The organism is Micromonospora sp. SYSU B005, from assembly GCF_055362685.1.
Window position 1 is genome coordinate 456,434 of the sequence record NZ_JAXCFU010000002.1, and the last position, 55,922, is coordinate 512,355.

Consider the following 55,922-nt stretch of genomic DNA (forward strand, 5'->3'; position numbering starts at 1 on the left):
GGGGCCGCTGAGCCGGTGCGCCGGGGCGGCGAGCCCGGTCGGCTCAGGGGAGGGCGGGGTAGAGCGCGGCCACGCCGCCGGACAGGCCGGCCTGGACCCGGCGGGCGACGTCGTCGGCCAGGATCTCGTAGCTGTCGGACTCGATGCCGTCGGCGGCGAGCCGGGCGACGTCGGCCGGGTGCGCCTTCGGGCCGGGTACGGCGGCGGCCATCTCGGTGTCCATGTAGCCCACGTGCAGGCCCGCGACGCGGACGCCCCGGCCGGCCAGCTCCAGGCGCAGGGCGTTCGTCATCGACCACTCGGCGGCCTTGGCCGCGCCGTACGCGCCGACGCCGGGGAACGTGAACCAGGACAGCGCGGACAGCACGTTCAGGATCGTGCCGCCGCCGTTCGCGGCGATCCGGGGCGCGAACGCCCGCACCACCGACAGCGTGCCGAGGTAGTGCGTCTCCAGCTCCAGCCGGATCTTCTCGAGGTCGCCGTCGAGCAGGTCGGTGCCGGTGCTCACGCCGGCGTTGTTGACGAGCAGCGTCACGTCACCGGCCCGCTCGGCGGCGGCGGCGACCGACGCGGGGTCGGTGACGTCCAGGCGTACCGGGGTCACGCCGGGCAGGTCCACGGCGTCCGGGTTGCGGGCGCCGGCCCAGACGGTGGCACCGCGCGCGGCGAGTTCGGCGGCCAGGTGCCGGCCGAAGCCGCGGTTGGCGCCAGTGACCAGGGCGGTGCTTCCAGCGATCTTCATGTGTCGCTCCGAGGTGTGGTGAGGGAGGGGAGTCAGGCGGACAGCAGGCCCGGACCGGGCAGGACGGCGAGCTCACCGGGCGGTACGTCGTGCCCGGCGTCGCAGCGCAGCCGGGCGTGCACGGGGGCGCCGCACTCGTCGTGGGCCACCCGGACCGCCGGGCCCGCCTCGTCGGCGGCGTACGCGTCGCCCCACTGCCGCAGCGCGACCAGCACCGGGATCAGGTCGCTGCCCTTCGCGGTGAGCACGTACTCGTCGCGGGTGCGCTGCCCGGGCTCGCGGTAGGGACGCCGGTCGAGCAGCCCGTCGGCGACGAGTTGCTTGAGGCGGGCGGCGGCCACCGGCTCGCTGACGCCGACCCGCCGGGCGAAGTCGTCGAAGCGGCGGGTGCCGAACGACGCCTCCCGCAGCAGGAGCAGCGTGGTGCGGTTGCCGACCACCTCCAGTGCCCGGGCGATCGAGCAGTTGGCGGTGGACCAGGAGTCACGCTGCGCGAGGAGGTCCGTCATGGCGTCGACGGTACCCCCCCCTGACTTAGGAAAGCAGAAGTCAGCTACCTCACAGCTGGCCGGGGAAGAATCCGTGCCGGGCCAGCGGCTCGACGATCTGGTGCTCCTCGTACGACAGGTGCGACAGCAGCGTGTCGGTGAGCAGGTCCACCGCCTCCTGGAGCTGCGTGAAGTCGCCGGGGTGCCGGACCAGCTCGACGAGCGCCCGGTCGACGCTCTCCACCACGCCGTGGATCACCACGTGCTCCTCCTCGAGGCGGTCCAGCACTGCCGCCAGCCCGGCCTCGGAGCGGCGCAGGTGAGGGAAGATCGAGGCGTCCTCCAGCCCGTGGTGCTGGGTGACCATCGTGCAGTACGCCGCGCAGTACGCCCCGAGCGTCCAGTTGTTCTGCCGCATGGTCATCTCGTTGAGGGCGGCCCGCGCCCGGCCCGGCGAGACAGTGCCCTGCTTGACCTGTTCCAGCAGATCGCGCACCTGGGCCAGCTCCTGGCGCAGGTGGTCGTGCACGTCCACCAGGTGCTGCCCGGCGGCCTGTCCGCGGGCCGGGTAGACGTGCCCGGCCGGCGGCGGCGGGGCGCTCGGGCGGGTGGACTCGTCCCAGGGGCGGCGCGCGCTCAGGCGTACCCCCGGGTCGGGGGTGGGGGTGACGCCGAGCGTGCTCGGGCCGGCGGCGGCGGTCTGCTCGTCGGCGGCCGTGCGGGTTCCGCCGGCGGGCGCGGTGCGCTCGGCGGCGACCAGCTCCCGCACGGCGGGCGCGACCTCCTGGCCGAAGATCTGGATCGCGCGCGGCTCGTCGCTGCCGAGGATGAACGTGGTGATGCCGTGCTCCAGGGTGAGCCCGGCCAGCTCCTCCACCCACTGCTCCGGCGGCCCGGCCAGGAAACCGGCCGACGAGCGGGCGAACGTGCCGGTCACGTTGAGCATGCGGCGGATCGTGGCCGGGTCGCGCCCGGCGGCCTGAGCGCCCTCGTCGACGAGCGCGTTCAGGGCGGGCAGCTCGTCGGGGCCCTTCGGCAGGTACGACAGGGACGGCAGCCAGCCGTCCGCGGCGCGGCCGACCAGGCGCAGCATGCGCGGCTTGTACGCGCCGACCCAGATGCCCACCGGGTGCGCGGGCGCCGGACCGCGCTTGGCGCCGACCACCCGGTAGTGCTCGCCGTCGACGCGGATCATGCCGCGACGGTCGGTGTCCCAGACCTCGCGGATCACCCGGATCGCCTCGTCGAGGGCCTCGACGGCGGCGCCGGGGGACAGGCGTCGCCCGCCCGCCGCCTCGATCGCGTCCCAGAACGCGCCCGCACCGAGTCCCAGCTCGACCCGGCCGCCGGTGAGCAGGTCCAGGCTGGCGACGCTGCGGGCCAGCACCACCGGCTGGCGCAACGGCAGGTTGAGGACGTTTCCGGCCAGGCGGATACGTTCGGTCGCGGCGGCCACGTAGGACATCAGCGTCCAGGTGTCCAGGAAGCCCGGCTGGTAGGGGTGGTCCTGGAACGTGACCAGGTTCAGCCCGACCTGCTCGCAGAGCCGGGCCAGCGCCACCACCTGGTCGGGCTGCCCGGCGGCGGGGGTGATGAAGCCGCCGAAGGTCAGCTCGTGTCCGTGATCGGTCATCCGTCAAGCCCTCCCGTGATCTTGCCTGGCCCTGCCACCGTAGCGCCGCCGCCGGTCGCCCGGCCGGGTGAAGAGCGTCACAAGAAGTGGACGATCATCACAAATCGCTCCTAGCGTCGGTTTCGTTCGCAGACGCGGACACCGCAGGCCGGAAACGCCAAATCCCGCCGCCGGCCCCGGTAACCGAACCTCGTGCGGGAGCGGGGGAACCACACGTTCCACGGTGCATCGTCACCTCGGGGTGAAGCCGCCACCGGCGGCCGGGCTCCTCGGCCCGAACCCGACAGCTCACCTCGTCGGCGTGGAGGAATCCACATGGCAACTGAATACTCAGCCCGAAGCCGCCGTACCGCTCTCGGAGCGGTCCTGGCCGGCGCCGCCGTCGGCGCCGCGACCCTGTTCGGCCCGGCCGCTCCGGCCAGCGCGGGCGTCAACTGGGACGCGGTCGCGCGCTGCGAGTCAGGCGGCAACTGGAAGATCAACACCGGTAACGGCTACTACGGCGGGCTCCAGTTCTCCCGCACCACCTGGAACGGCTACGGCGGCCAGAAGTACGCCGCGCGCGCCGACCTGGCCAGCCGGTCCGAGCAGATCGCCGTCGCGGAGAAGGTGCTGCGCGGCCAGGGCATCGGCGCGTGGCCGGTCTGCGGCAAGAAGGGCGGCTCGGCCAGCACGGCGACCCGGTCCGAGCGGGCCACCACGAAGGCGGCACCGAGGAAGGCGGCGCCGAAGCGGGCCGCCGCGACGAAGGCCGCGCCGGAACGCGCCACGACGAAGGCGGCGCCGCGGCCGTCGTCCGGCGCCGGGACGTACGTCGTCCGGCGCGGGGACACGCTGTCGGAGATCGCCGTGGCGCAGCGCGTCGACGGCGGCTGGCGTGCCCTGCACGAGCGCAACCGCGCCGTGGTCGGCGACGACCCGGGCCTGATCTTCCCCGGTCAGCAGCTGCGCCTGCGCTGACCTCGTCCGAGCGCCCGGCCGGTTCGTCCCGGCCGGGCGCCCGGCCGTCCGCGACACGCCGCGTGGCCGGTGTCCGGCCTGCTCGCGGCGCCGGGACGCGACCCGGACCGGCCGGTGACGGCGATTCGTCGGAGCCGGTTGCTAGGGTCACGCATGCTCGGCTAAGACGTGAAGAAAGCGCGGATATGACCAACGACCCGTTCTCGGCGGCCGCGAGCATCGACGAGCTGCTGACCCGCACGCAGCAGGCGCTCACCGCGATGCGCTCCCGGGCCTCGGCACACGCCGACGGCGAGCCGGGCGACCTGCTGCTCGCCGAGGGCACTGCAGCCGGCGGCCGGGTCCGCGCGGTCGCCGTCCAGGGTGGCCGGCTCGATTCCGTGACGATCGACCCGGAGCTGGCCGGCGAGCCCCTCGACGTCCTCTGCGGACACCTCGTGACCGCCGCCAACGCCGCGTTGTCCGAGCTGGACGACCGGGTCAGCGCGTCGGCCCGGGCCGACGCCGACGCGCTCGCCGCCCGGCTCGGCAGCATGGGCGACCAGGCCGAGCTGTTCGGCCGCGCGATGCACGAGGCGGCCGCGCGGATCCACCGCGACCGCGGCGCTGGGTCCCGGGCCGGGCGCGCGGTCTGACCCGACCGCACACGCCCCGGCACGACGAGGCGCCGCACCCGCACGCGGCGCCGACCACGCGCGACGCGGCACCGGCCTGACACGACGAGGCGGCCGGCCGCCGGGAGGACGACGACCGGCCGCGCTACGCCACGGTCAGCTCAGGGTGACCGCGGTGTCGTCGACGACGAAGGACGTCTGCAACGAGCTGTCCTCCACGCCGCTGAACGAGATGGTCGCCGTGGTGCCCGCCAGCGACGAGACGTCGAAGGACCGCTGCACGTAGCCGGTGGCCTTGTTCAGGTTTGAGTACGTGGCCAGCGTGGTGCTGCCCGCCTTGACGGTGAGCTTGTCGTACGCGGTGCTGGTGGTCGACTCCGCGCTGTCGATGTGCAGCCAGAAGCTCAACGTCGCCCGGCATCCGGCCGGGATCGTCACCGACTGGCTGAGCGTGTCGGTGTGCGACGAGCCGTACCCGTCCAGCCACGCCTTGTACGAGCCGCCGTGCGCGGCCTGGCCGCTGTCGGTGGTGATGACGCCGGACGAGGCGCTCCAGGTCACGTTGCCCGACTCGAAGCCCGGGTTGGCGAGCTTGTTGCCGGAGCAACCGCCCGACGGCGGGGTGGTCGTGGTGCTCGGGGTGGGCGTCGGGGTGCCGCCGGAGCAGGTCGGGTCACCGGACTGGGCCGGCACGCTCACCGCGTCCCAGGCCGCCTTGACCGTGTTGAACTCCGCGCAGCTGCCCGGGTAGAGGTTCTTCGCCGCCTGCAGCGTCCAGGTGCGGTACTTCAGGTACGACGAGGACGAGGTCTTCAGCAGCATGCCGTTGTACATGATCTTCATGGCCTTCTGGATGCCCAGGCCGGTCACGCTGCTGCCGTTGCAGGTCGAGCTGGACGGCTGCCCGTTGGTCGGGCTGCTGCCGTTGGCGAGCAGGTAGAACCAGTGGTTGCCCGGGCCGGCCGCGGCGTGCACCTCGGTCGACGGGATGCTGCTGGAGTAGCAGTTCGGGTCGCCGAGCGCCGACGGGTTGTACATGTTGCGGATCGGGCCGGAGCCGACCAGGTTGATCTTCTCGCCGACCAGGAAGTCCGGCGCGTCGTAGCTGGACGGCTCGTTGGCGAACCACTCGGTGGCCGCGCCGAACGTGTCAGCCACGAACTCCTGCGTGCCGCCGCCGGAGATGCCGCCCGGGGTGTTGTCGTCGATGCCGTGGCCGATCTCGTGCGCCACCACGTCCAGCGAGCCGATCCACTGGCCGGCGGTGTTCTTGCCGATCTGCACCTGGCTGCCGTCGTAGTAGGCGTTCTGGTCGTTGAGGCCCACCCGGATCGGCCAGTAGCCGCCGTTGCCGTTGGCGCCGTTGCGGCCCAGCCACTGGGCGAGCATCTTGTGCTCGGTCTGCGCGGAGAACAGCGCGTCCACGCAGCCGGTCTCCTTGTTCGTGGCGGTGCCGTTGCCCCACACGTCGTCGGAGCCGCTGAACGTGGTGTTGTTCGCCGCGTCCTGGCAGCTCAGGTTGGTGACGGTCGGGTCCTTCATGGTGTACGTGGAGCCCGACTGGGTGGTGTTGAGCGTGAGCGGGCTGGGCCCGTTCCAGGCGCCGGTGCCGGTGCCGCGGACGACGTGTTCCTGCTTGCGCAGGACCGCGCCGGTGCGGGCGTCGACGTCGACGGTGAGCCGGCTGGGCCCGTCCGCGCCGGTGCCGCGTACCGTGGTCTCCCAGGCCAGCGCCGGTGCGGCGCCGAGCGTGTAGACCACGAGCGTGGTGCCCTCGACCGCGTCGACGGTCTTGAGCTGGGCGCGCGCCGTCTTCGCGGCGGCGGCCGGGGTCAGCGCGGGCGTGGTGGCGAGGGCGCCGATGGGCCGCTGCTGGGCGACCGAGGCGTACTTCAGGTTGCCGGCCGAGTCCGTGGCGAGCACGAAGTCGCCGCCGACCACCGGGAGGCCCTTGTAGGTGCGCTCGTAGGGCACGTACTGGGTGCCCTCGGAGGAGATGACCGGCTTCTGGACGAACGCGTCGTCGGAGCCGGCCTGCAGGTAGGCGGGGCGGTTCGCGACCAGGGCGCGGGCGGAGTCGGCGGCGGTCGCGCGGGCCTGCGCCGGGTTCGGGGCGGCGGGTCCGGGTGGCGCGGCCTGCACGGCGGCGGCGGTTCCTGCGGCGAGCAGGCCGGTCGCGGCCGCGCCGGTGAGCGCGGCGAGGCGAGGTGAGAGTTTCACGGGGGTTTGCTCCTGTTCTACAGGCGCGCCGCACGGAGCCCGGTGGGGACGGGCGGCGCGGTGGTGCGAGGCAGGGTGACGGCCGGTCACCGGAGCTGCCGGCGTGGCTCCGGGTCGACAGATCGACCGTCGCGATTCGCCGGGGGTCGGCGGCTCGCTGGTGCACAATCACACGCCGCGCGAGCCCGGAGCAATAAGTGACCTGGGCAACGACTGACAGTCGGGCGTGTCGCCGCACGCGTCGATTCAGGCAACCATGATCTTCAATAGGCGCTGATCAGGGCGAACATCGCCGACGGTGGATGGACGCCGGTGCAAATTGCGGACGTTGCCGCTGTGTGCGAATGGCGCGCATAGACGCGAGGCCGCCGCCCCTGCGGCCGGGCGGCGGCCGAGCCGTCGCCCGGCCGCGTCAGCGCGGGCCGCGGGTCCGCGTCGGCGACACGGTGGGCAGCGGTGGCAGCGACGGCGTCAGCGTCGGCCGCGAGGTCGGCCGCCCGGTCGGCTCCGGGCTCGGGCTCGACGAGGACGGGCTGGGGCTCGGTGACTCCGACGGTGTCGGCGCGGCGGTGGTCGGCGGCGGTGGCGCGGACCGCGTCGGCTCCGGGGTATCGCCGGGGAACGCCGGCTGACCGAAGCGGTACTTCTCCGGGTCGAGCTTCATCGCCGCGGTGGCCCGGGTCATGAACTGCCGCCAGATCGGCGCGGCGCCGGTCGAGCCGTACACCTCGTAGCTGCCGCCCTTGGTCCGCAGCGGCTTGCCGTCGGTGGTGCCCAGCCAGACGGCCGAGGCGAGCGCGCCGGTCCAGCCCACCATCCAGGTGTGCACGTTCTGCGTGGTGCTCCGACCGGCCTGCCAGGTGCCGGTCTTGCCGGCGGAGTCCCAGCCGTTGCCCAGCTCGGCGGCCCGCACCCGGCGCAGCGTCCAGTCGAGCTGGTCGATCGCCTCCCGGTCCAGGCCCAGATCCGTCGTACGCAACTGCTCGGTCCACACGTCCTCGTCGTCCTTGCTCACCGACCGGACGAAGTGCGCGTCGGCACGCTTGCCGCCGGCGGCGAACGTCGCCATCCCGTTCGCGTGGTCCTGCACGGTGATGCCGTACTGCCCGATCCCGACCTCGGTGGAGAACCGCTTCGCCACCTCGTCGGCCGGGTCGCTGCGCAGGTCGACGCGCTGCGGCCGGGGATTGCCCCGCACCGTCTCCCACATCGACTCCACGCCGGCCTGCCGCGCCGTCTCGATCACCTTGGCGGTGCCCAGCTTCTCGGTCAGCTCGAAGTAGGTCACGTTCAGCGAGGCGACCGTCGCCTCCCAGAGCGCGCAGTCCGGCTGGCAGGGCGCGTGCTCGGCGTTGCGGATCGGCCCCGCCGCGCTGCCCTTGGTGCGCCCCGAGGCGGGGAACTCCTTGGTGTCCGGCGAGTCGAACCGCTGCTTCACCGAGATCCCGTCGCGGACGGCTGCGGCCAGGTCGTACACCTTGAACGACGACCCCGGCGGATGCTGGCCGAACCCGCGGGTCTCGCCGTTCTCGTCGTAGTACCAGCCGGCGTAGTCCGCGCCCGAGCCCTTGTCGCCGCCGTAGTAGCCGAGCACCCGGCCGGTGCCCGGCTCCACCGCCACCAGCGCCGCCTGCCAGTTGCGCGGCTGGCCGCGTACCGCCTGCGGCGCGGTGTCGCGGCGGATGTCCGCCGCCGCCTCGGCCGCGTCCTGCACCCGCTTGTCGATGGTGGTGACGATCCGGTAGCCGCCGTCGCGGATCACCTCGTCGGGCTTACCGCGGAACGGCTCGGTCTCGCGCAGCTCGGCGAGCACGTGGTTGACCACCAGGCCGGTCGGCCGGTCCAGGTCGGACCGGCCCGCGTCCTTGTCGATCGGCCGGACCGTGTCCGGGTACGCGAGATCCGCCGCCTGCTGCGGCGTCAGGTAGCCGAGCTTGACCATGCCGTCGCGGATGTAGTTCCACCTGTCGATCGAGTTCTGCCGGGCCAGCGCGTTGCGGCGCGGGTCGTAGCCGGGCGAGCCCTCCGGGTCGGCCGGGTCCGCCTCCGGCTGCTTCACCATCGCGCAGAGCACCATCGCCTCGGCCGACGTGAGCTGCCGCGCGGCCGGCGCGTCCCGGCGTACCGTCTTGCCGAAGTAGGTCTGTGCGGCCGCCTCGATGCCGTACGCGCCCCGCCCGAACGGCACGGTGTTCAGGTAGAAACCGAGGATCTCCTCCTTGGAGTACGCGTCGTCGAGCTTCCACGCGATCACCGCCTCGCGCAGCTTGCGGGAGTAGGTGACCCCGCGCAGGTCCGCGGCGATGCGCGCGTACTGCTGGGTGAGGGTGGACGCGCCCTGCCGCTGCCCGCCGCTGATGTTGGCCCAGGCCGCCCGCAGCACACCCTTGACGTCGATGCCCTGGTTCGTCCAGAACGTACGGTCCTCGGCCGCCACGATCGCCTGCTTCGCCGAGTCGTTCATCTCGTCGTACGGCACGATGGTGCGGTTCTGCGCGCCCAGCTTCGCCATCGGCGTGCGCCCGTCGGCGTAGTAGACGGTGGTGGACTCGGGCAGCTTCAGGTCGCTGGGCGTCGGCACGCTGTCGAAGTAGTAGCCGCCGGCGACCAGCCCGCAGCCGGCCAGCAGCGTGCAGACCGCGAGGACGACGAGCAGACGCCGCCGCTTGCGCCTCGGGCGCACCGGTGCCGCGCCGCCCGGTTCCGCTGTGGATCCGCTGTTCCGCACGCGTTACCTCCGACTGCTCGGCTGAGTCGTGCCCGGCTCGCAGGCTAACCGAGCAGCGCCGACGGCACCGGCCGAAGAACCCGGACGGTGTGGCGTGCTCCGAGCCGGGGCGCACGGGCGCCGCCCCGGCCCGGAGGGCTCACCCGGTCAGCGCGCCGCCCATCCGGCGGCGCGGCCGTCGCGATCCCGGCGGGCGGCCCGGCGGGTCCGCCACCTGTCGTTGCCGCCGGCGTGGAACGGCGCCGACCGCCACAACGACCGCACCGTCGTGCCGTCGGGGGCGGCGAACGTCTCCCGCTCGGCGTAGCCGTGCCGCCGCAGCAGCTCCTCCGCCTGCTCACCGGCGCACGGATGCGCGTACGTGGGCAGGCTCAACGTGTCCATCCGGCGCTGCGCCGCGGACAGCGCCTGCGTCGCGCCGCCCCGGGGCGCAGCCAGCAGCGCCAGATGGTTGTGCGGCTCGGCCGGACGGCGTGCCGCCAGCTCCACGCCGAGGCGGCGGAACCGGTCCTCGTCCGCCCCGGCGGCGCCGGCGAGCCGGTCGGCGTACCGGTGGGGGGCGGGGATCGGGCGGTAGCGGTGGAACCACACGGTGGCGGCGCTGCCGTCGGGCAGCAGGAACGCGTCGCCGAACAGCAACGCGTGTTCGGTCCAGATCCGCGCCACGGCGGCGAGGACCGGCAGGCGGCGGGACGTGTCGGGGACGAGCCAGGCGGCCAGCGCGGTGGGCGCGAGGGCCTCGGCGACGAGGTCGGCGATGCGGCCGATGTCGCACCACCGGGCGCGGACGACGGGCAGGGCTGTGCTCATGAACGAACTCCTGTTGTCCAGGCGTGATCGGGTCGGTTGCGGGCGCCGGACGACGGCGCCGCCGCGGCATGCGGCAGGCGGGCGGGACACGCCCGTGCTCCGGATCGGAGGTGGTGCCTGTGGAGTTCGCTCAGGCGGGTCTGGTGCCGGGGCGCGACGTACGCGACGGCGGCAGCGGATCGGCCGTCGGTCGCGCGTACCGGTGGGCCAGGGTCGGCAGCCGCCAGCGGTTCGCCTCCGCGTCGGCCGCCTCGCTGTGCACCGTGCCGCCGCCGTGGCTGAGGCCGTGCGGCGGCAGCGGCACGGCGGGCGTGGTCGTCACGTGCACCGCGGGGCCGGCAGCCGCCGGTGCCCGGCTCTGTGCCGGGTCGGCCCACCGCGTGCCGACGACGGTCAGGGTGCGCGCCGCCGGGGCGGCGAGCACCGGGCCGCCGAGGTCGGGCGGTGTGTCGTGCGCACGCTCGGCAGCGGGCGCCGGCGTCGCGGCCGGGTCGGCCGGCGGGCCCGGCTCGACCGGCCCGGGCTCGCCGGGTACCGGCGGTGATCCGGGGTCCGGCGCGGCCGGCGGGTCGAGCAGATCGGTCACCGGGCTGAGCGGGTCGAGCACCGGTGCCAGCGGGTCGAGCACCGGTTCCAGGCCCCGCCAGACCGGGCCGAGGATCGGGCGCAGCGGCTCCACGACCGGCGACAGCAGGTCCGCCACCGGGTCGAGCACGCCTGCCTTCACCGGGTCGGTGACCGGGCTCAGGCCCTCGGCGACCGGCGCGAGCACGCGGTCACGTACCGGGTCGGTGACCGGGCGCAGGACGTCGGTGACGGGCGTGAGCACGTGGTCGTGTACCGGCGTCACCACCGCCTCGACCACCCGGCCGGTCACCGGCGTCGCGGGGGCCGGCTGCGCCTTCGGCCGGCCGGTGCCGGACGCGGGCGTGCCGGACGCGGGTGTGTCCGGCTTCGGCGCGGTCGCGTCGGGTGCGGGCACCTGCGCGGCGGAGTCGGAGGCAGGCGCGGATGCGGTTGGGCCGGATGCGTCGGGGCCGGGAGCAGGCGCGGGTGCGGCGGGCGTCGCCGGTTCCGCCGTGGCGTCGCCGGAACCGGCGGCGGGCGCCTCGCCGGGTCCGGACGCGGGCAGGCCGAGCACCGTCCCGAGCGTGTGGGTGAGCACCCCGACGGTGGTGGTGAGCGGGCCGGACGGACGTTCGGCGGCGTGGGCGGCCGAGCCGGAGGCGGCCTCGTGGGCGCCCCAGACCACTGCCACGCCGCCGAGCAGCAGACCGAGGCGCAGCGTGCAGCGCGCCACCCAGCCGGCCTGTCCCGACATTCCACACCTTTCGGACCCGTGCCCCCGGGGGGCATCGACGTGCTGCACTGTACCGAACGTGGCGGCCCGGGCACAGTACGCCGTCGATCCGTGTCGGGCGTGCCGCAGGCGTGGGATCCGCGGCGTCCGGGTACCAGCCGGGCCATGGACACGCGCACGGCCGAACGCCCGGACACCACCCCCGCACCCGCCGCGCCCCCGGCCGGTGTGGTCGCTGTCGTCGCCCACCGGAAGAAGACGTTCGGGGGAGGGCTCGACGAGCTGCGCTCCCGGCTCGTCGCCGCCGGGGTCGGGCGACTGCTCTGGTACGAGGTGCCGAAGAGCCGGAAGGCGCCCAAGCGGGTCCGCGCGGCGCTGGACTCCGGTGCCGAGCTGGTGCTGGTGTGGGGCGGCGACGGCATGGTGCAGCGGTGCGCCGACGCGCTCGCGGGCAGCGGCGTGCCGATGGGCATCCTGCCCGCCGGCACGGCCAACCTGTTCGCGGTGAACCTGGGCATCCCGGTCGACCTGCCCGAGGCGGTACGCATCGCGCTGCACGGCCGCCGGCGCGAGCTGGACCTGGGCCGGATCAACGGCGAGCACTTCGCGGTGATGGCCGGCGCCGGGTTCGACGGCGACCTGATCCGGGACGCCGACCGGCAGCTCAAGGGCCGGTTCGGCCGGATCGCGTACGTCTGGACCGGGCTGCGGCACGTGCGCGGCGAGTGCGTACGGACCCGGATCCGGGTCGACGGCGCCGACTGGTTCGACGACGAGGCGAGTTGCGTGCTGTTCGGCAACGTCGGCACCATCACCGGCGGCATCCCGGCCTTCGACGACGCCCGCCCCGACGACGGGGCGCTGGAGGTCGGCGTGTCCACCGCCAGCGGCGCGGTGGACTGGGCGCGCACGCTGGGCCGGATGGCCGCCGGGCGCTCCGAGGAGTCGCCCTTCGTGCGGATCACCCGGGGTCGCAAGATCAAGGTGCGGTTCGACGCGCCGAAGACGTACGAGCTGGACGGCGGCGCCCGGGGCAAGGTGAAACGCCTCAAGGTGAAGGTGGTGCCGGGCGCGCTGACCGTGTGCTGCCCGGACCCGGCGGACTGACCGCGCCCGGGCCGGGGCAGGATGCCGGAATGCGCGACGACATCCGCGACTACCTGGCCGAAGTGGTCCGCCGTTCCCGGGACGTGCTCGGTGACGATCTCGTCGGCGCGTACGCGGCCGGCTCGGTCGGGCTGGGCGCGTACCAGCCGGGGCGCAGCGACGTGGACGTGGCGCTGGTGGCCGCCGGGCCGATGCCGGAGCCGGACAAGCGCCTGCTCGTGGACCGGCTGCGGCACGAGTCGCTGCCCTGCCCGGCACGTGGCCTGGAACTGGTCGTCTACCGCCGCGACGTGGCCGCCTCCGGCACCCCGGAGCCGGGCTTCGAGGTCGAGCTGAACACCGGCGCCACAATGCCGTTCCGCGCCACCTACGACCCGGCCGACCGGCCGCCCGCCGACGGGCGGTTCTGGTACGCGCTGGACCGCAGCATCCTGCGCCAGTCCGGCCTGGCCTTGCTCGGGCCGCCCGCCGCCGACGTGTTCGCCGACCCGTCCCCGGAGGCGCTGCGGGCGCTGCTCGCGGACGCGCTGCGCTGGTGGCTGGCGCTGCCCACGCCACCCGGTGACGAGCCGGCCCCCGGCGCGGAGGACGCGGTGCTCGGGGCCTGCCGCGCGCTGGTGCGCTGGCGTGACGGCGTGTGGCTGGGCAAGGTCGACGCCGGGCTGCGGGTCGCCGCCGACGACCCGGGCGCCGCGCTGATCCGCGCCTCGATCGAGGCCCGCCGCGGCGGCACGCCGCCGTCCGGCCCGGCCGCCCGCGCGTTCCAGCGGCGGGTGCTGGACCGGATCACCGCGGACTGAGCCCCGCCGTGCGTGACTACTGTGGGCCGGGGGAGGTGCGGTGATCATGACTGAGCTGAGCGCGTCCGCGCGGGCCGGGCTGGAGTCGGTGGTGCCCGGCGGCGTGGCGACCCGGGCCGCGGACCGGCTGCGGATGGCCCACGACGCCTCGCACTACCTGCTGCATCCCGGCGCGGTGGTCACACCGTCCGACGCCGGTCAGGTCGCCGCGCTGCTGGCGTACGGCCGCCGCACCGGCACCGCGCTGACGTTCCGCTCCGGCGGCACCAGCCTCAGCGGCCAGGCGGTCACCGACCGGCTGCTGGTCGACGTGCGGCGGCACTTCCGCGACCTGACGGTGCTCGACGACGGGCGGCGGGTACGGGTGCAGCCGGGGGTGGTGCTGCGGCAGGTGAACGCGCGGCTCGCGCCGTACGGCCGCAAGCTCGGCCCCGACCCGGCCAGCGAGTCCGCGTGCACGGTCGGCGGTGTGGTCGCCAACAACTCCAGCGGTATGACGTGCGGAACCGAGTTCAACACGTACCGGACACTGGAGTCGCTGGTCCTCGCGCTGCCCAGCGGCACCGTGCTGGACACCGGCGCCCGGGACGCCGACGCCCGCCTGCGCGCCGCCGAACCGGAGCTGCACGCCGGGCTGCTGCGGCTGCGCGACCGGGTACGCGGCAACCCCGAGTCGGTGCGCCGCATCCGCGCCCAGTACGCCATGAAGAACACCATGGGCTACGGCGTGAACGCGTTCCTCGACCACGACGACCCGGCCGACCTGCTCACCCGGCTCGTGGTGGGCAGCGAGGGCACGCTCGCGTTCGTCGCCTCGGCGACGTTCCGCACCGTACCCGTGCACCGGCACGCCGCGACCGGCCTGCTGGTCTTCGACTCCCTGGGCGCGGCGATGGCCGCCATGCCGGCGCTGGTGGCCGCCGGGCCGGCGGCGATCGAGCTGCTCGACGCCGCCGCCCTTCGGGTCGCCCAGCGCGACCCGAAGGCGGACGCCACGCTGCGCGGCCTGGCCGTGCGCGGGCACGCCGCGCTGCTCGCCGAGTGGCAGGAGTCCGACCCGGCGGCGCTCGCCGACCGGGTCGCCGACGCCGGACCGGTGCTGGCCGGCCTGCCGCTGGGCGCCCCGGCGCGGCTCAGCGGCGAGCCCGCCGCCCGCGCCGCGCTGTGGCACATCCGCAAGGGCCTGTACGCGGCGGTGGCCGGCGCCCGCCCGTCCGGCACCACGGCGCTGCTGGAGGACATCGCCGTCCCGGTCGAGGCGCTCGCCGGCACGTGCGCGTCGCTGGCCGAGCTGTTCGACCGGCACCGGTACGCCGACAGCGTCATCTTCGGCCACGCCAAGGACGGCAACCTGCACTTCATGCTCAACGAGCGGTTCGACGGCGGTGAGGCCCCGGCGCGCTACGCCGACTTCACCGAGGAGTTGGTCGACCTGGTGCTCGGCCACGGCGGGACGCTCAAGGCCGAGCACGGCACCGGCCGGGTGATGGCCCCGTACGTGCGCCGCCAGTTCGGCGACGAGCTGTACGAGGTGATGCGCGAGCTGAAGACGCTCTGCGACCCCGACGGCGTGCTCAACCCGGGTGTGCTGCTCTGCGACGACCCGGAGATCCACATGCGGCACCTCAAGACCGTGCCGACGGTGGAGGAGGAGGAGGTGGACCGCTGCGTCGAGTGCGGCTACTGCGAGCCGGTCTGCCCCAGCCGCGACCTCACCACCACGCCCCGGCAGCGCATCGTGCTGCGCCGGGAGATCGCCGCCGCCCAGGCCGCCGGCGACACCGCGCTGGTCCGGGAGCTGACCGACGACTACGACTACGACGCCGTGCAGACCTGCGCGGTCGACGGCATGTGCGCCACCGCCTGCCCGGTGCTGATCAACACCGGTGACCTGGTCAAGCGGCTGCGCGCGCAGGAGCACGGCCGGACGGCCGGGACCGCCTGGCGCGGCGCGGCCCGCCGCTGGGGCGCCACCACCCGGGGCATGGCCCGTGGGCTCGACCTGGCCGGAGCGCTGCCGCCCGCGCTGCCCGAGGCCGCCACCCGGGCCGCCCGCGCGGTGCTCGGCGCCGACCGGGTACCGCGGTGGCAGCGGGACCTGCCGCGCGGCGGCACCCCACGCCGCCCGCACCCGGCCGACGACCCGGACGCGGTGTTCGTGCCGTCCTGCCTGGGCACGCTGTTCGCCCCGGCGCAGGGCGGGACCGGCGTCGCCGCCGCGCTGCTCACGCTCGCCGAGCGGGCCGGCGTACGCCTGCTCGTGCCGGACGGCGTCGGTGACCTGTGCTGCGGCACGCCCTGGTCCTCCAAGGGCCTCGTCGACGGCTACCGGGCGGTGCGCGACCGCGTGCCCCCGGTGCTGCGCGCCGCGAGCCGCGACGGCGCGCTGCCCGTGGTCAGCGACGCCGCGTCCTGCACCGAGGGCTTCGAGCGGCTGGTCGACGGCGCCGGGGACCTGCGGGTCGTCGACGCGGTCGCGTACACCGCCGGCACGCTGCTGCCCCGGCTCACGGTGCGCCGCCGGATCGGCTCGCTCGCGCTGCACCCGACCTGCTCGTCGGTCCGGCTCGGCCTGGACGACGCGCTGCTCACAGTGGCCCGCGCGGTCGCCGACGAGGTGGTGGTCCCGGAGGGCTGGCAGTGCTGCGGCTTCGCCGGTGACCGGGGACTGCTGCACCCGGAGCTGACCGCGTCGGCCACCCGGGCCGAGGCCGCCGCCGTCGCGACGCGCCCCTTCGACGGGTACGCCTCGGTGAACCGGACCTGCGAGATCGGGCTGGCGCGGGCCACCGGGCAGCCGTACCGGCACCTGCTGGAGCTGCTGGCCGAGGCCACCACGCCGTAGCGACGCCGGAGGGGCGCCGATTGCCTGCTTGATCGACACCAGTTCGGGGTGGTGGTGGGGTCCGGGCGGGTCGGATGGCACCACTTCCCCGTACCGGTGTCGATCTTGGCTTGGTCGGGTGTGCCTGGGGTTCGTGATCGACACCAGGGGGTTCCCCTCCGGGGGCGCTGCTTCGGTGAGGCGGTGCGCCGGTTGAGGGCGGTGCCGGTGATGAGTGGGCTGGGCGGGCGTACCGGGGTCTCGATTGCGGGCGGGGCGAGGGCGGCAGGGCTTACGGTGCGAGAGGGGAGTCCACGGGAGGGGTGACGCGGTGGCGGCCGGGATGTTGTCGGGGCGGGTCGCTGTGGTCACCGGCGCGGCGCGGGGGATCGGCCGTGCCGCGGCGGTGGCGCTGGCCGAGGCCGGCGCGGACGTGGCCGGGATGGACGTCGCCGGGCCGGTCAGCCCGATCCTGGATCTCCCGCCCGCCACGCCGGAGGACCTGGCCGAGACCGGGCGCCGGGTGACGGCGGCGGGCGCCCGCTGGTCGGCGCACGTGGCCGACCAGCGTGACATCGGCGCGGTACGCGCGGTCGCCGAGGCGGTGCAACGGGAGCACGGCGGCGTGGACGTGCTGTTCGCCAACGCCGGCATCCAGGCGTTCGCGCCGCTGCTGGAGATGACCGACCAGCACTGGCACGACCAGATCGACGTGAACCTCACCGGCGCCGCCAACGTGCTGCGGGTCTTCGCGCCGCTGCTGGTACGCCGCGGCGGCGGCCGGATCGTCGTGACGTCGTCCACCCAGGGGCAGCACGGCACCACGAACGGGTCCGCGTACTCGGCGTCCAAGTGGGGACTGATCGGGCTGGTCAAGTCCGCCGCGCTGGAACTCGGGCCGCACGGCGTGACGGTGAACGCGGTGATCCCGGGCCTGGTCGACACCGCGCTGACCCGGCACCGGGACCGCTACGTGCAGGCGCTCGTCGAGGCGGGGAAGCCGGCCTCCGGTGACCTCGCCGAGGTGGAGGACGCCGCGATTGCGGCGCTGCGGTCGAAGACGCCGCTGGGCGTGCCGTGGGTGGAACCGGAGGACGTCGCGCCGCTCGTGGTGTTCCTCGCCTCGGACGCGGCCCGGATGGTCAGCGGCACGTCGTTCGCCGCGACGGCCGGCGACAGCGCGCACGTGACCGCCTGACCGCGCGGGGCTGCCGGTGAGGGCGGTCGTGGTTAGGCTCGTACGATGCATCGATCGAGGTTGTACGCCCTGATCATCGACGCGCCGCGGGACGAGGCGGGGGAGGCGGCCGCGTTCTGGTCCGCCGCGCTCGGCTCGGAGCTGCGCACCGAACCGGCCGAACCGGAGTTCACCGGCCTGGCCGACGTGGTGCCCGGGCTGGTCACCGCCGTGCAGTCGGTCGGCGACGCGCCCCGCTACCACCTCGACATCGAGACCGACGACGTGGCCGCCGAGGTCGAGCGGCTGTGCGGACTCGGCGCCGCACCGGTCTCCCGCTGGCTCGACTGCCACGTGCTGCGCGCGCCGGGCGGGCACCTGCTCTGCGTCATCCCGGTGGCGAGCGACAGCGCGCTGTTCGAGTCCACCGCCACCCGCTGGCCGTGACCCGGTCGCGAACCGGCGCCCCGGCCACTGGGGCCGGGGCGCCGGAACCGCGGGTCAGGAACCGTACGGCAGGGTGACAGTCGAGCCGTTGCCGACGCCGAGGATCGTGGGCGCGCCGCCGATGGCGTTCCACACCTCGACGCGTACCGTGCCGCCGGCCAGGTTGCCCAGCGTGCCGGTGGACGAGAGCAGACCCTGGGTCTGCCGGTAGCGCTCCGCACCCGGGACCGGATCGGTGGCGAAGTACCGGTACGTCTCCACCCGCTCGACGCTGCCGTTGCCGGTCAGGTCGTAGGAGACGCGGATCTGGACGCCGTTGCCGACCGCGGTGCCCGCGTCGACGGCCAGGTCGAAGGCGGTCGCCCCGCCGGTGTACGTGCCGGTCAGCCCGGTGGCGGTGAACACCTGCGGGTTGGTCGGCGTGCCGTCGTGGTTGCCGTTCGCCGCCGCCACGTTCACCGTGCCGGCGGTGCCGGCGGTGCCGTCCAGCCCGCCGCCCGAGCGCAGGTACCGGACCGGCTTCAGCGGGCTGCCCGTACCCGTCGGGCTGGGGCTCGCGGAGGTCGGCGTCGGGCTCGCGGTGGTCGGGGTGGGGCTGGGCGTCGAGGTCGTCGGGGTGCCGGTCGGCACGGTCCCGCCGCCGGTGGCGTTGCCGCCGCTCCACGTGTACGCCCCGGACGTGGCGGTCTTCCCGGCCGGCACGGCGAGCGTGACGCCGGTGGAGAACGTGACGGTGAGCGGCCGGGCGGTGATGTTCGACGCCACGTAGGTGCGGACGCCGTTCTTGACGAACACCTTCGCCAGCGGGTGGTTCGCGGTGACGGAGGTGTCAACCGTGCCGAGCGCGGCCAGGTTGCGGATCCAGTGGAACGTGTGCGCCTTGCTCTCACCCTCCTCGCTGGTGAACCCGCTGTTGGCGCGGAAGTTGCGCAGCGCCTGCTCACCGTCGCCGAGGGCCAGGAACTCCCAGATGATGTCCTGCCACACCGTGGGCGGGCCGCCCTTGTTGGTGACCAGCTCGGCGTAGTTGGCCTTGACGTACTCCGGGAAGTCGCCCAGGTAGAGGTGACCGCCGGTGATCGGCAGCATGTTGATGCCCTGGATCATCTCCGGCGCCGCGGAGAACCAGGTCGAGTACGACCCGCCGTCGCCCCACACCATGCCGACCGTCTTGTGCCCGAACGCGGCCGGGAAGTTCTGGTCGTACACGTCGAACCAGTACTCGGAGATGGCCGCGGACTGGGTGGTCCACAGGTAGACCCCGGCGTCGCGGACGGCGGTGTCGCCGGTGGCCTGGCCCCACTGGATCAGCGCGTTGGCGAAGTTCATCCCCTCCGAGGAGGACTCCTGGTTGTTGCCGGCGAAGAACGGCGCCAGGCCGGAGGCCCAGTCGTGGCCGGCGTAGATGTCGAAGTCCCGCAGGTAGGGGAAGCGGCTGTCGGCGCGGTCGTAGTTGTTGGCGTCGCGGATGAGCAGGTCGACCATGCCGCCGTAGCGGCTGTCGTCGGCCCAGCCCGGGTCGAACTTGGCCAGCGTGGCGGCGGCGGCGATGAAGTAGCCGTAGTGGAAGTGGTGGTCGTTGAGGTCCTCGTCGGAGCCGTACGACGCGGGGTAGCCGATCAGCGTGCCCCAGTTGCGGTCGTAGTAGAACAGCTGGCCGCTCTCGCCGGAGCCGGCGGTGAGCCAGTTGGTCAGCCGGTTCCGCATCGCGGTCAGCGCCGCGTCGCGGACCGACGTCTGCCCGAGCTGGTCGGCGATCTCGGCGATGCGGGCGGCCCGGCCGAGTCCCTTGCCGGCCCAGTAGGTGTCCGGGCCGCTGACGCCCTCCGGGTTGCCCTGCTCGGCGTTCAGGTAGCCGGTGACGGTGGACAGGTCCGCGCCGCTGGAGTCGCCGACGGCGGGCACCTCGGGCAGGACGCCGGTGAAGCGCATCGTGGTGGTGAACGACGGCACGCCGGTGAGCACCCGCATGGCGCCGCGCGCCGAGACGTACGTCTGCCCGATCGGGGGGGCGCCGGTGAGGCTGCGCCACTGGTGCGGGTAGAGCGCCACCACCGTCTTCGTCTCGCTGCCCTCGCGGGGCGTGGTGGTGAACGCGTACGTGGTGCGCACCGTGCCGGCGGACTGGTCGTACGAGTAGCTCATCCGGGTGCCGGTGACGTGGGCGTGGGCGTACCGGGCGTAGGTGTCGGCCAGGGCGCCCCGGTCGCCGCCGCCGGGCAGCACCGCGACCGAGAAGTACCCCTTGCCGGCCAGCGTCGAGCTGATGCCGGTGCCGCTGACGGTCCAGGTGGCGCCGGTCGGGGCGTACGCGACGTAGTCGTGGCCGCGGACGGTGAAGCCGATGGTGGCGCCGGAGTTGCGCCAGACGGTGGGCGTCCCGGCGGTGGTGAGCTGGGCGGTGCCGCCGCTGACCGTGTAGTAGCTGAACGGCAGGCCGTGGCCGATGGTGGCGCGCATGGTGCGGCTGCCGTCGCTCCAGTCGGCGGTGACCGTCCAGTCGGTCCACCCGGCGGCCTTGACCACCGGCGCGGACAGTCCGGGCATCCCGACGCGGACGTCCTCGGTGTACGGGTAGTGGAACTCGCCGACGCCGGTCGCGGTGCCGCTGATCGCCGGCGTGGTGGTGTACGACAGGCCGAGCCCGTTGTTCTCGGCCTTGAAGGCCAGCGGGTGCGCGTGCAGGATCTCGCTGCCGGTGCAGTTGTTGCGCTTCCAGATCAGCGACGACCACCAGTCGTTCGTGGGGATCGCGCCGGCCGGCGCGTCGGCGGTGACGAACGTCCTCGGGTCGGTGCTGATCGCGCCGCAGCCCTTCGGCAGCAGGGTGCCGGGCGGCCGGGTCTCGGTGTAACTGCCCGCGCCGACGGCGCCGGCGGTGGCGGTGCCGCCACCGCCGACCACGACGCCGAGCAGGCCGGCGGCGAGCACCGACGCGGCGACGAGGGCGGTCGACCGCAGGCCGCGCCGGCGGGCGGGGGACGGGACGGGCGGGGCCGGGGGTACGGGGTCGGGGGAGAAGTCCCGCAGGAGGGTCATGGAGGTCCCCTTCACGAGGAGAAGGCGGGGTACGGAGTGGTGGTCCGGCAGTCGTGAGAGCGCTCTCTTGAGAAGGGACAGTAAGGTTCGGGTTACGGATCCGTCAATGTCTTGTTACCAAAGAGAGGGCTCTCCCAGACGCGCGGAACTTCCACCGATCACCTCGCGAAGCGCGCTGACCAGCGTCGGCGGCGCGCACGAGCGCCGCCCCCGGCCGAGGCGGCCGGAGGCGGCGCGAGGACGCGTGCGCCTACGCTGAGTCAGGCGGCGGTGGCGGCGAGGCTCCGCGCGTCGGTGCGTACCGCGGCCGTGCCCGGCTCACCGACGGCACCGGCCCGGCCGGCGCCCGGCTGCCCCGCGCCCGGCCGCGAGGCGGACTGCGGCGAGCCGGCGGACTGCCGGGGCGCGGCGGACTGCCGCGGCGTCCGGGCGGCGCTCAGCCCCGCCTGCGCGTTGTTCCAGGCCGCGCACGGCCACGCGGCCCCGGCGCAGCTCGGGCTGGCGCAGACGCGCTCGTCGTCCGGCTGGTGCGCGTCGGCCACCGCGGCGGCCAGGTCCCACAGCAGCGGATCGGTCACCTCCGCGGGGCGGTCGGCGACGCGGTCTGTGCTGGCTTCGGACATGATTCGGTCCCCCTGTCGTGAACGGCCCCCACCTGTTTCCGGAAACCGCCCGGGCCAAACCTGCGCCCGCCCGGGCGCGGACATAGGCTGACCGGCGTGGCGAGGTACTACGACCTGCATCCGGACAACCCCCAGCCCCGCGTGATCCGGCAGGTGGTGGACCTGCTGCGCGCCGACGGGGTGATCGCCTACCCGACCGACTCCTGCTACGCGCTCGGCTGCCGGATCGGCAACCGCGACGGCGTGGAGCGGATCCGGGAGATCCGGCGGCTCGACGACCGGCACCCGTTCACGCTGATGTGCGCCGACTTCGCCCAGCTCGGCCAGTTCGTCAAGCTCAGCAACGCGGTCTTCCGGCAGGTGAAGTCCGTCATCCCGGGCAGCTACACGTTCCTGCTCCCGGCCACCGCCGAGGTGCCGCGCCGGTTGCAGGACCCGCGGCGGCGGGTGGTCGGCGCGCGCGTGCCCCGGCACACGGTGACCCAGGCGCTGCTCGCCGAACTCGGCGAGCCGCTGCTGACCAGCACGCTTCTGCTGCCCGGCGAGGACGAGCCGATGACCCAGGGCTGGGAGATCAAGGAGCGGCTCGACCACCTCGTCGACGCGGTGGTCGACGCCGGGGACTGCGGGCTGGAGCCGACCACAGTGGTCGACCTGTCCGGCCCGGAGCCGGAGATCCTGCGTCGCGGCGCCGGAGATCCGTCCCGCTTCGAGTAGCGATCACCGATTCCGTCCCGCCCGGCCGCCGCCGTAGGGCACCGTGATTCCCGGCGGACGGTGACGGGGGTACGGCGTGGAAGCACTCGTGCTGATCACGGTGCTGGGCGCCACCGTGCTCGTCGGCACCACGATCGGCGGTCGCTACAGCGTCGCGCCGCCGGTCCTGCTGATCGCCATGGGCGCGCTGATCGGCCTGCTGCCGCCGTTCGACAACCTGATCCTCGAACCCGAGGTCGTGCTGGTGCTGTTCCTCCCGGCGATCCTCTACCGGGAGAGCCTGGTCATCAGCCTCCGCGAGATCCGGGCCAACCTCACGGTGATCGTCGGGCTCGCCGTCGTGCTGGTGATCGTCACGATGGCCGCCGTCGCGTTCACCGCGCAGGCCCTCGGCGTGCAGCCGGCCGCCGCGTGGGTGCTCGGCGCGGTCCTGGCGCCGACCGACGCGGCAGCCGTGGCCGGCCTGGCCAAGCGGATGCCGCGCGGCATCCTCACCACGCTGCGCGCGGAGAGCCTGGTCAACGACGGTACGGCACTCGTGCTGTTCGCCGTGGCCGCCGGCGTGGTCGCGGGCGGGACGGTGCCCGGAGCGCTGACGCTCACCGGCGAGTTCGTCGGCAAGTCGGCCGGTGGGGTGGCCGCCGGCCTGCTCGTCGGCGCAGTCGTGGTGCTGATCCGCAAACACGTCGACGATCCGATGCGCGAGGGCGGGCTGAGCATCCTCACCCCGTTCGTCGCGTTCCTGCTCGCCGACGCGGTGCACGCCAGCGGCGTGCTCGCGGTGGTGGTGGCCGGGCTGCTGCTGTCGTACGCCGCGCCCCGGGTGATCCGGGCCCGTTCCCGGGTCACCGCGTTCGCGTTCTGGGACCTCTCCACGTTCATGGTCAACGGTGGCCTGTTCGTGCTGCTCGGCACGCAGGTGCCGCGTTCGCTGCGCAGCATCACCAGCCACTCGCCGGCCGCGTCGCTCGGCATCGCGGCGCTCGTCGCCCTGGTCGTGGTGGTGATCCGGCTGGTCTGGGTGCACCTGTCGGTGTCGGCGCTGCAACGGGTGGACCGGCGGGAGTCGAGCCGCGCGCGGCACTTCGACGGCCGGATGCGTACCGCGGTGGGCTGGGCCGGGTTCCGCGGCGCCGTCTCGCTCGCCGCCGCGCTCGCCGTGCCGGTCACCATGCACGACGGCAGCACCGTGCGCGAACGCGACCTGATCATCTTCGTGACCGTGGTGGTGATCGTGCTGATCATGCTGGTGCAGGGCACCACCCTGCCCGCTGTCGTGAGCTGGGCCGGCCTGAACGGCGATCGGGAACGCGACGACGAGGTGCGCTGGGCCCGGATCCGGGCCACCGAGGCCGCCCTGGAGGCGCTGCCCCGGGCCGCCGACGACGTGGGCGCCACGCAGGACACGGTGGACCGGCTGCGCGCCGACTACGAGGAGCACCTGGCCGACGCCCGCGACCCGGGCGGTGAGGACGCGGAGGCGGAGCGGGAGATGGCCCGGCGGCTGCGTCTGCGGGTGCTCGACCACAAGCGGCAGGAGATCACCCGGCTGCGCAACACCAGGCAGATCGACGACGCGGTGCTGCGGCAGCTCCAGGCGGCCATCGACATCGAGGAGATCCGGCTGCTCGGGCCGGAGATGGAGGAGTGAACCGGGCCGGCCGCCACCCGGACGGGTGGCGGCCGGCGTGGCTCAGCGCGCGTCGACAGCGACGACTGTGTACGGGGTGGTCGGCGTCGGCGGGGTGGTGAACCGGCCGTTCGGCAGGTAGAGCCGGCCGAGCGCGGCGGCCACCGTGGTCGGCACGTCGAAGCCCGGGTCGGTGATGACGCCGCGCGCGACGCCGGCCGAGCCGGAGCGGTTCAGGTCGACCACGGCGACCTGGTTGAGGAAATTCTGCACCACGTACAGCGTGCGGCCGAGCAGCAGCAGGCCGTCGCCGTTGACGAACGTGGTGCCCGGCACGTCGACGGCGGTGGTGACGCCGGTGGCCGGGTCCACCCGGAACAGCGTGCCGGTGTTCGACTGCACGACGATCAGCGCCCGCCCGTCCGGGGTGGGCACGATGCCGTTGAGGTTGACGCCGGTGCCGCTCTGCTGGAAGTCGCCGGTCAGCGGGAGCGTGGTGAAGCCGCCGGCGGGCGGCAGCGTGCCGCCGCGTCCCAGCGGCAGGCGGTAGAGCACCGGCCGGTTCGAGTCGGTGAACCAGGCGGCGTCGCGGGTGAGCGTCACGTCGTTGACGAACGTCGGCGCCTCGGCGAACTGGTAGCTCGCGAGTACGGCGCCGGTGCGGGTGTCGATCACCCGGGCGTCACCGGCGGTGCCGCCGGCGACGAAGAGCCGGCCGCGCGGGTCGACCTTCAGGCCGAGCGACGGGGTGCCGGTGGCGGGGCTGACCTGCCGGCCCGCGCCGGTGATCAGGTCGGCGCGGTAGATCTCGCCGGTGGCCCGCGAGCCGAACCAGGCGTACCGGCCGGCGGCGGCGACGCCCTCCGGCTGGAAGCCGTCCGGCAGCGCGATGACCGTGGGACGGCGGTCGTGGGCAGCGGCGGCGGGGGCCGGCGCGGCGGTGGTGACGAGGGTGGCGGCCAGGGCGACGCCGAGGGTGGTCCTGATGCGTCGGTTCACTGTGGTCCTTCCGGGCGAAACGGTGGAACAGGACCTACCCCACTGTACGGTCGGCGCGCGGCGGCCGCCGGGGACGCGACCCGGCACGGTGGCACCGTGCCGGGTCGCGCCGACGGTCAGCCGGCCGCGCAGGCCGGCGTGCCGGAGGGCGCCGTGCCGGTGCCCTGGAACCCGAACTCGGTGGTGCCACCGGCACCGACCTGGCGGTTGTAGTCCACGTTGCGGAAGGTCACCGCACCGGTGGTGCCGCTGGCCTGGGCGCTCCAGGTGTTCGTGACGGCCGAGCCCGAGGGCACGGTGAGCGACACGGTCCACCCGTTGAGCCCGCTGGAACCCGCGGTGATCCGCACGTTGGTGACGAAGCCGCCCGGCCACTGGTTGGTGGTGATCGTGGCGGTGCAGGCGCCGGTCGGCGGGGGAGTCGTCGGCGGCTCGCTGGTCGGCGGCGTGCTGGTCGGCGGCGTCGAGGTGGGCGGGGTGCTGGTCGGCGGCGCGGTCGTGGGCGGCGGGGTGCCGCCCTCGTTCAGCGCGTTCAGCACTGCGGTGTACGCCTGCTTCTTGTTGCCGCTGCCGTCGAACAGCAGGGGGGTGCCGCTGGCCCGCCACGAGTCGGTGTCGCGGATGCCCCAGACCGTGATGCCGTTGCAGCGCGGCACGGCCAGGCAGTCCCGGGTCACGTTGCCGTACGAGGTGGCCTGGCTGCTGCCCGAGCCCTCGATGTCCAGCTCGGTGATCTGCACGTCGACGCCGAGCGCGGCGAAGTTCTGCAGCGTGGTGCGGTAGTTGCTCGGGTACGGCGACCCGCTGTTGAAGTGCGATTGGAGGCCGACGCAGTCGATCGGCACGCCCCGGGACTTGAAGTCCCGCACCATGTTGTAGACGCCCTGGGTCTTGGCCCAGCTCCAGTTGTCGATGTTGTAGTCGTTGTAGCAGAGCTTGGCGCCCGGGTCGGCGGCGCGGGCGGCACGGAACGCGGCCTCGATCCAGTCGTTGCCGGTCTGCTGGAGGTTCGAGTTGCGCCGGGCGCCGCTGTTGCCGTCGTCGAACGCCTCGTTCACCACGTCCCAGGAGTGGATCTTGCCCCGGTAGTGGGTGGCGACCTGGGTGACGTGATTGATCATCGCGTCGCGCAGCGCGCTGCCGGACAGGCTTCCCGTCCACCCGGGCTGCTGCTGGTGCCAGAGCAGCGCGTGGCCGCGTACCCGCATGCCGTTGGCCTGAGCGTGCGCGACGAGCCGGTCGCCGGCGCTGAAGTTGAACTGGTTCCGGGACGGCTCGGTGGCGTCCCACTTCATCTCGTTCTCGGCGGTGACCATGTTGAACTCGCGGTTGAGGATGCCGACGTACGTGCTGTCGGACAACTTGTTCACCGCCACCGCCGTGCCGAAGTACCGGCCCTGCTCCGCCGCCGACGCGCCGAGCGTCGTGCCGGCGCTGGCGCTGGTCGCCACCGCTATCGTGGCGGCGACCACCGCGGCCCCCGCCACCATCGCGACCACTGCGGTCCGCGGGCGTGACCGGGCTGCCGCGCTCCCGCTGCCGCGGGCGAGCACCTTGTCCATCTGAACGCCTCTCTAGCCTGTCAATGGGATCGGCTCGCCTCGGCCACCGCCCGCCACGATGTCGGCTCCGCGCGGCCGCCCGGTGGCCGCGTCCGGTGGGGGAGGGACTCCCCGGCACATCGTGAGTGGATCGAAGCGAATCTCTGCCCGGAGCCTACCGGAAGCGTTCCGAAAACTTAATCACTTCGATGTGTCGACATCGGGGCCCGCGGAACCAGGTGAACGGGCGGAATCCGCGGGCGGGCGCGGCCTACGGGCGTGCGCGTGCCGCCCGCCGCGGCTCCGGAAGTTTCGGGAACCGCCGGTTCTGCCGGTTGAGTGGATCGCGCCACCGGGCCGATGCTTGGCGAATCGACCGTAGACGATGGTGGAGGTTCTGGAGTATGCGCCGACCCGCGCTCGTCGTACTCGTCCTCGCCGCCCTGCTCGCCGGCACCCCGGCGGTCGCCCGGGCCGTCGCCGCCGCACCGCCGCCCGAACCCGCCGCCCTGGCCGGGCTCCGCACGCCCGGCACCGCCTGGGGGCACGACCCGGCCACCGGCCGGCTGACCGTCACCGCCGACGACACGGTACGCGGCAGCGAGCTGGCGGCGGTACGCCGGACCGCCGACCGGGCCGGCGCGGTGCTGCGCCACGAACCCGGGCGGCTGCGCACGCTCATCGGCGGCGGTCAGGCGATCTACGGCGGCGGGGGGCGCTGCTCCCTGGGCGCGAACGTGCGCCGCGGCACCACCTGGTACTTCGTGACCGCCGGGCACTGCACCCGCCTGGCCGCCACCTGGTACGCCGACAGCGCCGGCACCACGGTGCTGGGCAGCCGGACCGGCAGCAGCTTCCCCGGCGACGACTACGGCGTGGTGCGCTACACCGGCACCGTCGCCCACCCGAGCGCGGTGTACACCTACCCGGGGCAGATCACCGTCACCGCCGCCGGCAGCGCGTACGTCGGGCAGGCGGTCTGCCGCAGCGGCGCCACCACGGGCGTGCGGTGCGGCACCGTGACCGGGCTGAACGCCACAGTCAACTACGCCGAGGGCAGCGTCACCGGGCTCATCCGCACGAACATCTGCGCCGAGCCGGGCGACAGCGGCGGACCGCTCTACGTGGCCGCGACCGGCACCGTCATCGGCGTCCTCTCCGGCGGCAGCGGCAACTGCACGAGCGGCGGCACCAGCTACTACCAGCCGATCCTGGAGATCCTCGCCGCGTACGGCCTGACCGTCCCCTGACCGGCCGCGCGGGCGGCACGACGGGCCGCCCGCTCCGGACCGGTCACCCGGTCAGGCGTCGCCCGGCACCGCCATCTCGCCCAGGCGCGACCAGTCCTGCTGCGGCACCGTCGTGTTGACGATCCGGGGCGTCTCGGCCAGGTGCGGCGGCAGCGTGCGCTGGGCGGTCCGGAAGTGCTCCGACTGCACGTGCGCCGCGCCCGCCTCGTCGTCCCGGAACGCCTCGACCAGCACGTACTCGGTCGGGTCGTCCAGGCTGCGGGACCAGTCGAACCACAGGCAGCCGGGCTCGGCCCGGGTCGCGGCGGTGAAGTCGGCGGCGATCTGCGGCCAGCGGTCGGCGTCTTCCGGGCGGACCCGGAACTTGGCGGTAATGAAGATCATGGGATCAGGCTACCCAGGCCGGACAGGCCGCCGTGCGGCATCAGCTCTTGGCCGCCGGCCCGAGCAGCTCGGCCGCCCGCCGGTCGGCGAACGCGGTGACCGCCTGCTGCCCGGCGCCGAACACGATCGCCAGGCCCAGCAGCGCGGCGGTGCTGCTCACACTGGTCTCCACCAGGCCGCCGATGACCAGCATGATGCCGACCACCGCGACCAGCGGGCCGACGGCGAGCTTCAGCAGCCCCTGCTGGAACGGCAGCTTGTAGGGCAGCCCGCCGGACCGGGAGGTGATCATCGACGGCAGCGCGCTGAGGAACGCCCCGAGGGCCCCGGCGATCAGCACGAAGAACAGCAGCCGCCAGGCCGGTACGCCACCGGCGTCGGTCGGCGCCTCCAGCAGCCGGACGTCGTGGCTGAGCCACTGCACCAGCACCACGAGGACCTCCGCCAGCAGCGCGAACACCGACAGCCCCAGCATCCGGTTGCGCAGCCGGCGGGCCGACTCGTGGAACTCGTCGGACGCGGAGTGGTAGCGCAGCAGCAACGCCTGCACCCGGGCGCGCAGCAGCGCCTCGGACGGGGCGCCGGCCGACGGGTCGAGGTCGGTGAGCACCTTGTCGTCGGCCGGCAGCACCTGCGCCGCCGCGCTGCGGTACGCGGGCAGCAGCCCGGTCAGCTCGTCCGCGGAGCGCAGCGCCACCATGGCCCGCTCCACCGAGTGGATCGTCTGCCACGCGTACTCCAGGTTGCCGCCGCGCAACCACTCGACCACGCCGCTGCGTCCGAGCACCACCTCCACCCGGGACAGCTGCGCGCGCAGCGCCTCGGCCCGCTCGGGGTCGCGCGGGGACAGCACCGCGAGCTGCTGGTACAGGTCGTCGAGCTTGGTCCGTACGCGGACCTGCCACACCGCGCCGGGAACCGGCGTGGTGGGCCGGGACGGCCCGCCCTCCGGCGCGTTCCGGGGCTCGGGTATGGCCTCCGGCTGGGTCTCCTGCTCGATCATCGTGCCCCACCTCTTTCCCCCACGCCGCGCGGACCTGCTACCCAGTATTCGCAGGTCAGGGCCATAATGGCTAGAGCACACCGGACAGTCGGCCCGGCTCGCGGCGGCGCGGGATCCGGCCCGACGGACGAGGCCGCAGCCGTCGGACGTCGGTAGCCTGAGCCGGTGACCGTCTACGCCCTCGCACAGCTCACCATCCACGACCGGGCGCGCTACGACAGGTATGCCGCCGCCTTCCCGCCGGTGCTGGCCCGCTACGGCGGGAAGCTGCTCGCCGCCGACACCGCCCCCCGCGTGGTCGAGGGGGAGTGGCCGCACCAGAAGGCGGTGCTGTTGTCGTTCGACAGCCGCGAGGACTTCGAGCGCTGGTCCACCTCACCGGAGTACCGGGAGATCTCCCGCGACCGGGAGGCGGCCACCGAGGGCGTGGTGCTGCTGCTCGACGGGATCGGGCACGCCTGGCCGGCCTGACCGGCGGCCCGCTCAGAGGCGGTGCCGCACCCACACGTTGGGTTCGACGTAGGCGGCGTGGTCGTGGCCGGCGTCGACGAGCACCGGCGTCAGCGCGCCGGGCACGCGTACCGGACCGGAGGTGTCGAACGGCAGCCCGGTCCAGCGCCGCCAGTCGGCGAGCGTGCCGGTCACCGTCATCGATCGGGGCGCGACCCGCTCGATCACCCCGCCCGCGCGGACGTGCACCCGCAGCCACGGGTCGGCCGGCAGTCCGTCGGGGCGGCGCCGGGCCGCGTACTCGGCCATCGGCACGTCCGGGACGGCGGCCTTGCCGCTCGGGCGCACCGGCGCCACCAGCGTGTCGAAGCCCGCGCGGGCCACCGCCGCGCGCATGGCCGCGAGCATCAGCCCGGACACCCCGCCGCCGCGCCGGTCCGGGCGCACGCAGATCTCCAGCGCGGACACCAGGTTGGGGGCAGACCCGGTGAGCCGGCCGAGCGTGGCCCGCTGGATCACCCGGTCCCAGCCGCCGTCGGGCAGCTCGTCCTCGGTCCAGCGCAGCGGCACCGCGTACCCGCGGGCGACGGCCCGGCCCGGCTCGGCCGGGTCGACGGCGGCGAAGACGAACTCGGGGTACAGCTCGTGCGCGACGCCGTAGTAGAGCGCGCCCATCGGATCCCAGAGCATGAACGGCGGCCAGGCGCCGTCGAAGTCGGTGTCCAGCAGCGGTGCCAGGTCGGGCCGCTGCGCAAGTGTCACGATCTCCAGGGTCACGCCGGGCAGGCTAGGACCGCGCGGCCCGGACCGCACGCGGATTACCGCTGCGCCCCTGGTTAGGCTGCCGGCATGGCAGATCCGTTCCGGGTACGCGTCACCGTGCGTGGCTACGAACTCGACACGCAGGGACACCTCAACCAGGCGGTCTACCTCCAGTACGCCGAGCACGCCCGCTGGGAGTGCCTGCGCGCGTCCGGCATCGGCCAGGACCGGCTGCTCGCCGGCGGCGTCGGGCCGGTCGCGCTCGAGGTGACGGTGCGCTACCTGCGGGAGCTGCGCGGCGGCGACGAGGTGGACGTGACCTGCGAGTTCCACTGGGGCGAGGGCAAGACGTTCCGGATCGGCCAGGAGTTCACCCGCGCCGACGGCATCCCGGTGGCCTCGGTGACCGGGGTGGGTGGCCTGCTCGACCTCACCGAGCGGCGGCTGGTGTCGGACCCGCGCGAGCGGTTCCGGGCGCTGGCCACCGACCCCGTGCCGATGAGCCTGTAACGCCCGGTCAGCCCGTCGCACGCAGCCAGGCCAGCACGGCGAGCACCCGCCGGTTGGTGTCCTCGTCCGGCGGCAGGTCGAGCTTGGCGAGGATGCTGCCGACGTGCTTGCCCACCGCCGCCTCGGTGACGTACAGGCGGGACGCGATCGCGGCGTTGGAGTGGCCCTCGGCGACCAGCCCCAGCACCTCCCGCTCCCGGGGGGACAGCGCGCCGAGCGGGTCGCGGGGGCGGCGCAGCAGGTGCCGCACCACGTCCGGGTCGACGGCGGTGCCGCCGGCCGCCACCCGGCGCAGCGTGGCGGCGAACTCGGCGACGTCTGCCACCCGGTCCTTGAGCAGGTAGCCGACCCGGTTGCCGTCGCCGCTGTCGAGCAGCGCTGCGGCGTACCCGCTCTGCACGTGCTGGCTGAGCACCACCACGGCCAGGTCCGGGCGTTCGGCGCGCAGCGCGACCGCCGCCCGCAGGCCGTCGTCGCGGTGCTGCGGCGGCATCCGGATGTCGGTCACCAGCAGGTCGGGCCGGTGCGTGCGGACCGCGTCGAGCAGCTCCGGGGCGGAACCCACGGCGGCGTCCACCGCGAAGCCGAACCGGGTCAGCAGGCCCACCAGGCCCTCCCGGAGCAGGACCTCGTCCTCGGCCAGGACGACCCGGGTCACGGACGGCACGGCAGCTCCACCCGCACGAGGGTAGGCCCACCGGGCGGGCTGGACAGCAGCAGCCGCCCGTCCGTCGCGGCCACCCGGTCCGCGAGCCCGGTCAGGCCGGTGCCGCGCGCCGGGTCGGCGCCGCCCCGGCCGTCGTCGCGCACCTCCACCACCAGCAGCCGCTCGTCGCGGATCAGCCGCACCTCGGCCCGCCTGGCGCCGGCGTGCCGGGCCACGTTGCCGAGCGTCTCCGAGACCACGTACCAGGCGGTGGTCTCCACCAGCTCCGGCACCGGGCGGGTCAGGTCGGCGTGCACGGCGACCGGGACGACCGACCGGGCGGCCAAATCACCGACGGCGGCGGCCAGGCCGAGTTCGGTGAGCTGCGCCGGGCGGATGCCGTGGACGATCCCGCGCAACGTCACCATCAGCTCCTTGGCCTGCTCGTGGGCGGACGCGAGCGGCCCCGCCGCCGGGGAGCCGTCCGGCACGTCGAGGCGGGCCAGCCCGAGCTGGAGGGTGAGGCTGGTCAGGCGCGGCTGCACGCCGTCGTGCACGTCCCGCTCGATGCGGCGGCGCTCCGCCTCGTAGGCGCTCATCAGGCGGGCCCGGGACCGGGTCACCTCGCGCAGCGCCGTCCCGGCGGGCGCGTCGTCGAGCAGCAGGCGGGCCGCCGCCGCCTGGACCGCTACGAGAAGGCCGGCCAGATAGACCAGCGCCGGGGCCGCCAGCAGAGCGGCGAGCGCGTACGGCACCGCCTCGGCCGGGGAGTCGACAGTGGCCCAGATCAGCACGATGCGGTCCTCGCCGCCGGCCAGCCACGGACCGGCGACCAGCACCGCGTCCAGCAGCGCGAGCAGGCCGACCATCCCGTACGCCAGCGGCACCGCCACGCCCAGCACGGCCAGGTACGCGGCCTCCCGCCACCCGGCGGCGGTGGTGAGGCGGGCGGCGAGCCCACGCCACCGCGGCGCGGTCACCGGGCGGTCGTCGACCAGGCCGAGGCGCCACCGCTCGACCGCCGCCACCGGCGCGCCGGCCAACGGGGCGAGCGCCACCACCGCGAGCGCCAGCACGGCCAGCACCGCCAGCGCCCGGGCGTCGACGGGGCGGCCCCGCCGCAGCGCGCCGGCCACCAGCAGCAGTGGGGCGGCGACCACCGCCGCGCCGAGCGCCGCCGCGCCGGCCAGGGGCAGCGTCGTGACGGCGTACGCCAGGGCCCGCCACGGCCACGCGGACAGCAGGTAGCGGCTGCGGCGCAACGCGCCGGCCAACCCGTGATCAACGGTCATGGCACGACGCTAGCCAGGCCACACCGTGCTTCCCAGCCGGCTGGACCCCGCTTCCCGGGTAGGCCTGGCCCTACCTCGAACCGGCCCGCCACGCCCCGTGCGCCGGGACGCCCTCGGGCGGTGCACTCGGCGGATGAGAAACCGCCTCGCGGGCGCCTGCTGGCTGCTCGCCGCCGTGTCGTTCCTGGCCGCCAACGTCGTCGTCGGCCTGGCCTGGGACCAGCCCCGGTTCAGCTGGGCCGAACACAACATCAGCGACCTCGGCAACGTGACCTGCGGCGTGTGGGACAGCAGCCGCCCGCGTCCGGTCTGCTCGCCGTGGCATCCGGCGATGAACGCGGTGTTCGTCGGCGCCGGGCTGCTGCTCGCGCTCGGCGCGCTGCTCGCACACCGGGCGCTGCGCCCGGGCCGCGCCGCGACCGTCACCGTGGCGTCGGCAGTGGCCGCCGGATCCGGGTACGTGCTGGCCGGCCTCCACCCGGCCGACGTGGACGAGAACCTGCACGTGCTCGGCGCGCTGCTGGTCTTCGCGCTCGGCAACGCGGCGCTGCTGGCCGCCGCGCTCGGCCGGTCGCCGCTGCTGCGCGAGCTGCGGAGGGTCAGCGCGTTCCTGGGCCTGCTCGGACTGGCCGGCACCGTGCTGTTCCTGTCCCGGGTGGACGCCGGCATCGGCGTGGGCGGCATGGAACGCGTCGCCGTGTTCCCGCTGTTCGCCTGGGTGACGATGGCCGGGCTGCGGCTGCTGTGGTCGCGTCGGTCCCGGCCCCTATCCTGACCGGATGGAGCTGGCGTTCAGCGGCGAGGTGTGGTTCTGGCGCGGTCCGGCGCCGTACCACTTCGTCACAGTGCCCGACGAGCAGAGCGCGGCGATCGAGGCCGCCTCGGCGTCGGTCACCTACGGCTGGGGCATGATCCCGGTGACGGTCCGCATCGGCGGCACCGGCTGGCGGACGTCGCTGTGGCCCAGGGACGGCCGGTACGTGGTGCCGCTGCGGGTCGCGGCGCGCCGGGCCGAGGGGATCGAGCTGGGCGACCGGGTCGACGTGCGGCTGACGGTGGACGTGTGACCGGGCCGGAGCTGGCCGAGGCGGGCCGGCTGCTCGCCGCCGCCCGGCGGCCGGTGGTGTTCACCGGGGCCGGCATGTCGGCCGAGAGCGGCGTGCCGACGTTCCGGGACGCCCAGACCGGGCTCTGGCAGCGGTACGACCCGCAGGAGCTGGCGACGCCGGCGGCGTTCCGGGCCGACCCGGCGCTGGTCTGGGGCTGGTACGAGGCACGCCGGCGCGGGGTGCGCCGGGCCAGGCCGAACCCCGGGCACCGGGCGGTGGCCGCGATCCAGGACCGGCTACCGGAGACCGTGGTGATCACGCAGAACGTCGACGACCTGCACGAGCGCGGTGGCGTGCCGGCCCCGGTACGCCTGCACGGCAGCCTGTTCGCGCCCCGCTGCTCGGTCTGCGCCCGGCCCGCGCCGATCCCCGAGGACGCAACGGCGCGTGAGGACGACGCGGCACCCGGCGACGCGGCGGCCCCCGGCGACGGCGTGGCTTCCGGCGACGCGGTGGCACCCGACGACCTGCCGGAACCGCCGGACGGGCGCGTCACGCCGCCCGCCTGCGCCGGATGTGGTGCGCCGGTGCGTCCCGGGGTGGTGTGGTTCGGCGAGGCGCTGCCGTCGGCCGCGCTCGACGCGGCGGTCGAGGCGGCATCCGGCTGCGACCTGCTGCTCACAGTCGGCACCTCGGCGCTCGTCCACCCGGCCGCCGAGATCCCCCTCGTCGCGGCCCGCCTCGGAGCCCCGGTGGTGCAGGTGAACCCGGTGCCGACACCACTGGACCCGGTCTGCGCGGTGAACCTGCGCGGCCCGGCCGGCGAGATGCTGCCCGCGTTGGTCCGTGCCGCCTGGCCGGACGCGCTTGCCGGCTGACCGCCGGGACGCCGCGCCCGACCCGCCGCCGCACGTGACGGACGAACCTCACGCGTCGCGCGGCGCCCGCTTCGGGAAGACGGTGTACGCGACCGGCCAGAACACCAGCCAGCCCGCCATCACCAGGCTGAGCCGTCCGGTCCACGCCCACAGCTCGGCGGTGCGCTCGCTGTCGCCCACCACGGCGATGCCGGCGAGCAGCACGGCGCAGGCGACCGCCCAGCCGAGCATGCCCTTGCCCCACTCCCGCCACTCGTGCCGGGCCCGCGCCATCCCGTACCGGGGGGCCCGGCTCGGGGGAGGGCCGCCGGCGAACCGGTGCGCGAACCGCTGGTCGGCCCAGCGCACCATGCTGTGCCCGAACGCCACCGAGAACCCCAGGTACGCGGCGGCGAGGCCGTGGGCGAACGTGGCTGTCGCGCCCCGGCGCAGGTCGATCATCGTGGCGGCCAGCAGCACCAGGTCGACGACCGGCACGGCGATCAGCAGTGCGGCGCCGAGGCGGGGCCGGCGCAGCGGGTACCGGGCGATCAGTCCGGCGAGCAGCACCACCCAGAACGCCACCTCGCATCCGACGATCACTGCCACGAGCATGCGGTCTCCTTTTTTAGTACGCTGTGCGATAACCGTAACAGCGCTCGTCAACCAGGTTCCGGAGGGGCCCGTGCCCAAGATCGTCGACCACGACGCGCGCCGTGCCGAACTGGCGCGGGCGATGTGGCGGGTCGTCTACCGCGACGGCGTCGGCGCCGCCACCGTCCGCAGCATCGCGGCCGAGGCGGGCTGGTCACCGAGCGCACTGCGGCACTACTTCGCCACCCAGACCGAGCTGCTGGTGTTCGCCATGGAGCACGTGCAGGCCGAGGCGGCCGAGCGGATCACCGGAGGCGACCGCAGCGGCAGCCCGCGCGAGGTCGCCCAGCGGATCCTGGAACAACTGCTGCCGCTCGACCGCCAGCGCGTCCGCGAGGCCGAGGTGTGGCTGCTGCTCGCCGCGCGCGCCCCGACCGACCCGGCCGCCCGGGCCCGGACGGCCGAGGCGGACGACGGCATCCGACGCGCCGTCGAGTTCGCCGTCACGCTGCTCACCGGGGAACCGGCCGCCGACCCCGAGGCGGTCGCCGGGCTGCACGCGGTGCTCGACGGGCTCGCGCTGCACGCGCTGCTGCACCCCGACCGGATGCCGCCCCGGCGCGCCCGGGAACTGCTCGGCGCGCACCTGGATGCGCTCGCCGCGTCCTGACCGCCTCAGTCGCCGGGCGGCCGGCCCATCGCCGCGCCCAGCTCGGCGCGGCTGGCGATGCCCAGCTTGCGGTAGACCCGGGCCAGGTTGGCCTCCACCGTCTTCGGGCTGATGTAGAGCGCGTCGGCGATGAGCCGGTTCGTCTGCCCCCGCGCAGCGAGCCGGGCCACCCGCTCCTCGGTCGCGGTGAGCGTCGTCGGTGCCGGGGTGCGGGCGCCGATGCGACCCAGCTCCGCCCGCGCCCGGTCGGCGAACGCGGACGCGCCGAGCGCGTCGAACTCGGCCACCGCCGCGTCCAGCGCCGCCCGCGCCTCCCGCCGTCGCCGCACCCGCCGGTACGCGCGCCCGGCGGCGAGCAGGCACCGAGCCCGGTCCAGCGGCAGCACCGCCTCCGGCACGGCGGCCCGGGCCTGCGTCAGCGCGTCCAGTGCCGTGCCCGGATCCGTCCCGGTCGCCCCGGCCAGCAGCACCCGGCTACGGGCCAGACCCAGCGTCGTCCACGGACGCGGCAGCCGGCTGTGGCGCCGGGCCAGCCGGTCCAGCGCGGCGTGCGCGGTGTCCAGGTCACCGGCGCCCACGCACGCCTCGATCCAGTCCGGCTCGAAGCGTTGCCCCAGCGGTTCGGCGATGCCCGACCCGTCCAGGTCGGCCGCGAGCGCGCCGTACGCCGCCGCGGCGGAGGCCCACTCCCCGGACGCAAGCGCCACCAGCCCGGTGAGCTGGTGGTGCAGCCGGCGGCTCCAGGCGTCGCCGAGGACGTCGTCGCGCCGCAGCCCGGCGGCGGCGGCACCCGCCTGCGCCAGCCGCCCCCGGTGCGCGTCGAGCACACCGGCCAGCCAGCTCTCGCCCACCAGCCCGGTGCCCAGCTGCTCACCCAGGTCACGGGCGGCGGCGATGTGCGTACCGGCCTCGGCGAAACGCCCCGCCAGCAGTTCCGTCTCGCCCAGGTGGGTCAGCACCTCGTGCCGCAGCGGATCGTCGCCGCGCGCCACCGCCAGGTCCAGCATCAGGCGCAGCCGGGCCCGTGCCCGGTCGTGGTCGTCGACCGACTTCCACCAGATCGCCGGTACCGAACCGGCCAGGAAGGACGGTTCGCCGCCCTCCAGTGACAGTGCCCGGTCCAGCAGGTCGGTGGGCGCCGGGCCGCCGGCGCGTACCTCGTGGAAGAACAGCAACAGCAGCGCGGCGGTGAGCAGCGGGCGGTGCTCGTCCCGGTCGGACAGGCGGGCGATCGCGGCCCGCGCGTGCCGGCGGGCGGGCTCCGGCTGGTCGTGGAACATGGTCAGGTGGGTGTGGATCCGCCCGGCCAGGTCGCCGTCCGGCCCGGCGGCGACGAGCGCTTGCTCGGCGACGCGGACGGCGGTGACCAGGTCGTCGGCGCACCACGCGACGAGCGCGCGCAGCAGCAGCGCCTCGCCCCGCTCGGCGCCGGTCAGCTCACCCGCCGCCGCCTCGGCGGCCCGCCCGGCCGCCGCGTAGTCGCCGCTGTCGATGCGGCACTGCACCGCGTCGAGGCGGCGCCGGTTCCGGTCGGCGGGCGCCGACGGCGGGGTCAGCTCGGCGGCCCGGGCGTACCAGTCCGCGGCGAGCGCCGACGCGCCGCGCATCCGCTGCCGGGCCGCCGCCGCGGCCAGGTCGGCGGCCACTGCGGCGTCCGGCGCGACGGTGCACCGGGACAGGTGCCGGGCCCGCTCGTCCGGGTCGGCGACCGCGCCGGCGAGCAGCGCGTGCAGCCGCCGCCGGGCTCCCGGCGGGATGCTCTCGCGTACCGCCGCCGCGTACCGGGGGTGCGCGAAGTCGATCCGGCTCGCCGTGACCACGACCAGCCCGGCGTCCTCGGCCGCGTCCAGCGCCCCGGCCGGCACGCCCGCCGACGCCAGGTCGCGCACTGTCGGCACGGTCAGCAGCGCGGCCAGCCGCACCGCGTCGCGGCTCGGGCCGGGCAGCGCCCGCAGCGTCTCCGCGAGCAGCAGGCGCAGCGACGACGGTACGGGCAGGTCCTCGTCGTGCGCGGGCGGGCGGGGCAGCCGCAGCACCGCCCGGGCCAGTTCGATGGCGAGCAGCGGGTTGCCGTCGGCGTCGCGGGCCAGCCGGTCGGTGAGCGGCCGGCTGAGCGTGCCGCCGAGCCGGGCCGCCAGGACGCGGTGCAGGTCCGCCGGGGCCAGCGGCGGTACGTCGGCGCGCAGCAACGGGTGCCGTCCGGTCGGGTCGTCGTCCAGCCCGAGCGGCACCGGCACCGGCGGGCCGTCCCCGGTGCGGTGGGTGGCCAGGACAGCGGGCCACCGGTTCAGCCGGCGCAGCGCGAACCGCAGTGCCCGGGCGCTCGGCGGGTCCAGCCACTGCGGATCGTCCACGGCTAGCAGCACCCGGGGCGCACCGGCGACCGCCGCGTCGAGCAGCGTACGGGTGGCCGCGCCCACCGCCCGGTCGTCCACCGCGTCGTCGTGCTCGCCGGTCAGCAGCACCATGTCGGCCGCGGCCCGCTGCGGCGCGGGCAGCCCCGGCAGCGCGTCCGCGAGCGGGCGCAGCACGTCGGCGAGTGCCGCGTACGGCAGCGCGGTCTCGGCCTCGGTGGGCGCGGCGGACAGCACCCGCCAGCCGGTCCGCCCCGCGCGGGCGACCACCGCCCGCCACAGCGCGGTCTTGCCGATGCCGGACGGGCCGTCGAGGAGCACCGGCGTACCGGCGGTCAGGGCACGCCACACCCGCTCGACGACCGCGTCGCGGCCGACCAGTGCGGCGTCCATGGCGGGATGGTGGCACAGCGGCGCCCGTGAACCCAGCGTCGGCGCGGCCTAGCCCGGAACCTGTCCGCATATCGAGACGGGCGGGATCACCTCCTGGTTGCGGTAGACGTCGGCGCTCCAGCTCGGCCCGCCGGACGCCACGATCGGCGGTATCCGTGGGGCCCGGGACGGGCTGAGCAGGCTGAGGAACTTGTTGATCACCTGGACGACGGGTTCCAGGATCCGGTAGCCGATCCCGAACCGCGCCCGCACGCCGAGCCCGACGCCCCGGCACAGCGCGTACGGCGCGCCGAGCGCGGACCCGATGGTGGCGCCGTACGACGTGACCAGCTCGAACCAGATCCCGGCGGTGAACAGGAACGCGCTGATGCCCATGGTGAACCGCACGCCGTGCCGGACGACCAGCCCCATCACGCCGACCGGCACACCGGTGAGCGAGTCGAGCAGGCTCACCCGGCGGGCGAAGCCCTCGGTCACGCGCGAGCCCACCTGGCCGCCCGCGTAGCCGAACCCGAGCTTGCCGGCCAGGGCGTACTCGCCGGAGCCGCGGAACGTGCCCAGTTTCGCGCCGAACGCGGTGGCCACCTCAAGCGTCTGGCTCACCGTGAACGACAGCGGCAGGCCGGCGACCAGCCCGATCGGGAACGCGATGTCGACCGGGACCGGGAACGTGCGGCGGTGGTTCTGCCCGCCGTCGATGCCGGCGGTGAAGTCCACCTTGATGCCGAAGCCGCCGCCGATCTCCAGCTCGGCCCGGGTCACCTTGCCGGCGCCGATGGCCAGGTGGAACGACGCGGCCGGTCGGCCCACGGTCAGCGTCACGGTGCCGGCCAGCCGGAGCCCGCCGTCGTCGTACGTGAAGTGCGTGCCGACGCCACCGGCGCAGCAGAACGTCCGGACCCGGTAGCCGTGGGCGCTCGCGGCGGCCTGCCCGCCCGGCGCGGGTGGCGGCTGCGCGGGCGCGACGGTGAGCGGGCGGGAGCGGCCGAGCGTGCCACCGGCCGCCGCGACCTCCCGGGTCCACGACGGCTCACCCGCCACGTAGACGGTCGGGTTGTCGAGGGTGACGCCGTCCCCGCCGAACGTGCCATCGCGGATCACCTCGGTGAGCGTGACCGGGCCGATCGTGACGACCAGGTCGTCGCCGTCCTCGGCCAGGTCGAGCACCCGGCCCACGCCGCGCCCGGTGAGGAACATGACCCGGCCGGGCGCGAGCCGGTCGGCGTCGCGCGCGCCGGGGTCGAGCCGCCAGATCAGCCCGTCCGGGCTCACCGACCGCACGGTGCGGCTGCCCCCGCCGACGAGCACCACGTCCGGTTGCAGCGTGACGTCCTTGCCCGGCGCCGGGGCCTGCCCGTACCGGGGCTCCCCGTCGCCCGCGTCGGCCGGGCCCGGTGTGGGGCCGCCGCAGCCGGTCACCACGAGCAGCACCACCAAGCCGGCCGTGAGCAGCCGACGGCCGCGCACCGGCCGCCTCACATCCGGCCGGCGACGGTACGGGCGAGCCGTTCCAGCGGCGCCCGGTTCTCCTGCGGGTCGTTGAGCCGCATCAGCCGCACCGCGACCCACAGCTCGCCCTTGCGCAGGAAGAACGCCTCGTAGGTGAGCAGGGCCTCGTCGGCCGTGCCGGTCAGCTCACGGAGCTCGTGCCCGAGCTGCCGCTCGATGTCGAGGTACTTCTTTGCGCCCTCGCCCACGAACACCTCGACCTGAGCGGTCGGCCCGCTCACCGGGCCGGTGTAGGTGCAGGACTGCCCGGCCACCACCGGTTCCTCCAGCGGCGTGCCGGCGAGGCGCTCGGCGTCGTCCTTCGACACCAGCGTGCACGCCTGCGGCGCATCGGCGGCGCCGTCCACCGGTTCGGCGCTCGGCTCGGCCGGCGCCTCCCCGGCCGGGTCCGCGACCGGCGTGCCCGCACCGGGTACGGCGCCACCGGCGGCCGGCGGTTCGTCGCCGCCGCAGCCGGCGGACGCGGTGAGCAGGGCCGCGGCCAGCGCGAGCGCGATCAGTCGGCGGGTTCGCATGCCTGCCCCCGCTCAGGCCGGGATCGCGTCGAGCGTGCGGCGCAGGATCTGTTCGTTGCCTGCGGTGCCGCCGCCGAAGCTGCTGATGGTCACCGTGTACGTGCCCTTGCCGTCGATCAGCACCGCCTCGCCGCGGACGTCCTTGACCGCGAGGTAGCCCCGCTCGCCCCGGTCCAGGTCGACGACCTTCTCGTACTGCTGGCCGGCCTGGTCGTGCTGGTAGTCGTAGGTGGCCTTGCCGGCGGTGGCCGAGGCGGTGGTGACCGCCAGCTGGGCGATGCCGTCGCCGAACGAGCAGTTGCCCTCGTCGCGTAGCTTCCGGTCGACCAGCTCGGAGACCTGGGCGGCGGTGAACGGGCACGGCGGCCGGACGTCGTCCACGGCGCCCGCGTCCGGGTCGCCGCCGTCCTCGCCCGCCGCGGTGTCGGCCGACCCGGCGTCGACGATCCCGCCGCCGGAGTCGCACCCGGCCGGCGCGAGCAGGGCGAGCAGCAGCAGCAGCGCCAGGCGGGCGCGGCGGGTACGGATGGTCCGGGCCGGTGTGAGCGCGTCAGATGCCATGGCTCCGACGCTAGGCGCGTCGTCACCGCCCGTAATCGGGGGTTTCCCTATGCGGTGACCTTGCGGACCGGCTCGTCCGCCCCGGCGGGCAGCTCGCCGGCGTCGGTCCGCCGGCCCGTCCGGATGGCCAGCCGATCCACGTAGCCGATCATGAGCGCGGCGAACAGCACCACGAACAGGAGCAGCATCGGCAGCGGCAGGACCAGGCCCAGCGGAAGCTCGCCCTCCGGCCCGAAGCGGAGATTGGCGATCATCTGGACCAGCGCCGGCGCGGTGAGGCTGTCCGGGCCCCGGCTCACCAGCGTCGTCCACAGTGTCCCCTGGGCGTGTGCCAGCCAGGTCGGCAACGCGGTCACCGCGAACATCGGCAGCGCCGGCAGCAACAGCGTACGGCCGGCGTCGCCACCGGAGCGCCACCGCGCGTGCTGGCCCCGGAACAGCAGCGTGAAGGCGAACAGCGCGGGCACGGACAGCCAGACCGGCGGCACCAGGCCGAGGAACATGCCGAGCTGGTCGAGTTCCTCGGTGCGCTCGAACCCGGCGATGGCCAGCGGGCCCACGCCGACGAACAGCCACGGCGCGAACGGCACCAGCAGCAGTTCGCTGTAGCGTCCCAGCGGCCGCAGCGCGCCGATCCCGAACCCGGCCAGCGCCGCGACCGTCACCGCGACGAGTGTGGACATCAGCGGCGGCACCCAGGTGTTGGCGAACACGGTCGAGGTCTCGACCCCGTTGGGCAGCCGCCCGGCGTCGGAGGAGAGGTTCCGCAGCCACGGCAGCGACGCCCAGACGGTCACGCCGAGGACGACGACTAGCGCGACAGCGGTCAGTGCGACGAGCAGCGGCCGGCGGCCGGCGAAGGACTCCGCCTCCCGTACGGCCGGGCCGTCCCGCCAGCCGTCGAACTCGATGCGCAGCCGGGTGGCCAGGATCAGCGCCACCGCGGCCAGCCCGAGCAGCCCGAGCAGCACCAGCAGCAGCGTCGACGTGGCGGATCCGACACCGAGGCGCATCGTGCGGAAGGCGGTCTGCGTCGCGGCGAACACCGGCGTCGCCGTGGTGGTTCCGGTCGGCCCGCCGCCGGTCAGGATCGCCGGGGCGGCGTACGTCTGCAGGGCGGCGGCGAGGACGCCCAGGCCGAGCAGCCCGCCGACGGCCAGCATGGCGGGCGCGGGCCGGTGGTCGGGCTCGCGGCGGCGCAGGGCGCTCAGGTACAGCGTCGCGGCCACCGCGACGACCAGCCCGAACGTCACCTGTGCCAGTGTCGAGACGAGGAACGTCCGGGGGGACTGGAGATCCTGCCGGAGGGTGCCCGCCTCGATGGCCTCGCCACGCCGGCCGAGCAGCACCGCGACCGGCGCGTACGCGGCGAGCGGCAGGGCCAGCACGCCCCGGGTGACCAGGCGGGTGACCCGGCCGGCCCGGTCGGCGAGGACGGCGAGCAGCGGCGCGGCGAGCAGCGCCACCGCCAGCGGGATCAGGCCGAGAAGCACCGCGAACCCGACCTGCCCGGCGAACCCGGAGCTGAAGGCGGTCTCGTAGTTCGCCGTGCCGACCGACTCGTCCGAGCCGCGCGGCCCGTCGGCCTGGAAGCTGCGGGCCACAGTGGACAGCGTGGGCAGGACGTACGACCAGACCCAGGCGATCACCGCCGGGACGACCAGCGCCAGCCCGATCAGGGCCCGCGCCGGGCGGTACGGCTGCGGGGGCACTGGCGCTGTCACCTGCGGCGTTGCCGGCTGGTTCATCGGGACATCCACCCTCGAAGATCGACGATCACGGCGCTCGCGACGGTAACCGATGCCGTCCACCAGCGCGCGGCGGCCGACCGGCGACCCGGCGCCGCCGGATAGGGTCGCATCCGTGCGGACCAAGCAGGAGCTGTCGACGGCGATCCGGGAACGACGGCGGGCGGCGCTGGTGGTCAACGCCCACTCCCGGCGCGGCCGGCGGCTCTACGACACCGTCCACGCGCGGCTGCGCGCGGCCGGGTTCACGCTGCTCGGCGCGTACCCGGTGGACCGGCCCGGCGAGCTGGACCGGGTGCTCGCCGAGGCCGCCGACCTGGGACCGGACCTGCTGGTCACCGGCGGCGGTGACGGCACCGTCGGCGCGGCGGCCCGGCTGCTCGCCCACCGGGACATCGCGATGGGCCTGCTGCCGCTGGGCACCACTAACAACTTCGCCCGTACGGTCGGCGTCCCGCTCGATCTCGACGCGGCGATCGCGGTGCTCACCGACGGCAAGGTCATCGACGTCGACCTGGGCCTGATCGGTGACACCCGGTTCACCAACCACGTCGGGATCGGGCTGTCCGCCGACATCATGCAGGCCGCGCCGCCGGGGCTGAAGCGGGTGGTCGGGCGGCTCGCGTACCCGCTGACCGGGCTGGGCCTGCTGGCCCGGCACCGGCCGCTGGCCGTGACGGTCCGCGCCGAGGGCCGCGAGCACACGTTCACCACGCACCAGGTGTACGTGGCGAACGGCGGCTTCCACGCCGGCCGGCCGATCACCGCCGACGCCACCGCCGACGACCGGCTGCTGGTCGCGTACCCGGTGGGTGGGCCGACCCGGCGCCGGCTGCTGCGCGAGACGGCGCGCAACGCGGCGGCCGGCCACCGCCGCACCCTCGGCGACGAGCCGTTCCTGGCGGTACGCCAGCTGTGGCTGGACACCGACCGGCCGGCCCGCATCGAGGTCGACGGCGAGCCGTACGGGCAGACGCCGGTCCGCATCGGCCTGGACCCGAACGCGTTGCGGCTGATGGCCCGCTCCGACAGCCCGGACCACTGAGGCGGTCAGGCCCAGTGCTCCTCGTCGGGCAGCGGGATCTCCGTGTTCTGCTCCACCGCGTCGGCGGCGGTGAGGTCGTCGCGCACCGACTCGCCCAGGCCCGCCCGGTCGCTCGGCGCGCGCAGCACACCCTGCTCGGCCAGGTCCGCCGCGCTCGCCTCGGGCACCGCCGCGTCGACCGTGTCGGGTGGGCCGACGAGCGTCTCGTCCTGCCGCTGCTCCTGCGCGTCGGCCTCGGGCGGGCGGCGCAGCGCGTCCTCGCTCATCGCGTGCCCGTCACGCCGTGCGCCGCACGAACGGGGCGCTCTGGTCGGCCACCTCGCCGTACTCGGCCGGGAGTTGCGTGACGACCTGCGCGTAGGCGGCCGGGTCGACGGCGTCGCGCAGCACGTCGAACACGGCGGTGATGCCGTCCCGGGCGGCGTCCACGTCCACGTCGGCGCGTCCGCTCACCCGCTCGACGAACACGTCGAGCCCGAACGGTTCGGCGTCCTCGGCCGGGCCGAACGCGTACGCCCGCAGCGCCTCCGGCAGCCGGTCGGCGAGGTCACGGGCCTCCCCGCCGTCGATCCGCTCGGCCAGCGTGGTCAAGGTCGCCCGGGTGATCGCGGTGGCCTGCTCCGCGGACGCGCCGCACCGCTGGGCCACCGCGCCGATGAACTGATCCTGGTCCATCTCGCCGCCTTCCTCCGCCGGGATCGCCGGATTCCCACGCTGGACCTCCGCAAACGGCCGCCGGGCCGGGGGGTAGCCTGCAGCGCGGAACCCGCAGCGAGGAGGCCCCGACAGTGCAGCCGACGACCGTGGACGTGCCCACCCCCGACGGAACCGCTGACGCCTACCTGGCCGTGCCGGAGACCGGCGGGCCCTTCCCGGCCGTCCTGTTGTTCATGGACGCGTTCGGGCTGCGGCCCCGGGTCGCGGAGATGGCCGCCACGATCGCCGAGCGCGGGTACGTGGTGCTCGCCCCCAACCTGTTCCACCGCGCCGGGCGGGCCCCGCTGATCGACCTCGGCGCGCTCGCCGACGACAGCCGCCGGGGCGCCCTGTTCGAGAGCATCGGGCCGATGATGGCCGCGTTGACGCCGGACGTGGTGGCCCGCGACACCGCCGCCTACCTGGACTTCCTGGCCACCCGCCCGGATGTCGCGCCGGGACCGGCGGCGATCACCGGCTACTGCATGGGCGGCACGAACGCGCTGCGCGCGATCGAGGCGCTGCCGGACCGGATCGCCGCGGTGGCCGCGTTCCACGCCGGCCGGGTGGTCACCGACGCCCCGGACAGCCCGCACCTGACCGTCGGCGCGGTGACCGGTGAGCTCTACTTCGGGCACGCCGACGCCGGCCCGTCGATGACCGCCGAGCAGATCGCCACGCTGGAGAAGACGCTCGACGCGGCCGGGGTGACGTACCGCTCCGAGGTGTACGCCGGCGCCCGCCACGGCTATACCCAGTCGGACACCCCGATGTACGACGAGGAGGCGACGAAGCGGCACTGGACGGCGCTGTTCGACCTGCTCGACCGCACGCTCCGCCGCTGACCCGCCCAAGGCGCGCGGGAGCGCGGCGGACGATTCACCGGTCCGGAGGCGGGTAACCGCCGTCATGGCCGACCGCCGCGCCGACACCGTCCGCTCGCCCCTGGACCGGGCGGTCGAGCGGGGCGGTCTCGCGCTGTCCCGGGCCCGGGCCGAGGGTGGCGCGGCCGGCCGCAACCGGCTGCGCCAGCTGGAGATCACCGTGGTGATCTCCGCGCAGGCCGGGCTGGCCGCGGCGCTCGCCGCGCTGATCGCCCAGGAGTTGCTCGGCTCCGGCGCGCACGTCTTCGCCCCCGCCGCAGCTGTCGGCACCATCGCCACCGCCATCGGCCAGCGTGCCCGGCGCACGTTCGAGCTGCTCATCGGCGTCGGCCTCGGCATCCTGGTCGGTGACCTGCTGCGCGCGCTGCTGGGCAGCGGATCCTGGCAGACCGGCCTGGTGGTCACGCTGGCCATCGCCACCGCGCTGCTGGTGGCCGGGCGCGGCGGCGCGCTCGTCGGCCAGGCCGGCGGTACGGCGGTGCTGATCGCCACGCTCGCGCCGGTGCAGCCCGGCCTGGAGCTGCCCCGTATCTTCGACGCGCTGGTCGGCGGCCTGGTCGGCCTGTTCGTGGTGGCGCTGCTGCTGCCGGTCAACCCGATCCGGGTGCTGGACCGGGCGGTGGAACCGGTGGTCGCCCGGCTCACCGAGAAGCTCGACGCCGTCGCCCACGCGCTGACCCGCCGCGACGCCGACGCGGCCCAGCGCGCCCTGGAGGACCTGCGCGGGATCGAACCGGACATCGGGCGGCTCAACGACGCGCTCAGCGGGGCCGAGGAGGTGGTCACCATCGCGCCGGCGCGCTGGCACCGCCGCGCCCAGTTCCACAGGTACGCCGAAGCGACCCAGCACCTCGAACGCCTGGTGCTGTACGCCCGCTCGATCGCCCGCCGCTCCGCCACCGCGCTGCAGTACGACGAGCCGATTCCACCCGCGCTGCCCGACGCGGTGGCCCGCCTCGGCCAGGCGGTACGGGAGCTGAAGCGGGCCGGCAACTCCGGTGCGGATCTGGAACGCACCCGGGAGCTGGTCCGGCAGGGCGCCGAGCTGGCCGGGCGCGCCTGGTCGCAGGGCGTACGCGCGTTCGGCGAGGCGATGATCAGCGACCTGCGGACCGCGCAGAGCGAGCTGCTGCGGGCCACCGGCTGCCGGCCCGAGGACGCAAACGGCAGTGTGCGCCGGGCCGCCGGCGCGGGGGAGTCGGAGGCGCGCCCGCCGGTCCGGGCCCGGATGAGCCGGCCGGTCCCGCGCCGGCCCGGCGTCCGGCACCCGCCGAAGGCCACCGGGCGTCAACTGGCACCTGCCCGGGCCGGTCCGGCTGGCTAGCGTCGGCGCATGGACATCCGTCACGACGCGCCGGCCGCGCGCTTCGCCGCGCTGAGCACCGCCCACGTCGCCGACGCCTGCCTGCGCGCCGGTGTCCCCGTCCGCTGCGCCCCGGCCGCCGTCGTCCCGGTGCTGCCCGGGCGGCGCCTGGCCGGCCCGGTCCGCCCGGCCCGGCACGCCGGCAGCGTGGACGTCTTCCTGGAGGCGATCGAGCAGGCCGCCGAGGGGGACGTGCTCGTCGTCGACGACGGCGGGCGCACCGACCGGGCCTGTGTCGGCGACCTGGTGGTGCTGGAGGCGCGGGCCGCCGGCCTGGCCGGGCTGGTGGTGTGGGGCGCGCACCGGGACACCGCGGACCTGGTCGCGGTCGGGCTGCCGGTGTTCAGCCTCGGCGCCACCCCGAGCGGGCCGTTGGAGCTGGACCCGCGCCCGGACGGGGCGCTGGCGCACGCCCGGGTCGGGCCGTTCACCGTCGGGCCGCGGGATCTGGCGCTGGCCGACGACGACGGCGTGGTGTTCGTGGCCGCCGACCGGGCCGGGGAGCTGTTCGACCTGGCCGAGTCCATCCGGGACACCGAGCGGCGGCAGGCCGGCCGGATCCGGGCCGGGGAGTCGCTGCGCGCGCAGGTCGGGTTCGGCGCGTACCTGGCGGCCCGGGAGGCGGATCCGGCGCTGACGTTCCGGGCGCACCTGCGGGCGGTGGGCGGCGCGATCGAGGAGTGACCCGGTCAGCCGCCGCGTGCCCACAGCGCCAGGCGTACCCGGTTGGCGCTGCCGGTCTTCGTCATCAGGCTGGTGATGTGCGTCTTCACTGTGGTCACCCCGATGTGCAGCCGCTCGGCGATCTCGGTGTTCGACAGGCCGTCGGCGACCAGGTCCAGCACGTCCCGCTCGCGGGCGGTCAGGTCGGCCGTCCGCCGGGGCGCGCCGGCGCGGGCGTGCACCGCGCGGTCGACCAGCCGGCGCAGCACGTCCGGGCTGAACGGGCTGTCGCCGGCGGCGGCGCGGCGGACGCCGTCGAGCAGGTCGGCCGGGGGCGCGTCCTTGAGCAGGAACCCGCAGGCGCCGGCGGTCAGCGCGGGGTAGAGGTGGTCGTCGTCGCCGAACGTGGTGAGCACCATGATCCGGGTGGCGGGCCGGTCGGCGAGGATGCGGCTGGTCGCGGTGATGCCGTCGACGCCGGGCATCCGCAGGTCCATCACCACCACGTCGGGTCGTAGCCGGGCGGCCAGGGCGACCGCGTCCCGGCCGTTGTCGGCCTCACCGACCACCTCGAGGTCGGGCTCGGCGTCGCAGAGCATCCGCAGGCCGGCCCGGATGAGGTGCTGGTCGTCGACCAGCAGCACCCGGATCACGCCGGCTCCGGCATGCCGGCGCGGGGCCGAGGCGCCTGGTGGGTGGGCCCGGCCGGGGGCAGCACGGTCCGGACCCGCCAGCCGGACCCGGTGGGCCCGGCCTCCAGCCGCCCGCCGAGCACCTCGACCCGTTCACGCATGCCGACGATGCCGTGGCCACCGCCGGTGGGCACCCCGGCCGGCGCGGCGCCCCGCCCGTCGTCGGTGACCGCCCAGTGCACCGCGCCGTCCTCGACCGACACGCTCAGGTGTGCGCGGGCCGCCGCGCCGGCGTGTTTCGCCACGTTCGTCAACGCCTCCTGGGTCAGTCGCAGCACCGCCTGGCCGCGTACCGCGTCGAGCGTGCCGATCGCGGGGTCGACGTCGGCCTCCACGACGACGCCGGCCTGCCGGGCCCGGTCGACCGCCGCGCCGAGCGCGGCCGGCAGCGCCGACGGCTCGATCGCGGTCAGCGCGGCGTCGCCCCGGACGCCGTCCGGGTCGCGCAGCACCGCCACCAGCCGCCGCAGGTCGGTCAGCGCGGCCGTGCCGGTGGCGTGCACGTCGTCGAACACCTCGCCGACCCGGGGATCCAGGTCGGGCAGGACGTGCCGGGCCACCCCGACCCGCAGCACCATCGACGCGACATGGTGCGCGAGCACGTCGTGCAGTTCCCGGGCGATGGCGCCGCGCTCGTCGGCGCGGGCCGCCCGGCTCTCCGACTCGCGCCGGCGCCGCTCTGCCTCGGCCCGCTCCTCGGCCTGCCGCCCGAGTTCCCGGGTGGTCCGCACGACCAGTCCGAGCAGCAGCGGCAGGCCGACGGTGACGGCCAGCCCGAACAGGCCGGTGAACGCCGCGCGGACCGGTAGCCCGATCAGGTCGGTCAGGTCGACGGCGGCGAGCAGCCCGGCGCCGAGCCAGATCGTGCGTGGCCGGGTGGCCCGCATGGTCAGCTCCAGCAGCGCCCAGCTCGCACCGACCTGGTTGATCACCACGTCGTCGACCAGCACGAGCGCGGCGACCAGCAGCGCCGACTGGATCAGCAGATTGAGCAGCGGCCGGCGGTGGCACAGCAGGGCCAGCAGGAACGCCGGGACCGCCAGCGCCCACTGCGTACCGGTGGCGGCCGAGTTCCCGTGCGGACCGAAGACCAGGTAGCCGATGCCGCTGAGGTCCAGCAGCAGGACCCGCGCGAACGTGTCCCGCGCGTCGAACAGCCGACCGGTCCAGCCCACCGCGTCAGCCTAGGCAACCGGTGCGGCCGTAGCCACCGCGTTCGCCGGCCGCCGCCACGCGGACCGCAGTCCGAGGTGGACGGCCAGCCCGATCGGGCCGAGCAGGACGGTGAGCAGCAGCACCGGGGCGGTGAGCAGGGCCGGCAGCCCTCGCTCCCGGGAGTCCTGCCAGATCCACCTGCCGACGAACAGGTCGAAGGCGATCATGTGGGCCCAGGCCGCCGCCGCGCCGTCGGCGGTGCCGAGCAGGTTTCGCAGGCCGTCGAGCGTGGGCGCGGTCACCACCGGCAGCGCCGTGCCGAGCGCGGGGAGCACCAGGGCCGCGTAGACGAGCAGCACCGGCGCCACGATCAGCGGCGAGCCGACGATCCGGCCGGTCCAGGACCAGCGCGGCGCCAGGATCATCAGCGCCCAGAACGGCGCCGCGAGCGCGAACGTCAGACTGAACAGCGCGGTGCTCATCCGACCAGCACCACCTCGGTACGGCGGGCCCGGCGGGCCAGCACCAGCGCGGTGGCCGCCGCCGTGGCCACGACCAGCGCGGCCGCCGCGGCGAGCGTGAGCCCGTCCGGCGCGAGCAGCGGCTGCCCGCGCAGGGCCTGGGCGGTCACGAGCAGCGTCAGTGCCGCGTACGCGGCCCCGCCGACGAGCACCAGCCGGGCCCGGGTCAGCTCGTCCAGCCGCCTGCCGAGGAACCGGTCGAGCAGGATCGCCAGCAGCGGCAACGCCTGCAACGCGTGCATGCCGACGAAGTGCCCGACGCGCAGGTCGCCGCCGGTGGTGCTCCAGCCGAGCAGCGGCAGCCCCGGGCCGCCGTCGGGCACCCCGACGCTGTGCGCGCCGCTGATCCCGGCGGGCGTGCCGGCCGGCTGCTGCGCCACCATCGGGAACGCGACGACCATGCCGAGCAGGGACACGGCGAGACCGAGCCGCACCGCGTACCCGCCGGCCCGGTCCGCGAGGGACCGGCGGGACAGCACGACCGCCAGCACGAGCTGGGCGGCGAACAGCACCATGATCGCCGCGCCCATGACGCTGAACAGCATTCCGTCCAGCGACGTGGTGCCGTTGAAGTGGCTGGTGGTGCCCCGGAGCACCTGACCCACGATGACGACCATCTCCACCACGGACATGGCCACGATCACGGTGGCGGCCCGCTCGGCCGCCCGGCTACGGCGGGGCAGCAGGGACAGCATCCAGGCCAGCGTGACGCCGTAGAGCACGAAGGAGATCGCGAACTTCAGCGGCTTGGCCCAGATGGGCGCGCCGGTGAGCACGCGCGGATCGGCGACGACGCCGACCGCGGCGACGACGGTGAGCACCGCCATCGCGGACACGAGGAGCATCAGGGGGCGGTGCCATCCGGCCGCCCGGTTCCGTACGGTAGTCATGCCTGTAGATGCTCGTGACGGACCGGGCCGGTCGCGCCCGCCCGCAGGCCGCGTTCGCGGCCACGGGTCGGAGGGCGTCTCCTACTCCGGGACGAGGTCGGCCGGTCAGTCCGGCAGCCGGGGCATCTCGACGCCCGGGTCGCGGCCGAGCAGGACGCCGCGGGTCAGCGCCCGTGCGCCGAAGCGGTCCCGTACCGCGTCGACGGCGGCGTCCAGCGCCGGGCCGGGTTCGGCGGTGAACGGCAGGGTGAGCTGCGTGTGCCCGGCACCGAGGTTGCCCACCGAGACGCCGAGCAGCGTGACGCCCCGTTCCGCGATCTGCGGCAGCGCGGCGCGCAGCAGGTCACGGGCGGCGGCCCGCAGCGGCCCGGTCTGCGCGGTCGGCTCGTCGAGCGTGTGCGACCGGGTGGCGCGGGTGTAGTCGGCGAAGCGCAGCCGCAGCGTCACCGTGCGGCCGGTGCGGCGGGCGGCGCGCATCCGGCCGGTGACCCGGTCGACCAGCCCGGCCAGCACCACGTCCAGGTCGGCGGGGGAGTGCGGGCCGCCTCCCAGCGCGTGCTGCGCGCCCATCGAGGAGCGGCGGCGGCCCACCTGCACCGCCCGTGGGTCGCGGTTGTGGGCCAGCGCGTGCAGGTGCCGGCCGGCGCCCGCGCCGAGCAGCGACACCAGCGCCGGCTCGTCCAGCCGGGCCACCTGCCCGACGGTACGGATGCCGCGGTCGCGCAGCCGCGCGGCGGTGACCGGGCCGACGCCCCACAGCCGCTCGACAGGCAGCGGGTGCAGGAACGCCAGTTCCCGGTCCGGCTCCACGACCAGCAGCCCGTCCGGCTTCGCCACGCCGCTTGCGACCTTCGCCAGGAACTTCGTCCGGGCCACGCCGACGGTGATCGGCAGGCCGACCTCTCGGCGTACCCGCTCCCGCAGCGTGGCCGCGACGGCGGCCGGCGTTCCGGCGAGCCGCCGCAGCCCACCCACGTCGAGGAACGCCTCGTCGATGCTGAGCCCTTCGACGAGCGGGGTGGTGTGCCGGAAGATCTCGAACACCGCCCGGCTGGCGGCCGTGTACGCGGCCATCCGGGGCGGCACCACGACGGCGTCCGGGCAGAGCCGCCGCGCCTGCCGGCCGCCCATCGCGCTGCGCACGCCCCGGGCCTTGGCCTCGTAGCTGCACGCGAGCACCACGCCGCCGCCGACGATCACCGGCCGGCCGCGCAGCCGGGGGTCGTCGCGCTGCTCGACCGAGGCGTAGAACGCGTCCAGGTCGGCGTGCAGGATGGTGGCCTCGCTCGACACCCCGCCATCCTCGCACACATGTTCGAACGAGCGCGGCTGACCTGCCCGGACACAGACGACCGGCCGGCGGGAACACCCGCCGGCCGGTCGCGTGCGCCTCACCGTCCGTAGACCTCGAGTTCGTAGAGCGAGAAGCCGTACGAGGTGGCCCGGGTGACGCCGTACATCCGCACGTAGCGGGCGCTGACCGGGGCGAACGTCACGTTGTCGACGCCGCCGTTGCCGGTGGTGGTGCTGAACACCGGCTGCCAGGAGTTGCCGTCACCGGAGACCTCGATCCGGTAGCCGGTGGCGTAGGCGGCCTCCCACCGCAGCACCGCCCGGCTGATCGTCCGGGCCGAGCCGAGGTCCACCCGCAGCCACTGGTTGTCGTTGTAGCTGCTGGCCCACCGGGTGCCGAGGCTGCCGTCGACCGCCTTCGCCGGGGTGTTGCTGGTCAGGAACTGCGTGCTGGACGCGGTGGCGGTACGGCCCTGCGCCAGGTTGGTCACCGCGTCGCCCCGGCGCGCCGGGAACGAGACGACCTGCTGGTACGTGGGCCGGTTCTGCCAGGCGATCAGCGGGTGGGTGATGCCGCCGAGCCCGGACTGGGCGATCGAGTCCGCGCACCACTGGTCGCCGGCACCGCACGAGGAGTCGCCCGGGTAGACGGTGGTCGCGGGCGCCGCGGCGGCCTGGCCGAGCGTGTCGAGCAGCGCCTGCCGGCACGCGCCCAGGTTGCCGTTGCCGCAGTACGTGCGCCCGAGCCCGCCGGCCACCGGGTCGCCGAGCACGGCCCGCAGGTCCTTGTCGACGTAACCCCACCAGCCGTACTGGAACGCCGAGCCCTTGTGCGCCTGCCCCTGCGACGCCCAGTTCACGGTGCCGTCGCGGCCACCGTTCTGGCCGCCCGAGGGCGCCTCGTTGACTTCGAGCGCGTCGACGAGCGCGGCGTACAGGTCGGGGCCGAGGCCGGGGCGGAACTGCGCCGAGGCCAGCAGCGGCCACCAGGCGTCGAAGATCCGGATGGCCTCGGCGTGCTGGTAGACCTTCGACCCGGGTGACGTCTCCACCCGCCGCGACCCGGCCTGCTGCCAGGCCCGCAGCTTGGTCACCGCGGCGGCCAGTGCCGGGTCGGTGACCGGCGTGCTGTCGAGCACCCGCAGCAGCTCGCCGAGCACCTGCTGGCCGCGCAGGTCGGTCACCGCCGCCTCGGCGGTGATCCGGACGATGTCGGCGCGGCCGACCTTGCGCTGGGCGATGGCCGCCTTCACCGGGCCGTCGAGCAGCTGACCCCGGTGCACCGCGCCGTAGCTGAAGTTGCCGTCGGCCGCGCCGAAGTCACGCGCCTGCTTGTTGTTCCAGCTGACGTAGTAGTCCTGGTTGACCGACTGCGGGTGGGCCGACGCCGGGGCGTACGTGGCGTCGTTGGTGTCCGGGTTCCAGCCGGCCCACTCGTACGCCGGCTCGGCCTTCATCGGCAGGTTCGGGTCGGAGGCGGAGGAGCGCACCGGGTTCGAGCCGGAGTTGTAGTACGCCGCCTCGGTGGAGTTGACGTAGAACCAGTTGAACGCGTACCCGACGCTGGCCGCGGACGCCCGGAACGCCGCCGCGCTGCCCATCGCCGCCGGGTCGTTGTACGCCTGGAAGCCGATCGCCGACTCGGCCTCGTGCCGGTAGGTGGAGCGCAGCTTGGTGAACGCGGTGGGCTGCCCGTTGACCAGCCCTCGGTAGGACACCAGCCCGTACTTGGTGCGCAGCGCGCGCAGCGTGTACGCGCCGGCCGGGGTGGAGTCGGCGAGCGTCGGCGACCAGGAGTTGCGCTTCTCCAGCACCTCCATGGCCACGCACTGGCCGCGGAAGAGGTAGCGGTTGGAGCGCAGCGTCGGCGCGCTGCCGTCGGTGGTGCACAGCGGCACCGCGTACGTGTCGGTCAGGTCCTGGGAGGCGGAGGTGGCGCTCCACGCGTAGTCCTGGCCGCGGCCGAGCAGCACGTAGAGGTTCAGCCCGGCGAACGCGGCGCCGCGCGCGCTGATGCCCGGTCCCTGCAGTTCCTGGAGCATGAGCAGTTGCGGGGCGAAGTAGCCGGTCTGCGGGCCGAACACGGCGACCGGGTTGCCGGTGGTGGTGTGCCGGCCGGAGACCACTACCGCGTTTGACATGCCGTGCGCCCGCAGGTTGGACAGGCCGCCGACCAGGTCCTTGGTGGCGGCGCTGGTGCCGGTGCGGGCGGCGGCTCCGCCGGTGGCGTCGTACGCGAGCGGCTCGGCGACCACGGTGCCGGCGTCGGGCAGCACCGCGCTGGTGGCGCCGGGCGGCGTCGCGCCGTACGGGAAGCTCTGCCCGTCGTGCAGCGTCAGCACGGTCTCCGGGTCGTTCTGGGAGCGGAACGCCGTCCAGACCCGGTCGCCCTCGGTCGGGCCGTACTTGGCCCGGGCGGCCACCCGCACCAGCGCGGACTGCATCTCGCTGCCGCCGCCCCCGCCGAACAGCCCGCCGATGACACCGGCGGTGGCGATCAGGTCGGTCATGGTGAAGTGCTTCGGCTTCCCGGCGCCGGTGAGCACGTACTCGCCGGGGTAGTTGTCGTCGGCGATCGACTTGTCGATGTAGGCGTTGATGCCGGCGATGTAGTCGACGACGTCGGTGTAGAGCTGCTGACCCCGGGTGCCCTTGAGGCGCAGCGCGTCGACCTGGGCCTGGAGGTCCGCCTCGCTGTAGGGCGAGTTGGCCCAGACGCTCTGTTCCAGTTCCCGGTTGCCGGGTGCGCCGCCGGCGAACGAGGTGACGTTGCCGCGGCCGACGTGCCGCAGCAGGTCCATCACCCAGAGCCGGTCCTGGGCGCCGGCGTACCCGGCGCCGAACATGGTGCCGGAGCGGGTGGTGCCGGTGACGTGCGGGACGCCGGTGGCCTTGTCCCGCACGATGGTGACGTCCGAGCGCGGCGAGATCGTGCTCTCGACCTGGGCGTCGGGGACGCCGAACGAGGCGTCGTTGTAGAAGTGGGCGATCTGCTCGTCGGTCAGCCCGGCGTAGTTGTAGACCAGGTTGGCGTACTCGTCGAGCTGGTCGCTGGAGTGCGCCGGGCGGGTGCCGAGCGCCTGGTGGGCCAGGATGCCGGCGAGCGTGGCGTTGCCGTTCTGCCCGGGGGGCAGGATGTCCGCGCACTGGCCGAGGCAGTAGTCGTCGGGGGTGAACGTGGTGGCGGCGAGCGCCGGTGACGGCGCGACGACCGTCAGGACGCTCGCGGTGAGGGCGGCGGCGGTGAGCGCCGCGAGGCGGGCACGGATGGCGGGTAATGGCATGGCGATCCTCCGGGGACGCGGAGTAGGGCCGTTCGGTACGCCCGGCTGACGGCGTCTCGGCCTCCGTGCCCGGGCGTTCTGCCCGGAGGTGAGAATGACTCATATCTATCTGCGGGCAATGATCGGCGCACCACAGCCGTCCGGGATAGCCGTCGTTCACCAGTCGTCAATGCCGACGTTTCGCCGCGATCCGTCCCACAACGACGCGGTGGGGGTGGCGCCGTTGCCACCCCCACCGCTCTCCCCGCCGGTGCGCCGTCAGTGCTTGTGGAACGACTGGCGCACCACACCCCCCACCAGCGCGCACCAGGTAGTGGTGCTGATCTTGCCGTTGGGCGGTAGTCCGTGCAGGCGCTGGAGGTCCTTCACCGCCGTGCGGGTCGCGTGGTCGTACTCGCCGGTCGGGGTGACCTCGGCGTAGCCCTTGGAGGCGAGCATGAACTGCGCGGCCACCACCGGGACGCCCGACGACTTCTGGTCCAGCTCCGGG

General features: G+C 74.9%; 51 protein-coding genes and 1 riboswitch (1 of these 52 cut by a window edge). Of the genes, 20 read left to right on the forward strand and 31 right to left on the reverse strand.

The window, feature by feature from the left end; all coding sequences use genetic code 11:
- Positions 1 to 43 precede the first annotated feature (43 nt).
- From SM452_RS07340 to SM452_RS07350, 3 genes are read right to left on the reverse strand one after another with little or no spacing between them, the layout of a single operon-like run.
- The gene (locus tag SM452_RS07340; protein ID WP_357211167.1) at positions 44 to 742 is read right to left on the reverse strand and encodes an SDR family oxidoreductase; all 699 of its coding nucleotides are present in this window, start codon (positions 740 to 742) and stop codon (positions 44 to 46) included.
- A gap of 32 nt (positions 743 to 774) precedes the next feature.
- Positions 775 to 1,251, reverse strand: coding sequence for a winged helix-turn-helix transcriptional regulator (locus SM452_RS07345; RefSeq protein ID WP_091418149.1), 477 nt, complete (start codon positions 1,249 to 1,251; stop codon positions 775 to 777).
- A gap of 49 nt (positions 1,252 to 1,300) precedes the next feature.
- On the reverse strand, positions 1,301 to 2,863 hold the full coding sequence (locus SM452_RS07350) for an LLM class flavin-dependent oxidoreductase (protein WP_463839558.1): 1,563 nt from the start codon (positions 2,861 to 2,863) through the stop codon (positions 1,301 to 1,303).
- A gap of 171 nt (positions 2,864 to 3,034) precedes the next feature.
- Positions 3,035 to 3,180, forward strand: a riboswitch (cyclic di-AMP (ydaO/yuaA leader).
- On the opposite strand from SM452_RS07350, the gene SM452_RS07355 reads away from it, so the two are divergent.
- Positions 3,179 to 3,823 carry a LysM peptidoglycan-binding domain-containing protein gene (locus SM452_RS07355; RefSeq protein WP_262011621.1) on the forward strand — a complete coding sequence of 215 codons (645 nt, stop codon included), beginning with the start codon at positions 3,179 to 3,181 and terminating at the stop codon, positions 3,821 to 3,823. It overlaps the preceding riboswitch by 2 nt.
- Before the next feature lie 185 nt (positions 3,824 to 4,008).
- Complete coding sequence (locus SM452_RS07360) at positions 4,009 to 4,458, forward strand: YbaB/EbfC family nucleoid-associated protein (protein ID WP_135240320.1); 450 nt, start codon at positions 4,009 to 4,011, stop codon at positions 4,456 to 4,458.
- Positions 4,459 to 4,593: 135 nt separating this feature from the next.
- Here SM452_RS07360 and SM452_RS07365 read toward each other — a convergent pair whose 3' ends face one another.
- The 4 genes from SM452_RS07365 to SM452_RS07380 form a co-directional block, all read right to left on the reverse strand.
- Positions 4,594 to 6,657, reverse strand: a complete 2,064-nt coding sequence (locus tag SM452_RS07365) for a M4 family metallopeptidase (protein WP_463839559.1) — start codon at positions 6,655 to 6,657, stop codon at positions 4,594 to 4,596.
- 412 nt (positions 6,658 to 7,069) lie between these two features.
- Entirely contained in the window at positions 7,070 to 9,385 is a 2,316-nt protein-coding gene (locus SM452_RS07370) for a transglycosylase domain-containing protein (RefSeq protein WP_463839560.1), read from the reverse strand.
- A gap of 147 nt (positions 9,386 to 9,532) precedes the next feature.
- On the reverse strand, positions 9,533 to 10,195 hold the full coding sequence (locus tag SM452_RS07375) for a hypothetical protein (RefSeq protein WP_463839561.1): 663 nt from the start codon (positions 10,193 to 10,195) through the stop codon (positions 9,533 to 9,535).
- A 130-nt stretch (positions 10,196 to 10,325) separates the two neighbouring features.
- Positions 10,326 to 11,516 (reverse strand): hypothetical protein, encoded by a 1,191-nt coding sequence (locus tag SM452_RS07380; RefSeq protein ID WP_463839562.1) that lies wholly within the window; start codon positions 11,514 to 11,516, stop codon positions 10,326 to 10,328.
- 144 nt (positions 11,517 to 11,660) lie between these two features.
- On the opposite strand from SM452_RS07380, the gene SM452_RS07385 reads away from it, so the two are divergent.
- From SM452_RS07385 to SM452_RS07405, 5 genes are all read left to right on the forward strand, one after another.
- Positions 11,661 to 12,602, forward strand: a complete 942-nt coding sequence (locus tag SM452_RS07385) for a diacylglycerol/lipid kinase family protein (protein ID WP_463839563.1) — start codon at positions 11,661 to 11,663, stop codon at positions 12,600 to 12,602.
- A gap of 29 nt (positions 12,603 to 12,631) precedes the next feature.
- Positions 12,632 to 13,402, forward strand: coding sequence for a nucleotidyltransferase domain-containing protein (locus SM452_RS07390; protein WP_463839564.1), 771 nt, complete (start codon positions 12,632 to 12,634; stop codon positions 13,400 to 13,402).
- Positions 13,403 to 13,448: 46 nt separating this feature from the next.
- Positions 13,449 to 16,247, forward strand: a complete 2,799-nt coding sequence (locus SM452_RS07395) for an FAD-binding and (Fe-S)-binding domain-containing protein (RefSeq protein ID WP_463839565.1) — start codon at positions 13,449 to 13,451, stop codon at positions 16,245 to 16,247.
- A gap of 310 nt (positions 16,248 to 16,557) precedes the next feature.
- Positions 16,558 to 17,424: an SDR family NAD(P)-dependent oxidoreductase gene (locus tag SM452_RS07400; RefSeq protein ID WP_355508785.1), complete on the forward strand. Its 867-nt coding sequence runs from the start codon at positions 16,558 to 16,560 to the stop codon at positions 17,422 to 17,424.
- A 45-nt stretch (positions 17,425 to 17,469) separates the two neighbouring features.
- Positions 17,470 to 17,850, forward strand: coding sequence for a VOC family protein (locus tag SM452_RS07405; protein WP_121682901.1), 381 nt, complete (start codon positions 17,470 to 17,472; stop codon positions 17,848 to 17,850).
- 54 nt (positions 17,851 to 17,904) lie between these two features.
- On the opposite strand, the gene SM452_RS07410 is transcribed toward SM452_RS07405, so the two are convergent.
- Both SM452_RS07410 and SM452_RS07415 read right to left on the reverse strand, forming a co-directional pair.
- The gene (locus SM452_RS07410) at positions 17,905 to 20,889 is read right to left on the reverse strand and encodes a glycosyl hydrolase (RefSeq protein ID WP_463839566.1); all 2,985 of its coding nucleotides are present in this window, start codon (positions 20,887 to 20,889) and stop codon (positions 17,905 to 17,907) included.
- A 260-nt stretch (positions 20,890 to 21,149) separates the two neighbouring features.
- Positions 21,150 to 21,512 carry a hypothetical protein gene (locus SM452_RS07415; RefSeq protein ID WP_463839567.1) on the reverse strand — a complete coding sequence of 121 codons (363 nt, stop codon included), beginning with the start codon at positions 21,510 to 21,512 and terminating at the stop codon, positions 21,150 to 21,152.
- A 96-nt stretch (positions 21,513 to 21,608) separates the two neighbouring features.
- Here SM452_RS07415 and SM452_RS07420 point away from each other — a divergent pair, with 96 nt between their 5' ends.
- Together SM452_RS07420 and SM452_RS07425 are read left to right on the forward strand one after the other, a co-directional pair.
- The gene (locus SM452_RS07420) at positions 21,609 to 22,229 is read left to right on the forward strand and encodes an L-threonylcarbamoyladenylate synthase (RefSeq protein WP_091418190.1); all 621 of its coding nucleotides are present in this window, start codon (positions 21,609 to 21,611) and stop codon (positions 22,227 to 22,229) included.
- Between the two features lie 76 nt (positions 22,230 to 22,305).
- A complete protein-coding gene (locus tag SM452_RS07425; protein ID WP_262011611.1) occupies positions 22,306 to 23,880 on the forward strand; it encodes a Na+/H+ antiporter in 1,575 nt (524 codons plus the stop codon).
- A gap of 42 nt (positions 23,881 to 23,922) precedes the next feature.
- Here the strand turns inward: SM452_RS07425 and SM452_RS07430 are convergent, their stop codons facing one another.
- Complete coding sequence (locus SM452_RS07430; RefSeq protein ID WP_402806490.1) at positions 23,923 to 24,858, reverse strand: NHL repeat-containing protein; 936 nt, start codon at positions 24,856 to 24,858, stop codon at positions 23,923 to 23,925.
- Positions 24,859 to 24,974: 116 nt separating this feature from the next.
- Positions 24,975 to 26,420 carry a glycoside hydrolase family 10 protein gene (locus SM452_RS07435; RefSeq protein WP_262011609.1) on the reverse strand — a complete coding sequence of 482 codons (1,446 nt, stop codon included), beginning with the start codon at positions 26,418 to 26,420 and terminating at the stop codon, positions 24,975 to 24,977.
- 383 nt (positions 26,421 to 26,803) lie between these two features.
- On the opposite strand from SM452_RS07435, the gene SM452_RS07440 reads away from it, so the two are divergent.
- The gene (locus SM452_RS07440) at positions 26,804 to 27,649 is read left to right on the forward strand and encodes a S1 family peptidase (protein ID WP_355508775.1); all 846 of its coding nucleotides are present in this window, start codon (positions 26,804 to 26,806) and stop codon (positions 27,647 to 27,649) included.
- A 51-nt stretch (positions 27,650 to 27,700) separates the two neighbouring features.
- Here SM452_RS07440 and SM452_RS07445 read toward each other — a convergent pair whose 3' ends face one another.
- Positions 27,701 to 28,033, reverse strand: a complete 333-nt coding sequence (locus SM452_RS07445) for a putative quinol monooxygenase (protein ID WP_123110661.1) — start codon at positions 28,031 to 28,033, stop codon at positions 27,701 to 27,703.
- 40 nt (positions 28,034 to 28,073) lie between these two features.
- Positions 28,074 to 29,036: a hypothetical protein gene (locus tag SM452_RS07450; RefSeq protein ID WP_262011607.1), complete on the reverse strand. Its 963-nt coding sequence runs from the start codon at positions 29,034 to 29,036 to the stop codon at positions 28,074 to 28,076.
- A 165-nt stretch (positions 29,037 to 29,201) separates the two neighbouring features.
- On the opposite strand from SM452_RS07450, the gene SM452_RS07455 reads away from it, so the two are divergent.
- On the forward strand, positions 29,202 to 29,507 hold the full coding sequence (locus tag SM452_RS07455; protein ID WP_013286485.1) for a DUF1330 domain-containing protein: 306 nt from the start codon (positions 29,202 to 29,204) through the stop codon (positions 29,505 to 29,507).
- A 12-nt stretch (positions 29,508 to 29,519) separates the two neighbouring features.
- Here SM452_RS07455 and SM452_RS07460 read toward each other — a convergent pair whose 3' ends face one another.
- On the reverse strand, positions 29,520 to 30,263 hold the full coding sequence (locus tag SM452_RS07460) for an N-acetyltransferase (protein WP_262011606.1): 744 nt from the start codon (positions 30,261 to 30,263) through the stop codon (positions 29,520 to 29,522).
- Between the two features lie 72 nt (positions 30,264 to 30,335).
- Here SM452_RS07460 and SM452_RS07465 point away from each other — a divergent pair, with 72 nt between their 5' ends.
- Positions 30,336 to 30,758, forward strand: a complete 423-nt coding sequence (locus tag SM452_RS07465) for an acyl-CoA thioesterase (RefSeq protein WP_262011605.1) — start codon at positions 30,336 to 30,338, stop codon at positions 30,756 to 30,758.
- Between the two features lie 7 nt (positions 30,759 to 30,765).
- Here the strand turns inward: SM452_RS07465 and SM452_RS07470 are convergent, their stop codons facing one another.
- Positions 30,766 to 31,425 (reverse strand): response regulator transcription factor, encoded by a 660-nt coding sequence (locus tag SM452_RS07470; RefSeq protein ID WP_366623975.1) that lies wholly within the window; start codon positions 31,423 to 31,425, stop codon positions 30,766 to 30,768.
- Positions 31,413 to 32,696, reverse strand: a complete 1,284-nt coding sequence (locus tag SM452_RS07475) for a sensor histidine kinase (RefSeq protein WP_463839568.1) — start codon at positions 32,694 to 32,696, stop codon at positions 31,413 to 31,415. Before SM452_RS07475 ends, SM452_RS07470 begins: the two co-directional genes overlap by 13 nt.
- A gap of 133 nt (positions 32,697 to 32,829) precedes the next feature.
- On the opposite strand from SM452_RS07475, the gene SM452_RS07480 reads away from it, so the two are divergent.
- From SM452_RS07480 to SM452_RS07490, 3 genes are read left to right on the forward strand one after another with little or no spacing between them, the layout of a single operon-like run.
- Positions 32,830 to 33,471 carry a DUF998 domain-containing protein gene (locus SM452_RS07480; protein ID WP_463839569.1) on the forward strand — a complete coding sequence of 214 codons (642 nt, stop codon included), beginning with the start codon at positions 32,830 to 32,832 and terminating at the stop codon, positions 33,469 to 33,471.
- Positions 33,472 to 33,475: 4 nt separating this feature from the next.
- Complete coding sequence (locus tag SM452_RS07485; protein WP_262011601.1) at positions 33,476 to 33,763, forward strand: DUF1905 domain-containing protein; 288 nt, start codon at positions 33,476 to 33,478, stop codon at positions 33,761 to 33,763.
- Positions 33,760 to 34,623, forward strand: coding sequence for an SIR2 family NAD-dependent protein deacylase (locus SM452_RS07490; protein ID WP_463839570.1), 864 nt, complete (start codon positions 33,760 to 33,762; stop codon positions 34,621 to 34,623). The genes SM452_RS07485 and SM452_RS07490 overlap by 4 nt, the downstream gene beginning before the upstream one ends.
- A gap of 48 nt (positions 34,624 to 34,671) precedes the next feature.
- Here the strand turns inward: SM452_RS07490 and SM452_RS07495 are convergent, their stop codons facing one another.
- Positions 34,672 to 35,217 carry a hypothetical protein gene (locus SM452_RS07495; RefSeq protein WP_366623985.1) on the reverse strand — a complete coding sequence of 182 codons (546 nt, stop codon included), beginning with the start codon at positions 35,215 to 35,217 and terminating at the stop codon, positions 34,672 to 34,674.
- Between the two features lie 70 nt (positions 35,218 to 35,287).
- On the opposite strand from SM452_RS07495, the gene SM452_RS07500 reads away from it, so the two are divergent.
- Complete coding sequence (locus SM452_RS07500; RefSeq protein WP_262011599.1) at positions 35,288 to 35,866, forward strand: TetR/AcrR family transcriptional regulator; 579 nt, start codon at positions 35,288 to 35,290, stop codon at positions 35,864 to 35,866.
- 5 nt (positions 35,867 to 35,871) lie between these two features.
- Here SM452_RS07500 and SM452_RS07505 read toward each other — a convergent pair whose 3' ends face one another.
- Genes SM452_RS07505 through SM452_RS07525 form a run of 5 tightly spaced genes read right to left on the reverse strand, consistent with a single transcriptional unit; the run spans position 35,872 to position 42,946 of the window.
- Positions 35,872 to 38,613 (reverse strand): ATP-binding protein, encoded by a 2,742-nt coding sequence (locus tag SM452_RS07505; protein WP_463839571.1) that lies wholly within the window; start codon positions 38,611 to 38,613, stop codon positions 35,872 to 35,874.
- 48 nt (positions 38,614 to 38,661) lie between these two features.
- Entirely contained in the window at positions 38,662 to 40,080 is a 1,419-nt protein-coding gene (locus SM452_RS07510) for a hypothetical protein (RefSeq protein WP_435588004.1), read from the reverse strand.
- A gap of 8 nt (positions 40,081 to 40,088) precedes the next feature.
- A complete protein-coding gene (locus tag SM452_RS07515; RefSeq protein ID WP_463839572.1) occupies positions 40,089 to 40,637 on the reverse strand; it encodes a hypothetical protein in 549 nt (182 codons plus the stop codon).
- A gap of 12 nt (positions 40,638 to 40,649) precedes the next feature.
- A complete protein-coding gene (locus tag SM452_RS07520) occupies positions 40,650 to 41,198 on the reverse strand; it encodes a hypothetical protein (RefSeq protein WP_463839573.1) in 549 nt (182 codons plus the stop codon).
- A gap of 47 nt (positions 41,199 to 41,245) precedes the next feature.
- Positions 41,246 to 42,946: a sugar ABC transporter permease gene (locus SM452_RS07525; RefSeq protein WP_463839574.1), complete on the reverse strand. Its 1,701-nt coding sequence runs from the start codon at positions 42,944 to 42,946 to the stop codon at positions 41,246 to 41,248.
- A gap of 115 nt (positions 42,947 to 43,061) precedes the next feature.
- Between SM452_RS07525 and SM452_RS07530 the strand changes: the two genes are divergently transcribed.
- Positions 43,062 to 43,991 carry a diacylglycerol/lipid kinase family protein gene (locus SM452_RS07530; protein ID WP_463839575.1) on the forward strand — a complete coding sequence of 310 codons (930 nt, stop codon included), beginning with the start codon at positions 43,062 to 43,064 and terminating at the stop codon, positions 43,989 to 43,991.
- Between the two features lie 5 nt (positions 43,992 to 43,996).
- Here SM452_RS07530 and SM452_RS07535 read toward each other — a convergent pair whose 3' ends face one another.
- Both SM452_RS07535 and SM452_RS07540 read right to left on the reverse strand, forming a co-directional pair.
- On the reverse strand, positions 43,997 to 44,257 hold the full coding sequence (locus tag SM452_RS07535) for a hypothetical protein (protein WP_262011592.1): 261 nt from the start codon (positions 44,255 to 44,257) through the stop codon (positions 43,997 to 43,999).
- 10 nt (positions 44,258 to 44,267) lie between these two features.
- On the reverse strand, positions 44,268 to 44,666 hold the full coding sequence (locus SM452_RS07540; protein WP_262011591.1) for a DUF2267 domain-containing protein: 399 nt from the start codon (positions 44,664 to 44,666) through the stop codon (positions 44,268 to 44,270).
- 113 nt (positions 44,667 to 44,779) lie between these two features.
- On the opposite strand from SM452_RS07540, the gene SM452_RS07545 reads away from it, so the two are divergent.
- The 3 genes from SM452_RS07545 to SM452_RS07555 all read left to right on the forward strand — a co-directional run bounded on the left by SM452_RS07545 (position 44,780) and on the right by SM452_RS07555 (position 47,618).
- The gene (locus SM452_RS07545) at positions 44,780 to 45,532 is read left to right on the forward strand and encodes a dienelactone hydrolase family protein (RefSeq protein WP_463839576.1); all 753 of its coding nucleotides are present in this window, start codon (positions 44,780 to 44,782) and stop codon (positions 45,530 to 45,532) included.
- A 64-nt stretch (positions 45,533 to 45,596) separates the two neighbouring features.
- Positions 45,597 to 46,895 (forward strand): FUSC family protein, encoded by a 1,299-nt coding sequence (locus tag SM452_RS07550; protein ID WP_463839577.1) that lies wholly within the window; start codon positions 45,597 to 45,599, stop codon positions 46,893 to 46,895.
- A gap of 9 nt (positions 46,896 to 46,904) precedes the next feature.
- Positions 46,905 to 47,618, forward strand: coding sequence for an RraA family protein (locus SM452_RS07555; protein ID WP_463839578.1), 714 nt, complete (start codon positions 46,905 to 46,907; stop codon positions 47,616 to 47,618).
- Positions 47,619 to 47,623: 5 nt separating this feature from the next.
- Here SM452_RS07555 and SM452_RS07560 read toward each other — a convergent pair whose 3' ends face one another.
- The 7 genes from SM452_RS07560 to SM452_RS07590 all read right to left on the reverse strand — a co-directional run.
- Positions 47,624 to 48,250 carry a response regulator gene (locus SM452_RS07560; protein ID WP_463839579.1) on the reverse strand — a complete coding sequence of 209 codons (627 nt, stop codon included), beginning with the start codon at positions 48,248 to 48,250 and terminating at the stop codon, positions 47,624 to 47,626.
- Positions 48,247 to 49,464, reverse strand: coding sequence for a sensor histidine kinase (locus tag SM452_RS07565; protein ID WP_435588009.1), 1,218 nt, complete (start codon positions 49,462 to 49,464; stop codon positions 48,247 to 48,249). The genes SM452_RS07560 and SM452_RS07565 overlap by 4 nt, the downstream gene beginning before the upstream one ends.
- A gap of 9 nt (positions 49,465 to 49,473) precedes the next feature.
- Positions 49,474 to 49,926 carry an ABA4-like family protein gene (locus SM452_RS07570; RefSeq protein WP_262011585.1) on the reverse strand — a complete coding sequence of 151 codons (453 nt, stop codon included), beginning with the start codon at positions 49,924 to 49,926 and terminating at the stop codon, positions 49,474 to 49,476.
- Positions 49,923 to 50,855 (reverse strand): hypothetical protein, encoded by a 933-nt coding sequence (locus SM452_RS07575; protein WP_262011584.1) that lies wholly within the window; start codon positions 50,853 to 50,855, stop codon positions 49,923 to 49,925. The genes SM452_RS07570 and SM452_RS07575 overlap by 4 nt, the downstream gene beginning before the upstream one ends.
- A gap of 105 nt (positions 50,856 to 50,960) precedes the next feature.
- Positions 50,961 to 52,148: a DNA polymerase IV gene (dinB, locus tag SM452_RS07580; RefSeq protein WP_463839580.1), complete on the reverse strand. Its 1,188-nt coding sequence runs from the start codon at positions 52,146 to 52,148 to the stop codon at positions 50,961 to 50,963.
- Positions 52,149 to 52,246: 98 nt separating this feature from the next.
- Complete coding sequence (locus tag SM452_RS07585) at positions 52,247 to 55,432, reverse strand: penicillin acylase family protein (RefSeq protein ID WP_463839581.1); 3,186 nt, start codon at positions 55,430 to 55,432, stop codon at positions 52,247 to 52,249.
- 258 nt (positions 55,433 to 55,690) lie between these two features.
- Positions 55,691 to 55,922: the 3' end of a peptidoglycan recognition protein family protein gene (locus tag SM452_RS07590; protein ID WP_355508733.1), read on the reverse strand. 902 nt of this gene lie beyond the right edge of the window; the window shows 232 of its 1,134 coding nt (coding positions 903-1,134); its start codon lies off the right edge, out of view; its stop codon occupies positions 55,691 to 55,693.

What these genes read in the sequence shown, in the direction of transcription:
- SM452_RS07480 (WP_463839569.1), top strand. Translation starts at nt 32,830, where the DNA reads ATGAGAAACCGCCTCGCGGGCGCCTGCTGGCTGCTCGCCGCCGTGTCG.
- SM452_RS07385 (WP_463839563.1), top strand. Translation starts at nt 11,661, where the DNA reads ATGGACACGCGCACGGCCGAACGCCCGGACACCACCCCCGCACCCGCC.
- SM452_RS07550 (WP_463839577.1), top strand. Translation starts at nt 45,597, where the DNA reads ATGGCCGACCGCCGCGCCGACACCGTCCGCTCGCCCCTGGACCGGGCG.
- SM452_RS07380 (WP_463839562.1), bottom strand. Translation starts at nt 11,516, where the DNA reads ATGTCGGGACAGGCCGGCTGGGTGGCGCGCTGCACGCTGCGCCTCGGT.
- SM452_RS07440 (WP_355508775.1), top strand. Translation starts at nt 26,804, where the DNA reads ATGCGCCGACCCGCGCTCGTCGTACTCGTCCTCGCCGCCCTGCTCGCC.
- SM452_RS07445 (WP_123110661.1), bottom strand. Translation starts at nt 28,033, where the DNA reads ATGATCTTCATTACCGCCAAGTTCCGGGTCCGCCCGGAAGACGCCGAC.
- SM452_RS07540 (WP_262011591.1), bottom strand. Translation starts at nt 44,666, where the DNA reads ATGGACCAGGATCAGTTCATCGGCGCGGTGGCCCAGCGGTGCGGCGCG.
- SM452_RS07520 (WP_463839573.1), bottom strand. Translation starts at nt 41,198, where the DNA reads ATGGCATCTGACGCGCTCACACCGGCCCGGACCATCCGTACCCGCCGC.
- SM452_RS07525 (WP_463839574.1), bottom strand. Translation starts at nt 42,946, where the DNA reads ATGAACCAGCCGGCAACGCCGCAGGTGACAGCGCCAGTGCCCCCGCAG.
- SM452_RS07485 (WP_262011601.1), top strand. Translation starts at nt 33,476, where the DNA reads ATGGAGCTGGCGTTCAGCGGCGAGGTGTGGTTCTGGCGCGGTCCGGCG.
- SM452_RS07555 (WP_463839578.1), top strand. Translation starts at nt 46,905, where the DNA reads ATGGACATCCGTCACGACGCGCCGGCCGCGCGCTTCGCCGCGCTGAGC.
- SM452_RS07405 (WP_121682901.1), top strand. Translation starts at nt 17,470, where the DNA reads ATGCATCGATCGAGGTTGTACGCCCTGATCATCGACGCGCCGCGGGAC.
- SM452_RS07515 (WP_463839572.1), bottom strand. Translation starts at nt 40,637, where the DNA reads ATGCGAACCCGCCGACTGATCGCGCTCGCGCTGGCCGCGGCCCTGCTC.
- SM452_RS07410 (WP_463839566.1), bottom strand. Translation starts at nt 20,889, where the DNA reads ATGACCCTCCTGCGGGACTTCTCCCCCGACCCCGTACCCCCGGCCCCG.
- SM452_RS07475 (WP_463839568.1), bottom strand. Translation starts at nt 32,696, where the DNA reads ATGACCGTTGATCACGGGTTGGCCGGCGCGTTGCGCCGCAGCCGCTAC.
- SM452_RS07450 (WP_262011607.1), bottom strand. Translation starts at nt 29,036, where the DNA reads ATGATCGAGCAGGAGACCCAGCCGGAGGCCATACCCGAGCCCCGGAAC.
- SM452_RS07350 (WP_463839558.1), bottom strand. Translation starts at nt 2,863, where the DNA reads ATGACCGATCACGGACACGAGCTGACCTTCGGCGGCTTCATCACCCCC.
- SM452_RS07535 (WP_262011592.1), bottom strand. Translation starts at nt 44,257, where the DNA reads ATGAGCGAGGACGCGCTGCGCCGCCCGCCCGAGGCCGACGCGCAGGAG.
- SM452_RS07390 (WP_463839564.1), top strand. Translation starts at nt 12,632, where the DNA reads ATGCGCGACGACATCCGCGACTACCTGGCCGAAGTGGTCCGCCGTTCC.
- SM452_RS07375 (WP_463839561.1), bottom strand. Translation starts at nt 10,195, where the DNA reads ATGAGCACAGCCCTGCCCGTCGTCCGCGCCCGGTGGTGCGACATCGGC.
- SM452_RS07340 (WP_357211167.1), bottom strand. Translation starts at nt 742, where the DNA reads ATGAAGATCGCTGGAAGCACCGCCCTGGTCACTGGCGCCAACCGCGGC.
- SM452_RS07505 (WP_463839571.1), bottom strand. Translation starts at nt 38,613, where the DNA reads ATGGACGCCGCACTGGTCGGCCGCGACGCGGTCGTCGAGCGGGTGTGG.
- SM452_RS07395 (WP_463839565.1), top strand. Translation starts at nt 13,449, where the DNA reads ATGACTGAGCTGAGCGCGTCCGCGCGGGCCGGGCTGGAGTCGGTGGTG.
- SM452_RS07435 (WP_262011609.1), bottom strand. Translation starts at nt 26,420, where the DNA reads ATGGACAAGGTGCTCGCCCGCGGCAGCGGGAGCGCGGCAGCCCGGTCA.
- SM452_RS07345 (WP_091418149.1), bottom strand. Translation starts at nt 1,251, where the DNA reads ATGACGGACCTCCTCGCGCAGCGTGACTCCTGGTCCACCGCCAACTGC.
- SM452_RS07570 (WP_262011585.1), bottom strand. Translation starts at nt 49,926, where the DNA reads ATGAGCACCGCGCTGTTCAGTCTGACGTTCGCGCTCGCGGCGCCGTTC.
- SM452_RS07415 (WP_463839567.1), bottom strand. Translation starts at nt 21,512, where the DNA reads ATGTCCGAAGCCAGCACAGACCGCGTCGCCGACCGCCCCGCGGAGGTG.
- SM452_RS07575 (WP_262011584.1), bottom strand. Translation starts at nt 50,855, where the DNA reads ATGACTACCGTACGGAACCGGGCGGCCGGATGGCACCGCCCCCTGATG.
- SM452_RS07495 (WP_366623985.1), bottom strand. Translation starts at nt 35,217, where the DNA reads ATGCTCGTGGCAGTGATCGTCGGATGCGAGGTGGCGTTCTGGGTGGTG.
- SM452_RS07585 (WP_463839581.1), bottom strand. Translation starts at nt 55,432, where the DNA reads ATGCCATTACCCGCCATCCGTGCCCGCCTCGCGGCGCTCACCGCCGCC.
- SM452_RS07355 (WP_262011621.1), top strand. Translation starts at nt 3,179, where the DNA reads ATGGCAACTGAATACTCAGCCCGAAGCCGCCGTACCGCTCTCGGAGCG.
- SM452_RS07360 (WP_135240320.1), top strand. Translation starts at nt 4,009, where the DNA reads ATGACCAACGACCCGTTCTCGGCGGCCGCGAGCATCGACGAGCTGCTG.
- SM452_RS07465 (WP_262011605.1), top strand. Translation starts at nt 30,336, where the DNA reads ATGGCAGATCCGTTCCGGGTACGCGTCACCGTGCGTGGCTACGAACTC.